The 57671-nt window shown below is 71.7% G+C and carries 46 protein-coding genes and 1 pseudogene (2 of these 47 only partly in view); 26 read left to right on the top strand and 21 right to left on the bottom strand.

The features are described 5' to 3' along the window. The 3 genes in view from FLV34_RS17115 to FLV34_RS17105 are tightly spaced (at most 12 nt apart) and all read right to left on the bottom strand, a layout consistent with a single transcriptional unit that may run on beyond the window. A protein-coding gene (locus tag FLV34_RS17115; RefSeq protein WP_142650525.1) for a carbohydrate ABC transporter permease crosses the window boundary here: on the bottom strand, nucleotides 1-19 show its beginning. The gene continues 833 nt to the left of window position 1, outside the view; the window shows 19 of its 852 coding nt (coding positions 1-19); it begins with the start codon at nucleotides 17-19; the stop codon falls past the left edge of the window. Next, entirely contained in the window at nucleotides 16-1023 is a 1008-nt protein-coding gene (locus FLV34_RS17110) for a carbohydrate ABC transporter permease (protein ID WP_240971908.1), read from the bottom strand. The genes FLV34_RS17115 and FLV34_RS17110 overlap by 4 nt, the downstream gene beginning before the upstream one ends. 12 nt (nucleotides 1024-1035) lie before the next feature. Continuing rightward, complete coding sequence (locus FLV34_RS17105) at nucleotides 1036-2367, bottom strand: sugar ABC transporter substrate-binding protein (protein WP_142650527.1); 1332 nt, start codon at nucleotides 2365-2367, stop codon at nucleotides 1036-1038. A gap of 215 nt (nucleotides 2368-2582) precedes the next feature. Between FLV34_RS17105 and FLV34_RS17100 the strand changes: the two genes are divergently transcribed. Both FLV34_RS17100 and FLV34_RS17095 read left to right on the top strand, forming a co-directional pair. Beyond that, on the top strand, nucleotides 2583-3758 hold the full coding sequence (locus FLV34_RS17100) for an ROK family transcriptional regulator (RefSeq protein ID WP_147943549.1): 1176 nt from the start codon (nucleotides 2583-2585) through the stop codon (nucleotides 3756-3758). Nucleotides 3759-3774: 16 nt separating this feature from the next. Further along, nucleotides 3775-4458: a M15 family metallopeptidase gene (locus FLV34_RS17095; protein WP_142650529.1), complete on the top strand. Its 684-nt coding sequence runs from the start codon at nucleotides 3775-3777 to the stop codon at nucleotides 4456-4458. On the opposite strand, the gene FLV34_RS17090 is transcribed toward FLV34_RS17095, so the two are convergent. Beyond that, a complete protein-coding gene (locus FLV34_RS17090; protein WP_147943548.1) occupies nucleotides 4437-5525 on the bottom strand; it encodes a helix-turn-helix domain-containing protein in 1089 nt (362 codons plus the stop codon). The genes FLV34_RS17095 and FLV34_RS17090 overlap by 22 nt on opposite strands. Nucleotides 5526-5610: 85 nt before the next feature. Between FLV34_RS17090 and FLV34_RS17085 the strand changes: the two genes are divergently transcribed. Next, on the top strand, nucleotides 5611-6936 hold the full coding sequence (locus tag FLV34_RS17085) for an MFS transporter (protein ID WP_261985811.1): 1326 nt from the start codon (nucleotides 5611-5613) through the stop codon (nucleotides 6934-6936). A gap of 210 nt (nucleotides 6937-7146) precedes the next feature. Here the strand turns inward: FLV34_RS17085 and FLV34_RS42495 are convergent, their stop codons facing one another. After that, nucleotides 7147-12660: a DEAD/DEAH box helicase gene (locus FLV34_RS42495; RefSeq protein WP_261985810.1), complete on the bottom strand. Its 5514-nt coding sequence runs from the start codon at nucleotides 12658-12660 to the stop codon at nucleotides 7147-7149. 170 nt (nucleotides 12661-12830) lie between these two features. Here FLV34_RS42495 and FLV34_RS17070 point away from each other — a divergent pair, with 170 nt between their 5' ends. From FLV34_RS17070 to FLV34_RS17045, 6 genes are all read left to right on the top strand, one after another. Beyond that, entirely contained in the window at nucleotides 12831-13319 is a 489-nt protein-coding gene (locus FLV34_RS17070) for a VOC family protein (RefSeq protein WP_142650532.1), read from the top strand. Between the two features lie 76 nt (nucleotides 13320-13395). Further along, the gene (locus FLV34_RS17065; protein ID WP_142650533.1) at nucleotides 13396-13590 is read left to right on the top strand and encodes a DUF3046 domain-containing protein; all 195 of its coding nucleotides are present in this window, start codon (nucleotides 13396-13398) and stop codon (nucleotides 13588-13590) included. Nucleotides 13591-13835: 245 nt separating this feature from the next. Next, entirely contained in the window at nucleotides 13836-14213 is a 378-nt protein-coding gene (locus tag FLV34_RS17060) for a hypothetical protein (protein ID WP_142650534.1), read from the top strand. Next, nucleotides 14213-14521, top strand: coding sequence for a transcriptional regulator (locus tag FLV34_RS17055; protein WP_142650535.1), 309 nt, complete (start codon nucleotides 14213-14215; stop codon nucleotides 14519-14521). The genes FLV34_RS17060 and FLV34_RS17055 overlap by 1 nt, the downstream gene beginning before the upstream one ends. Next, nucleotides 14514-15392, top strand: a complete 879-nt coding sequence (locus tag FLV34_RS17050; RefSeq protein WP_142650536.1) for an ABC transporter ATP-binding protein — start codon at nucleotides 14514-14516, stop codon at nucleotides 15390-15392. Before FLV34_RS17055 ends, FLV34_RS17050 begins: the two co-directional genes overlap by 8 nt. Further along, the gene (locus FLV34_RS17045; RefSeq protein ID WP_147943546.1) at nucleotides 15389-16474 is read left to right on the top strand and encodes an ABC transporter permease; all 1086 of its coding nucleotides are present in this window, start codon (nucleotides 15389-15391) and stop codon (nucleotides 16472-16474) included. The genes FLV34_RS17050 and FLV34_RS17045 overlap by 4 nt, the downstream gene beginning before the upstream one ends. Before the next feature lie 118 nt (nucleotides 16475-16592). Here FLV34_RS17045 and FLV34_RS17040 read toward each other — a convergent pair whose 3' ends face one another. After that, the gene (locus tag FLV34_RS17040; protein WP_142650538.1) at nucleotides 16593-16868 is read right to left on the bottom strand and encodes a hypothetical protein; all 276 of its coding nucleotides are present in this window, start codon (nucleotides 16866-16868) and stop codon (nucleotides 16593-16595) included. A gap of 328 nt (nucleotides 16869-17196) precedes the next feature. Between FLV34_RS17040 and recA the strand changes: the two genes are divergently transcribed. The 3 genes from recA to rny all read left to right on the top strand — a co-directional run bounded on the left by recA (nucleotide 17197) and on the right by rny (nucleotide 21336). After that, entirely contained in the window at nucleotides 17197-18297 is a 1101-nt protein-coding gene (gene recA / locus FLV34_RS17035; protein WP_142650539.1) for a recombinase RecA, read from the top strand. Nucleotides 18298-18827: 530 nt separating this feature from the next. Continuing rightward, on the top strand, nucleotides 18828-19433 hold the full coding sequence (gene recX, locus FLV34_RS42490; RefSeq protein ID WP_261985809.1) for a recombination regulator RecX: 606 nt from the start codon (nucleotides 18828-18830) through the stop codon (nucleotides 19431-19433). A 280-nt stretch (nucleotides 19434-19713) separates the two neighbouring features. Beyond that, nucleotides 19714-21336, top strand: coding sequence for a ribonuclease Y (gene rny, locus FLV34_RS17025; RefSeq protein ID WP_142650541.1), 1623 nt, complete (start codon nucleotides 19714-19716; stop codon nucleotides 21334-21336). Between the two features lie 278 nt (nucleotides 21337-21614). On the opposite strand, the gene FLV34_RS17020 is transcribed toward rny, so the two are convergent. Next, entirely contained in the window at nucleotides 21615-23378 is a 1764-nt protein-coding gene (locus tag FLV34_RS17020) for an LVIVD repeat-containing protein (protein WP_240971911.1), read from the bottom strand. Between the two features lie 239 nt (nucleotides 23379-23617). Between FLV34_RS17020 and FLV34_RS17015 the strand changes: the two genes are divergently transcribed. Next, nucleotides 23618-24286, top strand: a complete 669-nt coding sequence (locus tag FLV34_RS17015) for a DUF305 domain-containing protein (RefSeq protein ID WP_147943544.1) — start codon at nucleotides 23618-23620, stop codon at nucleotides 24284-24286. A 10-nt stretch (nucleotides 24287-24296) separates the two neighbouring features. Here the strand turns inward: FLV34_RS17015 and FLV34_RS17010 are convergent, their stop codons facing one another. From FLV34_RS17010 to FLV34_RS16980, 7 genes are all read right to left on the bottom strand, one after another. After that, nucleotides 24297-26354, bottom strand: coding sequence for a prolyl oligopeptidase family serine peptidase (locus FLV34_RS17010; RefSeq protein WP_147943543.1), 2058 nt, complete (start codon nucleotides 26352-26354; stop codon nucleotides 24297-24299). Nucleotides 26355-26407: 53 nt separating this feature from the next. Further along, on the bottom strand, nucleotides 26408-27145 hold the full coding sequence (locus FLV34_RS17005) for a transporter substrate-binding domain-containing protein (RefSeq protein WP_168066346.1): 738 nt from the start codon (nucleotides 27143-27145) through the stop codon (nucleotides 26408-26410). A gap of 79 nt (nucleotides 27146-27224) precedes the next feature. Then, nucleotides 27225-28103, bottom strand: a complete 879-nt coding sequence (locus tag FLV34_RS17000; RefSeq protein ID WP_142650546.1) for an amino acid ABC transporter permease — start codon at nucleotides 28101-28103, stop codon at nucleotides 27225-27227. Beyond that, on the bottom strand, nucleotides 28100-28771 hold the full coding sequence (locus FLV34_RS16995; protein WP_142650547.1) for an amino acid ABC transporter permease: 672 nt from the start codon (nucleotides 28769-28771) through the stop codon (nucleotides 28100-28102). The genes FLV34_RS17000 and FLV34_RS16995 overlap by 4 nt, the downstream gene beginning before the upstream one ends. Nucleotides 28772-28806: 35 nt before the next feature. Beyond that, entirely contained in the window at nucleotides 28807-29640 is an 834-nt protein-coding gene (locus FLV34_RS16990; protein WP_142650548.1) for a glutamate ABC transporter substrate-binding protein, read from the bottom strand. 45 nt (nucleotides 29641-29685) lie between these two features. Beyond that, complete coding sequence (locus tag FLV34_RS16985; RefSeq protein ID WP_142650549.1) at nucleotides 29686-30441, bottom strand: amino acid ABC transporter ATP-binding protein; 756 nt, start codon at nucleotides 30439-30441, stop codon at nucleotides 29686-29688. A 173-nt stretch (nucleotides 30442-30614) separates the two neighbouring features. Next, nucleotides 30615-32030, bottom strand: a complete 1416-nt coding sequence (locus FLV34_RS16980) for a cell wall metabolism sensor histidine kinase WalK (protein WP_142650550.1) — start codon at nucleotides 32028-32030, stop codon at nucleotides 30615-30617. Between the two features lie 277 nt (nucleotides 32031-32307). Here FLV34_RS16980 and miaB point away from each other — a divergent pair, with 277 nt between their 5' ends. Beyond that, nucleotides 32308-33828: a tRNA (N6-isopentenyl adenosine(37)-C2)-methylthiotransferase MiaB gene (gene miaB, locus FLV34_RS16975; RefSeq protein WP_147943542.1), complete on the top strand. Its 1521-nt coding sequence runs from the start codon at nucleotides 32308-32310 to the stop codon at nucleotides 33826-33828. A 265-nt stretch (nucleotides 33829-34093) separates the two neighbouring features. On the opposite strand, the gene FLV34_RS16970 is transcribed toward miaB, so the two are convergent. Next, nucleotides 34094-34924: a hypothetical protein gene (locus FLV34_RS16970; RefSeq protein WP_147943541.1), complete on the bottom strand. Its 831-nt coding sequence runs from the start codon at nucleotides 34922-34924 to the stop codon at nucleotides 34094-34096. Nucleotides 34925-35153: 229 nt separating this feature from the next. On the opposite strand from FLV34_RS16970, the gene FLV34_RS16965 reads away from it, so the two are divergent. Then, entirely contained in the window at nucleotides 35154-36104 is a 951-nt protein-coding gene (locus FLV34_RS16965) for a ribonuclease Z (protein WP_142650553.1), read from the top strand. Here the strand turns inward: FLV34_RS16965 and FLV34_RS16960 are convergent. Continuing rightward, nucleotides 36077-36772 carry a class III extradiol dioxygenase subunit B-like domain-containing protein gene (locus FLV34_RS16960; RefSeq protein WP_147943540.1) on the bottom strand — a complete coding sequence of 232 codons (696 nt, stop codon included), beginning with the start codon at nucleotides 36770-36772 and terminating at the stop codon, nucleotides 36077-36079. The two genes, FLV34_RS16965 and FLV34_RS16960, sit on opposite strands and share 28 nt — an antisense overlap. Before the next feature lie 42 nt (nucleotides 36773-36814). On the opposite strand from FLV34_RS16960, the gene FLV34_RS16955 reads away from it, so the two are divergent. The 11 genes and pseudogenes from FLV34_RS16955 (at nucleotide 36815) to FLV34_RS16905 (ending at nucleotide 49784) form a co-directional block, all read left to right on the top strand. Further along, on the top strand, nucleotides 36815-37348 hold the full coding sequence (locus tag FLV34_RS16955; RefSeq protein WP_142650555.1) for a methylated-DNA--[protein]-cysteine S-methyltransferase: 534 nt from the start codon (nucleotides 36815-36817) through the stop codon (nucleotides 37346-37348). Nucleotides 37349-37391: 43 nt separating this feature from the next. Then, nucleotides 37392-38288: pseudogene (miaA, locus tag FLV34_RS16950) on the top strand (tRNA (adenosine(37)-N6)-dimethylallyltransferase MiaA). A gap of 9 nt (nucleotides 38289-38297) precedes the next feature. Beyond that, a complete protein-coding gene (gene dapF / locus FLV34_RS16945) occupies nucleotides 38298-39110 on the top strand; it encodes a diaminopimelate epimerase (RefSeq protein ID WP_142650557.1) in 813 nt (270 codons plus the stop codon). A gap of 74 nt (nucleotides 39111-39184) precedes the next feature. Continuing rightward, nucleotides 39185-39952 carry a hypothetical protein gene (locus FLV34_RS16940; RefSeq protein ID WP_142650558.1) on the top strand — a complete coding sequence of 256 codons (768 nt, stop codon included), beginning with the start codon at nucleotides 39185-39187 and terminating at the stop codon, nucleotides 39950-39952. Between the two features lie 66 nt (nucleotides 39953-40018). After that, nucleotides 40019-42295 (top strand): tetratricopeptide repeat protein, encoded by a 2277-nt coding sequence (locus FLV34_RS16935; protein WP_147943539.1) that lies wholly within the window; start codon nucleotides 40019-40021, stop codon nucleotides 42293-42295. Between the two features lie 57 nt (nucleotides 42296-42352). Further along, entirely contained in the window at nucleotides 42353-43114 is a 762-nt protein-coding gene (locus FLV34_RS16930; protein ID WP_261985808.1) for an SDR family NAD(P)-dependent oxidoreductase, read from the top strand. 552 nt (nucleotides 43115-43666) lie between these two features. Beyond that, nucleotides 43667-44737 (top strand): glycine betaine/L-proline ABC transporter ATP-binding protein, encoded by a 1071-nt coding sequence (locus FLV34_RS16925; RefSeq protein WP_261985807.1) that lies wholly within the window; start codon nucleotides 43667-43669, stop codon nucleotides 44735-44737. Continuing rightward, on the top strand, nucleotides 44738-46675 hold the full coding sequence (locus FLV34_RS16920) for a proline/glycine betaine ABC transporter permease (RefSeq protein WP_147943537.1): 1938 nt from the start codon (nucleotides 44738-44740) through the stop codon (nucleotides 46673-46675). It begins immediately after the preceding gene. Then, the gene (locus tag FLV34_RS16915; RefSeq protein WP_142650562.1) at nucleotides 46672-47655 is read left to right on the top strand and encodes an ABC transporter substrate-binding protein; all 984 of its coding nucleotides are present in this window, start codon (nucleotides 46672-46674) and stop codon (nucleotides 47653-47655) included. Before FLV34_RS16920 ends, FLV34_RS16915 begins: the two co-directional genes overlap by 4 nt. A gap of 175 nt (nucleotides 47656-47830) precedes the next feature. Then, entirely contained in the window at nucleotides 47831-48781 is a 951-nt protein-coding gene (locus tag FLV34_RS16910) for an ABC transporter substrate-binding protein (protein WP_142650563.1), read from the top strand. A gap of 211 nt (nucleotides 48782-48992) precedes the next feature. Next, complete coding sequence (locus FLV34_RS16905) at nucleotides 48993-49784, top strand: HNH endonuclease family protein (RefSeq protein ID WP_261985806.1); 792 nt, start codon at nucleotides 48993-48995, stop codon at nucleotides 49782-49784. A gap of 140 nt (nucleotides 49785-49924) precedes the next feature. On the opposite strand, the gene FLV34_RS16900 is transcribed toward FLV34_RS16905, so the two are convergent. The 5 genes from FLV34_RS16900 to FLV34_RS16880 all read right to left on the bottom strand — a co-directional run. Next, a complete protein-coding gene (locus tag FLV34_RS16900; protein ID WP_147943536.1) occupies nucleotides 49925-53155 on the bottom strand; it encodes a DUF6493 family protein in 3231 nt (1076 codons plus the stop codon). Then, nucleotides 53152-54525, bottom strand: a complete 1374-nt coding sequence (locus FLV34_RS16895; protein WP_147943535.1) for an SWIM zinc finger family protein — start codon at nucleotides 54523-54525, stop codon at nucleotides 53152-53154. The genes FLV34_RS16900 and FLV34_RS16895 overlap by 4 nt, the downstream gene beginning before the upstream one ends. A 383-nt stretch (nucleotides 54526-54908) precedes the next feature. Next, a complete protein-coding gene (locus FLV34_RS16890) occupies nucleotides 54909-55937 on the bottom strand; it encodes a CU044_5270 family protein (RefSeq protein WP_147943534.1) in 1029 nt (342 codons plus the stop codon). Continuing rightward, nucleotides 55937-56476, bottom strand: a complete 540-nt coding sequence (locus FLV34_RS16885) for an RNA polymerase sigma factor (RefSeq protein WP_147943533.1) — start codon at nucleotides 56474-56476, stop codon at nucleotides 55937-55939. The genes FLV34_RS16890 and FLV34_RS16885 overlap by 1 nt, the downstream gene beginning before the upstream one ends. Before the next feature lie 506 nt (nucleotides 56477-56982). Then, nucleotides 56983-57671, bottom strand: the final stretch of a protein-coding gene (locus tag FLV34_RS16880; protein ID WP_147943532.1) for an FHA domain-containing protein. Its footprint extends 1243 nt past the window's final position; 689 of the gene's 1932 nt are visible here — the last part of the coding sequence; the start codon falls outside the window, past its right edge — the gene reads right to left on this strand; the stop codon is at nucleotides 56983-56985.

The raw sequence follows: 57671 nt of genomic DNA, 5'->3' as shown, positions 1-57671 counted from the left end.
TGCGGGCGAGCGGGCTCATCGGATGTCGTCCTCCGTCTTCACGATCTGACGCACGTACACGAAGGTGATCAGCAGCAGGATCACGGTCAGCACGACCGCGATGGCGGCGCCCAGGCCCATCTTCGGCGGGCTGCTGAACGCCTCGGCGTAGCTCCACAGCGACAGGTTGAACGCGTCACGGTTCACCGTGCCGCCGGCCAGCAGGTAGAGCTGCGTGAAGACCTTGAAGTCCCAGATGATCGACAGCACGACCAGCACCGAGAACACCGGCTTGAGCAGCGGAAGGGTGATCCTCCGGAACGTGTGGACCGCGCCCGAGCCGTCCATCTTCGCCGCCTCGTACAGCTCCGAGGGGATGCTCTTGAGCCCCGCGAGCACCGACACCGCGATGAACGGGAACGACGCCCACACCACGGCCACGATCAGCACGAAGTAGAGCGTGAGCGTGTCGTTGAACCACGGATATCCGCTCCAGTCGGCGTGGCCGAACACCAGGTTCGACAGCCAGTCGGGCAGGAGGTTCAGCGTCCAGTTGACGATGCCCGAGTCGGAGTCGAACAGCCACTTCCACACGATCGCCTGCGCGGTCGGCGGGGTGGCCCAGGCGGCCATGATGCCGACGACCACGAAGGTCGACATCTTCGGGCCGAGCTTGTTGAGCAGCAGGCCGACGAGGGTGCCGAGGATGAGCGTCAGCGCGACGGTGACGACGGCGAAGGCCACCGTGTTGCGCAGCGACGACCAGAACAGGTCGGAGTCGAGGATCTGCGTGTAGTTGTCCCAGCCGACGAAGTCGGCGGGCGCGGGGTTGACGGCCTTGATCTGCCGGAGTCCGACCTTGTGGAAGGACATCTCGACCATCTGGTACAGCGGGTAGAGCAGCAGCACCGCGATGACCAGAAGACCGGGCAGAAGCAGGACGTAGGGGACGGCCTTGGGGGACAGCCCCGGCCCGCGCGCCCCCTTGCGACTGCGCCGCGACGGGGCGGAGGTGTCGGCTCCGCCCCGGGCGAGGGTTGACATCTGAGTCATGATCTACTGGTTGAGAATCGTCTCAAGCTCGGTGTTCGCGTCCGTCAGAGCCTGGTCGACGCTCTTCTTGCCCTCGATCACCTCACGCGCCGCGTTCTGCAGCACGGCCTTGGTGTCGTTGGCCTCCGCCCAGTTGGGGCTGGCCGGGAAGCCCTTGGCGACCTTGAAGGTGTCCGTGAACGGCTTCTGGGCGGGGTCGCTGCCCATCTCCTCCAGCGCGTCGGGGTAGAGCGGGAGCAGGCCGCCCTCCTTGGCGTACCGGACGCCGAACTCCTTGCCCGCGGCGAGCTTGACGTACTCGAGGGCGAGCTCGGGGTTCTTGGCGTCCTTCCAGACGGCGATGTCGTTGCCGCCCTGGAAGGCCGGGGCCGGACCGGAGCCGTCCTTGGCGGGCAGCGAGAAGAAGCCCATCTTCGACTCGTCGACCTTGCCCTTGCTCTGCTCCTTGATGGCCGCGATGTCCCAGCCGCCGGTGACGTACATGCCGACCTTGCCGGCGGCGAAGCGCTGGGCGATGTCGACGGAGTTCTGCGTCAGGCGGCCCTTGCCGGACACGCCGTCCTTGGCGACCAGGTCCGTGTAGAACTGGAAGCCCTCCTTGAAGCCCGGCTGGGTGAGCTGGCCCACCCACTTGCCGCCCTCGAACTTCGCGAAGTCACCGCCGGCCGACCAGACGAACGGCGACAGCGACATGTTCGCGTCGGAGCCGCCGTTGAAGGCGAAGCCGTCGACGTCCTTGCCCTGCTTGTCCACGATCGTCTTGGCCGCGGCGACCAGGTCGTCCCAGGTCTTGGGGACCTCGATGCCGAGCTTCTCGAACCAGTCCTTGCGGTAGAGCACGGCGCGGGTGCCGCCGCCCCACGGCACGGCGTAGATCTTGCCGTCGATCGTCTCGTAGCTCCACAGGTTCTGCGGAATCTGCTGGAGCTCGGGGTCGTTCTTGACGGCGTCGGTGATGTCGGTGAGCGCGTCCTGCGCCACCCAGGCGGCGACCTGGTCGTTGCCGAACTCGGTGACGTCCGGGCCCTCGCCGCCGGCGAGCGCGGTGGTCCACTTCTTCTGCGCGTCGGGCCAGGGGATCCACTGGACCTTCGCCTCGGCGCCCGTCTGCTCCTTGAACTTGGCGTTCAGGTCGTCCATGTACTTGGTGAAGACGTCGGTGGGGGCACCGAGTCGCCACACGGTAAGAGTCTGGCCGGCGAACTTCGGACCGCTCGCGGCGGCGGAGGCCGACGGGGCGGTCGTGCTTCCGGAGTCGTCGCTTCCGCAAGCGGCGAGTCCCAGGGCCAGGGCAGCGGTCGCGGTGGTTGCGACCGCGAGCTTCACGATCTTCACGATTGGTCTCTCCCTTCCCGGCTTCGCGTCGGGGGTGCGCCTCGTGGGGGGTGTCGGCGGGCCGCTCACCTGCTGGAAGGCGCTCTCCTTTCGGTCGGCGCTCTGGCGTCCCGAGGCTGATCGGTTGCCTCCGGGCTGGCTGGCGATAAACTAACAAGAAACTTTCTTATAAAAAAGACCGCGTTAGCGGATCGTGACGAGAGGGGAACCAGCCGGTGCCTCAACGACCGGGTACGCCTCGCCTGCTCCGGCAGATCAACGACCGCGCGGCATTGGAACTCCTCATCTCCAGAGGCCCGCTGACCAGGGCCGAGTTGGGAGAGCTTACCGGGCTGTCCAAGGTCACATCCGGCCAGCTCCTGGCCCGTCTGGAGACGCGCGGCCTGGTAACGGCCGCGGGGGAGCGTCCCGGCGGGCGCGGCCCCAACGCCGCCCTCTACGGCGTCAACCCCTCCAGCGCGTACGTCGCGGGGCTGGAGGTGCTGCCCGACAGCGTCACGGCCGCCGTCGCCGACATCACCGGCACGGTCGTCGCCCAGGTGACCGTCGACCCGAGCGAGGCCGGCGACCCCGTGGGCCTGGTCCACGAGGCCGTCCAGCGGGCCTGCGGGACGGCCGGGATCGGGCTCACCCGGCTGCGCTGCTTCGTCATCGGCACGCGCGGCGTGGTCGACCCGCTCACCGGCGACGTGCGCTACTCGGTCGACCTGCCCGCCTGGCACGTCGGCATCCTCGCCGGGCTGCGCACGCTGCTCGGCGAAAGCGTGATCATCGAGAACGACGTCAACCTCGCGGCGCTCGCGGAGCAGGCGTACGGCGCCGCGCGGGGCGCCGACGACTTCGTGATCCTCTGGACCGGCGTCGGCCAGGGCCTCGGCGTCATGCTCGGCAACCGGCTGCACCGGGGCATCACGGGCGGCGCGGGCGAGATCGGCTGGCTGCCCGTCCCGGGCGAACCCCTGCCCAGCGCGGTCACCGCGCCGCAGACCGGCTCCTTCCAGCGCCTCGTCGGAGGAGAGGCGCTGTGGAACCTGGCCCGCGCGCACGGCCTCACCACCCCGGACACGCGGGACGCGGAGGTCGCCGACCTGGTCCGTACGGCCATCGACGCAGGCAACGACGACTTCGTCGAAGACCTGGCGGGACGGCTCGCGGTCGGGGTCGCGGCGGTGTCCGTGGTCCTCGACCCGGGGCTCGTCGTGCTCGGCGGCGACGTGGGCAGGGCCGGCGGCGGTCATCTCGCGGAGCGCGTCGAGGAGGCGGTGGCGCGGGTGTGTCCGAGCCGTCCCACGGTGGTGGCGACCGGAGTGGAGGGCAATCCCGTTCTCATGGGTGCGATCGTCGCGGCATTGGACCGAGCACGTGAAGAGGTCTTTTCGGACACCGTCTGACGGTAGGTTGATGCCCATGTCCGACTTCTCGCGTGATCGCTCCGCCGTGCCCGCCCTCGACGAGGGTCCGGTGCTCATCTCCGACCCCCGCGTGACCTCGATCGAGGTGCACGAATGCGGGGAGAAACTGAGCGACGTGCGAGGGCGGCTGCGGGTGGACGAGCGGCTCGCCGACCCCGCCGGGGCCTACGCCCATCTGCGCGAGGGCCTGCTCGCCCGTCTGGAGGAGGCCCAGGACCTCCTGCCCGCCGGGTGCCATCTGGTGGTGGTCGAGGGCTACCGCCCGCCGTCGCTGCAGACGAAGTATTTCGAGGAGTACAAGGACGAACTGCGGGCGGCGTACCCCCGGCTGACGGAGGCGGAGCTGCACGTCGCCGCGAGCCGGTACGTCTCGCCGATCGAGGTGGCTCCGCACACCGCGGGCGCGGCCGTCGACCTCACGCTCTGTGACGACGACGGAGTGGAGCTCGACATGGGCACGGCGGTCAACGCCACCCCCGAGCAGAGCGGCGGCGCGTGCTACACCGCCGCCCCCGTGGGAGCCGAGGCGCGGCACAATCGCGACGTCCTGGGCGCCGCCCTGGAGGCGGCCGGGCTGGTCAACTACCCCACCGAGTGGTGGCATTGGTCGTACGGCGACCGCTACTGGGCCATGACCCGCCGCGCCCCCGCCGCCATCTACGGCCCCGTCGAGCTGTAGGGAATCCGGGCGGGCGCGCTCGTGGACACCGCCCGCCCGCTCTGGAACGTCCGGCGGTAGTCGGCCGGGGTCACGCCGACCGACCTGACGAAATGGTGCCGCAGGTTCCCGGTCGTGCCCATGCCGCACATCCGGCTGATCCGCTCGATCGGCAGATCGGTCGTCTCCAGGAGGTGCCGGGCCCGCGCGAGGCGCTGGGCGTGCAGCCATCGCAGCGGGGTCGTGCCGGTGGCCGCATGGAACCGCCGCACCAGCGTGCGCGCGCTGACCGATGCCCACGCGGCCATCTGCGCGACGGTGAGCTGCTCATGCAGGCGCTCCAGCGCCCACTGAAGGACGGGGGCCAGCCCGTCGTCACCGGAACGCGGCACCGGAGCCTCGATGTACTGCGCCTGCCCGCCGGGCCGATGCGCGGGCGTGACCATGCGCCGGGCGACCTGGTTGGCGACCTCGGCGCCGAGGTCGGTCCGGACGAGATGCAGGCACAGGTCGATCCCGGCGGTGCGTCCCGCGCTGGTGAGCACGTCGCCCTCGTCCACGTAGAGGACGGCGGGATCGACCCGGACGCGGGGATGACGCGCGCTGAGGATGCCGGTGTACATCCAGTGTGTGGTGGCCCGCCGCCCGTCGAGGAGCCCCGCCGCAGCCAGGACGAAGGCGCCCGTGCAGAGTGAGACGATCCGGGCGCCGTTCGCGTGCGCTTCACGTAGGGCTTCCGGCAGTCCCGATTCGGTGATGCCGGCCGCGCCGCCCGTGTCGTCCGCGTTGCGCGTGCCGCCCGTGCCGCCCATGCGGCCCACGTCGCCCGCGAGCACGGCGTCGGCCGAAATCGCGGGGACCACCACGGTGTCGGCCGTGGTGAGAGTGTGGAAGTCGTAGGGCGTGTGCAGCGCGAACCCGTTCTGCGTACGCGTCGTCCCGGGCCGGGCGGCGCACAGCCGCAGTTCATACCAGGGATCGGTGAGCTCGCGGCGGTCGGTTCCGAAGATCTCACAGGCGATGGACAGCTCGAACATCGGCATGTCCGCAATGACGGCGAGGGCCACGATGCCGGGAACGGCTCTCATGCGATCACCATAACGGCAGGATTTTGATGGATGGCGGCAGTTCTGCCACTCCTCCGCGCGCGGCGCCCCGGCCAACCTGATAGGCGTGAACAACGCGACTTCCACTGCTTCGTCGCCTGATCCGTCGGCTGCCGCGTCGCCCACTACGTCGCCCACTACGTCGCCCACTACGTCGCCTGCTTCGACGGCTGCCGCGTCGGCTGGTCCGTCGGCGAGACGGCAGGCGTCCGGGCCCGCGTTCGCGCTGACGGCGGGGGTCATCGGGCTCTGCCTCGCCGCGTCGGCCGTGCCGTCTCCGCTGTACAGGCTGTACGCGGTCCGATGGCATCTGCCGACCTCCACCGTGACCTTGATCTACGCCACGTACTGCCTGGGGGTGCTGGCCTCGCTGCTGGTCTTCGGCCGGGTCTCCGACACCTGGGGCCGCAGGCCGGTCGTCATGACGGGCCTGTCCGGCCTGCTCGTCGCGATGGGCCTGTTCGGGTTCGCGTCCGGCGCCGCCTGGCTGTTCGCCGCCCGCGCGGTGCAGGGGCTGGCCACCGGCATCGCGATCAGCGCGTCCGGCGCCGCCCTGCTGGAGTTGCGGCAGGGCCGCGATCCGGCCACGGCCAGTCTCGCCAACGTCGTCGCCAGCGCCCTGGGCGTCGGGGCCGGCGGTCTGCTCGGCGCGGTGCTCCTGCAGTTCGCGCCGGCACCGCTGGTCACCCCGTTCGTCGTGCTCGCCGTGCTGGTCGCCGTTCTGCTGCTGGGCATGACGACGGTCCCCGAGACCGTGCCACGGGTGTCACGCTCCGGGCTCCGGATCGCGACACCGGGCGTGCCACGGCAGATCCGCGCGCCGTTCGTCGTCGCGGGCCTCGCGATCACCTGCGCCTGGTCGATCATCGGCATCTACCTGGGACTCGCCGGCACGCTGGCCCCCGCTCTCCTCCACACCGCGAGCCCGCTCGCGGCCGGTCTGGCCATCCTGGCTCTGGGAGGCGCGTCGGCGGTGCCGCCCCTGGTCGCGCGGGCGCTGCCCCCGGCCGTCCAGATCGTCTGGGGGACGCTCGCGCTCATCGGGGGCATCGCGTCGATGGCGTGGTCGCTGTCCGCCGACAGCGCCGTGTTGTTCGTCGCGGCCAGCGTGGTGATCGGCATCGGCGTCGGCTTCGCGATGTTCGGCGCACTGCGCACCGTCGGTGCCGCCGCGCCGCCGGACGGCCGGGCTCGGGTCATGGCCGCCTTCTACATCGTCGCCTATGCCGCGATCTCGTTGCCCGCCGTCGCCGCGGGGTTCGTCGCACAGCGGCTGGGAGCGGAGGCGACGTTCCAGATCTTCGGCGCGGGCATCGTCGCCGTCTCGGTCGGCACCCTGCTGCCGGCCCTGGCGCGGCACCGTGCCCAGCATCGTGCCCAGCATCGTGCCTGACACAGTGCCTGACGGACACCGTGCGCCCAACGCCGTGCGCAGCACGGTGCCCGGCCGCGTGCCTGCGCCGTGCCCGGACGCGTTCCGGAGTTGCGCCGGGACTGTGCCAGGACGCGCGCCGGGCCGGAGCCCTGCCGGGCCACGGACGTGATCACGTTTGCTGGACGCGACGGACCCCGCCGAGTATCGCCCGGTGGGTCGGGCCCTCGGCTAGCTGCGGATGCGCAGGCCGCGTGGGGTGGGATGGAACCCGGCGGCTTCCAGGGCCTGCGCCAGGGGCGAGTCGGTGATGGCGGTGCCGTCCGCCCGCTCGACCGTCAGCTTCCCCAGGGCCCCCCGCTTCACGGCGACGGCCAGGGCCTGCACGGCCGGCCGCAGGTCCTCCTCGGGCCCGTACGAGAGCAGGGTCTTCCCGCCGCGCTCCACGTAGAGGATCAGCGTGCCCTCCACCAGCACCACCAGCGCGCCCGCCTTGCGGCCCGGCTTGTGGGCCACGTCGTCGGCGCGGTCCGGCCAGGGCAGGGCCGCGCCGTAGGGGTTGGCCGGGTCGGTCGCCGCGAGCACGACCGCACGGCGGGGCGGCGGCGGGGCGGGGATCGACCACAGGTCCTCGGCCGGATCGGGGCGTGTGGACGACTGCGCGGAGGACCGTGTGGATGACATGGCGCGCATGCGGTCGACCGCGCCCGGCAGGGCGAACTGGGCGCCGCCCAGACCTTCGACGAAGTAGCCCCGGCGGCACCGGCCGCTCTCCTCGAACGCGCGCAGCACCTGGTAGACGGCGGAGAAGCCGCCGGGCAGGCGTTCGGCGGTGATGCCGCCCCGCGTCAGCACGCCGTGCCGCTCCAGCAGGACCTCGGCCTGGGCGTGGGCCCGCTGAGTGCCGTCGGCCGACGGTGCGGGCAGCAGCCACCATCGGCCGCTCACGGTCGGCGGGCCGCTTCTCGTCGGCAGCACCGCGCGGTGGCGCCTGGTCGCCGGTGGCCGGTGGGCGGGCCGCCCGGTGCCCAGCGTCGAGCGAAGCGGGGCGAGCGTGTCGCCGGTGATCCGGCCGGCCCAGACAAGGTCCCACAGGGCCGCCGCCAGAGTCGTGTCGTCCGGCGCTGCGTTCCCGGGTGTGACACCCCGTGCGGTGTCCCCGGGCGTGGTATCCGCCGCCGCGTTTCCAGGCCTGACATCCGGTGTCGTGCTCGCGGGTGCGCCACCCGGCGTCGCACGGCCGGGTGTGACACCCCGCTCGGTGTCCCCGCGCACGGTACCCGCCGCCGCGTTTCCAGGCGTGACGTCCGGTGTCGTGTTCGCGGGTGTGACCCCCGGCGTCGGGCCGATGGCTCCCGGCTGCGGGGCGCCGGTGGCGCGGCCGAGGATTCTGGCCCGGCGGGCCGAGGCGGCGTCAGGGCCGGACAGAGGCGGCACCGCATCGCCGAGCGCCGCCGCCGCGATCCGGTTGGACAGCTCGCGGAAGAACAGCGCGCCGCCCCCGCTCAGGATCTCCAGGATCTGCTCGTGCAGCGGAGTCATGCTGATCTCCGACGGCTCGGGGAGCAGCAGGGGCGCGGTGTCAGCGAAGTAGAGACCGACCCATCCGTCGCCGCCGGGCAGGGACCCCTGGCCCACCCAGACGACCTCTCCTGACGAGGTCAGTTCGTCGAGGAGCGCGGGGGAGTATCCGGGCACCCGCGCGGGGAGCACCAGCGACTCCAGCGCGGAAGCGGGGACGGCCGCCCCCTGCAACCGTTCGATCGCCGTGATCAGCGCGTCCATGGCCCGCGCCGAGCCGTGGCCCTGGCCGCCGTGGGCGCCGGGCTCCGCGAGCCCGGTCCCGCCGCCGGCCTGCCAGCCGCCCGGTCCGCTCTGCGAGCCACCAGCCTGCGCGCCGCCGCCCTGCCGACCTCCGGCGTGCCAGCCCTCAGCCTGCCCGCCGCCGGTCCCACCCTGCCGGCCGCCGCCCTGGCCGCCGGGTCCGCGCTGTGCGCCGCCGGTCTGGCCGGCGCTGGTCCCGCCTTGCCAACTGCCGCCCTGGCCGCTGCCGGCCGGTGCGCCGCTCTGCGGGACGATGCCGTGCCAGGCGGGCAGGAACGCCGCCAGCGTCTCCGGAGGGACCGGCTCGACCTCCTTGCGGAGCCGCGCCAGCGACCGCCGCCGCAGCAGCCGCAGCACCCCGGCGTCACACCACTCCTCGCCCCGGCCGCCGGGGCGGAACTCGCCCGCGACCCCCCTGCCCGCCACCGCGAGACGGCGCAGCGCCTCGTCCACCACCGCCACGCCCACACCGAAGCGCGCGGCGGCCGTGCCGGAGGCGAACGGCCCACGAGTGCGGGCGTGGCGCGCGACCAGGTCGCCGAGCGGATCGGGGGCGGCGGCCCGGCCCGCCGCGCCGGACCCACCCGCGAGGGGCGCTTCGAGGAACTCATGCGGGACGCCCACCGGCAACGGCACCCCGAGCGCGTCGCGCAGCCGCCAGGCGTCCTCCACCGCGGCCCATTGCTCGTGGCCCGCCACGCGCACCCGGATGGCCCTGCGCGCCCGCTCCAGGTCGGCGAGCCAGCCGGGGTCTCCCTCACGGATCGAGACGTCCTGGGCGAGCAGCGGGCCGTGCGAGCGCAGCAGGTCGGCGAGGTCCTCGGCGTCGCGCAGCGGCCTGTCCAGCCGCGCCAGCTCGCGCTCGGTCTCGGCCACGACATCCGGATCGAGCAGTTCCCGCAGGTCGGCCTGTCCCATGAGCTCGGCGAGGAGCGCGGTGTCGAGGGCGAGCGCCTGCGCCCGCCGTTCGGCCAGCGGCGCGTCACCCTCGTACATGAACGCGCCGATGTAGTTGAACAGCAGGGACGCCGCGAACGGGGACGCCTGGGAGGTCTCCACCTCGACCACCCGCACCCGGCGGGCGGCCACGTCGCGCATGAGCTCCACCAGGCCCGGCACGTCGAAGACGTCCTGCAGGCACTCGCGCATCGTCTCCAGCACCACCGGGAACCCGGCGTACTTGCTCGCGACGCCGAGCAGGTGGGCCGCACGCTGGCGCTGCTGCCACAGCGGGCTGCGCCTGCCGGGCGAGCGGCGGGGCAGCAGGAGGGCGCGTCCGGCGCACTCACGGAACCGGGAGGCGAACAGAGCCGAGCCCCCCAGCTCCTCGATCACGATCTCCTCGATCTCCTCGGCGTCGAACACCGCGACGTCGGTCGGCGCGTCCTCGAAGGTGTCGGGCACGCGCAGCACGATGCCGTCGTCGGAGTGGACGGCCTGAACGTCGATGCCGTACCGCTCGCGCAGCCGCCGCCCGATGGCCAGCGCCCAGGGGGCGTGGACCCGCGCCCCGAAGGGGGAGTGGATCACCACGCGCCAGTCGCCCAGCTCGTCGCGGAACCGCTCGACCACGAGCGTGCGGTCGTCGGGCACATAGCCCGTCGCCTCCCGCTGCTCGGCGAGGTAGGCGAGCAAATTGCCCACGGCGTAGTCGTCGAGCCCCGCCGCGCGGATGCGCTCGCGCACCTTCGCCGGGTCGCCCCGGCCGCCCGCCCCGGCGGCGGACAGCTCGCGGAGGAACGCGCCGATCGCCCGGCCGAGCTCGGCGGGCCGGCCCGGCGTGTCGCCGTGCCAGAACGGCAGCTTGCCCGGTTGCCCGGGAGCGGGGGAGACCAGCACCCGGTCGGCGGTGATGTCCTCGATCCGCCACGAGGTCGCGCCCAGCACGAACACGTCGCCGACGCGGGACTCGTAGACCATCTCCTCGTCCAGCTCGCCCACGCGCGACGCCTTCTCGCCCACCAGGAACACGCCGAACAGCCCGCGGTCGGGGATGGTGCCCCCGTTGGTCACCGCCAGGCGCTGGGCCCCGGGACGGCCCTGGAGGGTGCCCGTCACCCTGTCCCAGACGATGCGCGGCCGCAGTTCGGCGAACTCCTCGCTCGGGTAGCGCCCGGCGAGCATGTCGAGCGTCGCCTCCAGCGCGCTGCGCGGCAGCGTGGCGTACGGCGCGGCCCGGCGCACCAGCGTCTCCAGCGAGTCGACGGTCCACTCGTCTAGTGCGGTCATCGCGACGATCTGCTGGGCGAGCACGTCGAGGGGGTTGCGCGGATAGCGGATCTCCTCGATCTGCCCCGCGCGCATGCGCTCGGCCACGACGGCCGTCTGGACCAGGTCACCCCGATACTTGGGGAAGATCACGCCACGGGACACGGCCCCGACCTGGTGTCCGGCGCGGCCGATGCGCTGCAGGCCGCTCGCCACGCTGGGCGGCGCCTCGACACAGGCCACCAGATCGACCGAGCCCATGTCGATGCCCAGCTCCAGGCTGGAGGTGGCGACCACGGCGGGCAGGCGGCCCGACTTCAGCGCCTCCTCGATCTGGGACCGCTCCTCCTTGGAGACGGAGCCGTGATGCGCGCGCACCACCTCGGGGATCACGCCGCCCGAGGCCCCCGCCTGGGCCATCAGCTCCGACGGCATGGCCGCCTGGCCGGTCCGCCGGACGTCCCCGCGGGGCGGCTCAGGCCACGAGGCGTCCGCGTGCTCGGTGTCCCCGTGCGCGGTGTTCCCGTTCGCGGTGTTCCCGTTCGCGGTGTCCGCGTGCGCGGTGTCCGAGGGGTGAGCATCGGGGTCTTCGCGCAGACCCGACCATCGCGCGTGCAACTCCTCGAAGGCGTCCGACCAGTGGGCCGGATCCCCCGGGCTCGGACTGTCGCCCGGCGCGGGTGCGGTGCGCCGTTCCCAGGCGAGCTCGTTGAGCCGGGTGCACAGACGCTCCGACAGACGCCGCGAGTTGGCGAAGACGATCGTGGACCGATGGGCCTCGATCAGGTCGAGAAGGTGCTCCTCGACATGCGGCCAGATGCTTCTGCGGTGCTCCGGCGACTCGCCGTCGGCGCCGGGCGGAGGCGGTGCCAGCTCGGTCATGTCCTCGACCGGCACCACGACGTCGACCTCGATGACCTTCTCGGAGGGCGGCTGCACGACCGTGGCCGGACGGGACCCGCCGAGGAACGTCGCCACCTCCTCGACCGGCCGTACGGTCGCCGACAGGCCGATGCGCTGGGCCGGAGCGGGCAGCAGGGCGTCGAGCCGCTCCAGGGTCAGCGCGAGGTGCGCCCCGCGCTTGGTCCCCGCGACGGCGTGGACCTCGTCCACGATCACGGTCTCGACGCCGCGCAGCGCCTCGCGCGCCTGCGAGGTGAGGATCAGGAACAGGGATTCGGGCGTCGTGATCAGGATGTCGGACGGCCGGGCCGCGAAACGACGCCGTTCCTCGGCCGCGGTGTCTCCGGAACGGATCGCAACCGAGATGTCGGGGGCGGGCAGGCCCATCCGCAGCGCCGTCTGCCGGATGCCCGTGAGCGGAGCCCGAAGGTTCCGCTCGACGTCCACCGCGAGAGCCTTCAGCGGGGAGACGTACACGACCCGGCAGGGCCGGGGCGGCCCCGCGTCGCCCTTCCGGCCGCGTCGCGCACCGCGGCGGCCGCCTGGCCCCCGCGCCTCGGCCCCCGGCGAGGAAGGACGGTCCGCCTCGGCTCCCGGCGAAGCCGGGCCCGTCGTGTGCTCGACGGCGAGGCGATCGACGGCCCAGAGGAAGGCGGCGAGCGTCTTGCCCGACCCGGTGGGCGCGACCACGAGCGTGTTCTCACCGCGCGCGATCGACGACCACGCGCCCTCCTGCGCGGCGGTCGGCGTCGCGAAGGCGCCGGTGAACCACTCCCTGGTCACCGGGCTGAATCCGTCGAGCGCACCCACCTGCCCATCATGCATCGCCCCACCGACAGAAAACGCCGCACCGCCATCCCGCCGCCGGGCGACGGGCATCGCCGGGAGCGGAGCGCGCCGGAACGGAGGAGACGGCGAACGCGGCTGCTCCCTTTACGCGTCTGGTACGAGATGCCGCTGTCGGGACATGCTTCCTCAGTATGGAAATCGACTACGCGGCCATCGAGGCGGAGCGCGCGCGGATTCGCGAACGCTACCTGAGCGAGCGCCGTGCCCCCAGCAGCGCAAGGGGTCTGCACCACTTCGCACTGATCTCGTCCGACGTCGAGCGGACCATCCGCTTCTACCAGGAGCTCCTCGAGTTCCCGCTGACCGAGATCTTCGAGAACCGCGACTACCGCGGGTCCAACCACTTCTTCTTCGACATCGGCAACGGCAACCTGCTGGCTTTCTTCGACCTCCCCGGCCTCGACCTGGAGCCGTACAAGGAGGTTCTCGGCGGGCTCCACCACATCGCGATCTCCGTGGAGCGGGCGACGTGGGAGCGCCTGCGCGGCAAGCTCGACGCCGCCGGGGTGCCCTACCAGGTGGAGAGCGGCGCCTCGATCTACTTCCGCGACCCGGACGGCGCGCGCCTGGAACTGCTCGCCGATCCCCTGGGCGAGATGTACGGCTCCCGCGTCATGTGACCCCGTCTCCCGACAGCGGGGTGGAAGGCGCCCGCGGCCCGGACGAGCATCCGGGCCGCGGCGTCATACTGAACGCATGCGCCTCACAGACTTCTGGAACAGGATGCGCCGCCACTTCGGTGAGGCGTACGCGGAGTCGTGGGCGAAGGACTACGTGATCTCCGGGCTCGGCGGGCGTACGGTCGAGCAGGCCCTCGCGGAGGGCGTGGCGGCCAAGCGGGTCTGGCAGGCCGTCTGCCAGGAGGTCGACGTGGACCCCAGGCTGCGCTGATTCCTCTCTCCTTCTGAGCGGCGGGCCGCGCGGGCGTTGTCGCTCCGTGGCGGCCTCCGTCCCGCGCCGCGGCGGTGTGGTCCCGCCACACGCCGATTCGTCCATGCCCCATGCCTTCCGTCGCCTATGGCAATCACTTGAACGACGGTTGAGTGCTTGCTAGCGTGTTGACTGGATGAACACGGAGGAAGGGCATGACCGGAGATCACTTCAGTCCCGATGAGGCGCTTCAGGAGATAGGGCGCGTGGATCGGCAGGTCAGGCATTCATCGCGCGGGCCCGGGCGGGCATACCTGCTCGTGGGACTGGCCACGATGCTCTACTGGCCGGCGATGTTCCTCGGTGGCCGGCCGCTGCCGATGCTCGCCGGGGTCGGGTGGATCATCCTGACGGTCGCCCTGTGCGTGTACTGGGCCCGGCTGCGGGTGCACAACCGGCTGCTGAAGCAGATCAACAGGCCGATCTCGGCCGCGTACGTGGTGACGATGATGGTGCCGTTCGTCGTCGGCATGTGCCTGCGTCCCGACCGGCCCGATACGGGCTGGACGGTGGTGCTCGTCGCGCTGTCGGTGCTCGCCGGGCTGCCCCTGGTGTACGGCGGACTCCGCCTGATGAGGAGCTGATGAGAGTCCATCCACGCCACGAGCTCGACGAGATCATCCACGCGCCGGTGCGGCTGTCGATCATGGCGGCCCTGGCGGCGGCGGACAAGGCCGACTTCCGCTTCCTCCGCGACACCATCGAGGTCAGCGACTCGCTGCTCAGCAAGCACATCCTCACGCTCGAAGAGGCCGGCTACGTCCACGTGGAGAAGACCTTCGTCGGCAAGCGGGCGCGCACCTGGCTCTCGCTGACCGATCAGGGGCGTGCGGCCTTCGAGACCTACATGGACGTTCTGCGACGGATTGTGGAGGCAACCCCCCGTGCTTGAAATCGACGGCCTGCGCAAACGCTATGGAGACAAGACCGCCCTCGACGGGGTGGGCTTCGCCGTACGGCCGGGCGAGATGTTCGGGTTCGTCGGCGCCAACGGCGCGGGCAAGACGACGACGATGCGGATCGTCATGGGCGTGCTCGACGCCGACTCCGGCGAGGTGCGCCTCGGCGGTCGCCCCCTGACGTACGACGACCGCCGGACGTTCGGCTACATGCCGGAGGAGCGCGGCCTCTACCAGAAGATGAAGGTCGCCGAGCAGATCGAATACTTCGGCAGGCTCCACGGGCTCGCCCCGGCCGCCGCGCGCTCGGCCACCGACGCCCTGATCGAACGGCTCGGCCTGGTCGAGCGGCGCGACGACGCCGTGGAGGCGCTGTCGCTCGGCAACCAGCAGCGGGTGCAGCTCGCGGTCGCGCTCGTCCACGAACCGGCGGTCCTGATCCTCGACGAGCCGTTCTCGGGCCTCGACCCGCTGGCGGTCGACGCGCTCGCGGAGGTGCTCAAGGACCGCGCCGCCGCGGGCGTGCCGGTGATCTTCTCCAGTCACCAGCTCGACCTGGTCGAACAGCTCTGCGACTCGGTCGGCATCATCTCGGCGGGCCGGATGGTGGCGTACGGACCGGTCGGCGAGCTGCGCGAGAGGGAGGGCCGCGGGGTGCTGCGGGTCGTGGTCAGGGACGCCGCGCCCGGCTGGGCCGACGGCCTGCCCGGCGAGCTCACCCGCGAGGGCGACCGCGACGTCCTGCTGTGCGACGAGGGCGACGACCAGGACATCCTGCGTACGGCGATGGGAGCCGGCCGGGTCGAGCACTTCGGCCGCAGGCAGCCGACGCTGGCCGAGATCTTCAGGGAGGCGGTGGCATGAACGGCCTGTGGCTGGTGGCCCAGCGGGAGATCCGCACGCGCATCAGGACGAAGTCGTACCTGATCAGTCTGGCGGTCAGCGCGGTCCTGGTGGCGGCGCTCGCGTTCCTGCCGAAGGTCCTGGGTGGCGACGACACCTACGACGTCGGCGTGGTGGGCGAGGCGCCCCCGCCCGCGGCCCAGCTCGCGTACTCCCGGCTGCCGGACGAGGCGGCGGCGCGGAAGGCCGTGGTCGACGGGGACCTCGACGCGGCCCTGATCAATGGAAACAAGGTCCTCGCGAACGGCGAACTCGACCAGCGGCTGGGACTGATCCTGGAGAGCGCCCACCGCGACGCGCAGATCAAGTCGGCCGGTCTCACGATCACGCCGTTGACGGTGGAGTCGGTCGGCGCCGACGCCCGCTATCAGGGCGTGCGCACCGGCATCGCCACCCTGATCGTGATGGTGCTGTTCTTCCTGCTCATCTACTCCTCGATGTTCGTCGCGATGGGCGTGGTCGAGGAGAAGGGCAGCCGCATCGTGGAGATCCTGCTCACCTCGGTGCGTCCCTGGCAGCTCCTGGGCGGAAAGATCGTCGGGCTGGGGGCGCTGGGGCTGGTCAACCTTGTCGTGGTCATCGCCGCCGGTCTGTCGGCGTCGTCCGCGACCGGCTTCACGGCCGACCTGCCGCCCGGAATGGGGGGAATCGTGGTCAGCGCGGTCGTCTGGTTCGTGCTGGGCTACGCCTTCTTCTCGGCGCTCGCCGCCGCCTTCGGCTCCCTGGTGTCGCGGCAGGAGGAGCTCAACAGCGTCCTGACGCCGATGACCATGCTCATGATGTTCACCTACCTGACGGCCTACTTCGCCGCCGTCGAGCCGACGGGCACGGTCGCGCGCGTGCTGTCGTTCGTGCCGCCGTTCTCCTCGATGGTCATGCCCGTCCGTACGGCGGCCGTCGACGTGCCGCTGGTGGAGATCCTCATCGCCGCGGTGCTCATGGTCGTGGCCGTGGTGGCCGTCCTGCTGGGCGCGGCCCGCGTCTATCAGCGGGCGGGGCTCCGCACCGGCGCCCGGGGGAAGCTGGGCGAGGTCGTCCGCTGACGGCAGGGTGAACCCGTTCGCTGGTAGCAGGGCGAGGTCGTTCGCTCCCGGCGGGGGGTGAGGCGTTCTCTGACGGCGGGGGCGAGGCGTTCGCTCCCGGCGGGGCGCGGACGGAGGATCATGGGGGCCGGGAGAGGGCCTGACCGATCAGCTCGGCCGCACGGCCGGGGTCGTCGGCGCTCTCCTGGCCGCCCGGAGCCCACAGGAACATCCATCCTTCCCCGGAGGGCGTCGCGAAGACGATCGTCTGCCTGCCGGTGCCGGGGTGCCGGACGGACAGGACCGGATCGTCCGTGCCGAGCAGCCGCGCGGAAAGACCCTGCCCGGACAGTCGCGCCGCGAGCGCCTCAAGGCGGGCCAGACGCTGTCGGCTGTAGTCGCCGGTGCCCGTCACGTAGCCCCTCCAGCGGGGAGATCCAGCTTCGCTACAAGAATCGTCGCAGGTCAGCGCGCTGACAACCACGGCAGGGTAAGGCCCGGGAATGTAACGGCACGGTTGGGACGCCGTTCGTCCCCGGCTCGGCCGCGGTTCCGCATGTGATCGAACAGTCGTTCGGCTATATTGGACTGGTCGCCGCCGGGGTGCGCGCCGTCAGGTCGCCGGGGCGCGACAGGCTCCCGGCCCACCTCTCGGGGCGGTGTGCGGGAAGCTCCGGAAAATGTCGGTGGCACCCCGTAGCTTTTCGGTGACCGAGCAGACGACACCCTTCAGGGGGCACCCAATGGCAATCAACGACCGCGAGAAGGCCCTTGAGACCGCCCTCGCGCAAATCGAGCGGCAGTTCGGCAAGGGCAGTGTCATGCGCCTCGGAGACGAGGCGCGTGCCCCGATCGAGGTCATCCCCACCGGTTCGATCGCTCTCGACGTCGCCCTCGGCATCGGCGGCTATCCCCGCGGCCGGATCGTCGAGGTGTACGGCCCAGAGTCCTCCGGTAAGACGACGGTCGCCCTGCACGCCGTGGCCAACGCCCAGAAGGGCGGCGGCATCGCCGCGTTCATCGACGCCGAGCACGCCCTCGACCCCGAGTACGCCAAGAAGCTGGGCGTCGACGTCGACGCGTTGCTCGTCTCCCAGCCGGACACCGGTGAGCAGGCGCTGGAGATCGCGGACATGCTGATCCGCTCCGGCGCCGTCGACATCATCGTGATCGACTCGGTGGCGGCCCTCGTGCCGAAGGCCGAGATCGAGGGCGAGATGGGCGACAGCCACGTCGGTCTCCAGGCCCGCCTGATGTCGCAGGCCCTGCGCAAGATCGCCGGTGCGCTGAACCAGACCCGGACCACCGCCATCTTCATCAACCAGCTCCGCGAGAAGATCGGCGTCATGTTCGGCAGCCCCGAGACCACCACGGGTGGCAAGGCGCTGAAGTTCTACGCGTCGGTGCGGCTGGACGCGCGCAGGATCGAGACGCTCAAGGACGGCACCGAGCCGGTCGGCAACCGGACCCGGGTGAAGGTCGTCAAGAACAAGATGGCCCCGCCCTTCCGCCAGGCCGACTTCGACATCCTGTACGGCGTAGGCATCTCCCGCGAGGGTGGGCTGATCGACATGGGCGTCGAGCACGGGTTCGTGCGCAAGGCCGGCGCCTGGTACACGTACGAGGGCGACCAGCTCGGGCAGGGCAAGGAGAACGCCCGCAACTTCCTCAAGAACAACCCCGACATCGCCAACGAGATCGAGAAGAAGATCAAGGAGAAGCTCGGAGTCGGGCCGCGGCTCGACACGCCGAGCGAGCCCCCCGCAGCCCCGGCGACGCCGGCCGCCCCCACCTCCGGCCGGGGCAGCAAGGCGGCCAGTGCGCCCAAGCCGGGTGACGTCTGAGCGCAGGCATGAGGCGCGACGAGCCCCCTGGCCCGGACGGCGAGATCGGGCCGGGGGACTGGAACTCGGGACCCTGGGCGCCGGCCGAAGAGCCGCAGAGGCCCGCTGAGGACGTCTCCGCGACGATCGCCGCCCTCCGCGAGCAGATCCGGCGCGCGGAAAGCGGGCGTACGGACGGCGGGCGTGCGGAGACCGGGCGTGCGGGCAACGCGCGTACGGAGACCGGGCGTGCGGAAAACGGGCGTTCGAGGATCGGCGGGCAGGAGATCGGCCGCGAGGCGAGCGGGCGGGCGGAGGCGGGCCAGGAAGCCGGCCCTATCGGCCGCCGACGCCAGGGACGTGGCCGCACGCGCGGAGACCGGGCAAGGCTGCAAGAGCCGGGCGCACGGGGAGACCGGCCCGCGCCGGGAGACTGGGCGAGCCCGGGGGAGTCGGCCGCGCCGGGACGCCGGGCAGGCCGTGGAGATTGGGCAGGCTCGGAGGGACCGGGCGTGCCGGGAGACCTGGCAGGCCGTGGAGATTGGGCCGGCTTGGGGGAGCCGGGCACGCCGGGACGCCGGGGGAAGCGTAGGAGGTCCGACGGGTGGCTTCCTGACGGGCCGGAGGAGGGCACCGCGGCGAGCGCGGGGCCGCCGGCCGACCCGGAGGCGGTGGCCAGGGCCATCTGCCTGAGGCTGCTCACGATGGCCCCCAAGACCCGGGCTCAGCTAGCGGACGCCCTGCGTAAGCGGGACGTGCCCGAGGATGCGGCGAACGCCGTGCTTGAGCGGTTCTCCGAGGTCGGGCTCATCGACGACAAGGCGTTCGCCGCCGCGTGGGTGAGCTCCCGGCACACCGGTCGCGGGCTGGCCCGCCGCGCGCTCGCGCAGGAACTGCGGCAGCGTGGCGTGGCCGAGGAGACGGTCAAGGACGCCGTCGGGCAGCTTGATCCGGACGAGGAGGCCGAGACCGCACGCAGGCTCGTCGACCGGAAGCTGGCCGCCACCCGTGGGGTGGAGCCGCAGGCTCGCATGCGACGATTGGTCGGCATGCTGGCCCGCAAGGGCTACTCGCCGGGGCTGGCCTTCCGCGTGGTCCGAGAGGCGATCGAGGCCGAAGGCAGCCCGTCAGATGGGCTTCCGGAGACCTTCGAGTGAGCCATCGCACCACGCAAAAGTCACTTGACAGGGCATCTTTGCTTGCTCGTTACCTCTCTGACGCTTAATCTCGACCGCAGTGAGGAGTTACTCCGCGCAGCGCGGATTGCCATAACGGTGAACCACGACGGACGAGAGACATTGACCGGCCTCCGGGCCATATCGGCCGCCCCTTGGGGCGTCCGGGCATTGCGACGATATTTGTCCTGGTGACGCCACCGGGCGCTGCCGTGCTGCGCGTGTGACCTCTGCCAATAGTTGTCGTGAGGGGTGAGCGCGCATGGACACGATCGTGATCGTTCTTGCGGTTGCGGTAGTGCTGCTGGCTCTCGTGATGATCGCCGCCCTCGTCATAGTCATGCGCCGCACCGGCGTCGTCGCACCGTCCGGCCCCTCGCCCGAGCAGCTCGCCGAGGTGAAGGCCGAGGTCAACGAGGAACTCGAACAGGCCAGACGCGAGGCCGAGGAGATCCGCACGAAGGCGGAGCGTGACGCGGGGGAGATCCTCAAGAAGTCGGAGACACTCGCCGAAAGCGCAGCGCTGATGCGCAAGGAGGTCGAGGAGGAGGCGCGGATCCTCAAGACGGAGCTCAAGGAACTGCGCTCCGACCTCGAGCGTCGCGAGAACCGGCTTGCTGAGCGTGAGCAGCGGCTTGACGAGGAGGCGCGCAGACAGACGGAGCGGGCCCGCAAGCTGGCCGAGACCGAGACCGAGCTGGCCGACCGCCGTGAGGAGCTGGAGCGGGTGGCCGAGCGGCGGCAGGAGATCCTGGAGCGGGTCGCCGGCCTGACGGCCGAGCAGGCCAAGGCGGAGCTGGTCAAGGAGATCGAGAACCAGGCCAAGCGCGAGGCCGCGCTGATCGTCCGGGAGATCGAGAGCGAGGCCCGGAAGGAGGGCGAGAAGCGCGCCTGCAAGATCGTGACACTGGCGGTGCAGCGGGTCGCCACCGAGCAGACGGCCGAGTCGGTGGTGAGCGTCCTCCACCTGCCCGGCGACGAGATGAAGGGCCGCATCATCGGCCGCGAGGGCCGCAACATCAGGGCGTTCGAGTCCACCACCGGGGTCAATCTGATCATCGACGACACGCCGGAGGCGGTGCTGCTGTCGTGTTTCGACCCGGTCCGGCGGGAGACGGCCAGGCTGACGCTGGAGAAGCTGGTGCTCGACGGCCGGATCCACCCCCAGCGCATCGAGGAGGCGTACGAGCGCAGCAAGGCCGAGGTGCGGGACCTGTGCGTGCGCGCGGGAGAGGACGCCCTGGTCGAGCTGGGCATCACCGAGATGCACCCCGAGCTGGTCACGCTGCTGGGCCAGCTCCGCTATCGCACCTCCTACGGCCAGAACGTGCTCAAGCACCTGATCGAGTCGGCGCACATCGCCGGAATCATGGCCTCCGAGCTGGGGCTCGACCGTGACCTCGTCAAGCGGTGCGCGCTTCTGCACGACATCGGCAAGGCGCTCACCCACGAGGTCGAGGGCAGCCACGCGATGATCGGCGCGGAGATCGCCCGCCGGTACGGCGAACACGAGGACGTCGTCCACGCCATCGAGGCGCACCACAACGAGGTTGAGGTCAAGACCGTCGAGGCGGTCCTCACCCAGGCCGCGGACGCGATCAGCGGCAGCCGCCCCGGTGCCCGGCGCGAGTCCCTGGAGGCGTACGTCAAGCGGCTGGAGCGTCTGGAGGAGATCGCCCAGTCGTACGACGGTGTGGACAAGGTCTTCGCCATGCAGGCCGGCCGGGAGATCCGGGTGATGGTCCGGCCCGACAACGTGGACGACATCCAGGCCCAGGTCATCGCCAGGGACGTCGCCAAGCAGGTCGAAGAGGAGCTGACCTACCCCGGCCAGATCCGCATCACCGTGGTCCGCGAGTCCCGTGCCACGGAGTTCGCCCGGTAAGCCCCATCTGAGAGCCTCACCCCATGAAGCCCCGGCAGGTACGCCTTGCCCGGTGCCGCCTGCCCTGCGGGGGTCGCTCGGCGACGCCCCGTCCGCTCCCCACCTTGCCCGGTAGGCGGCGCCCCTCCGGTGAGCATCGCCGCGTGAAGCCTCGGCCGGCATAGTCCCGGCCCTCATGCCCCACAGCCCGGGGCGCCCACGGCGAAGGGCCCCCGTCCAATGCTGGACGGGGGCCCCGGTCGTGTGGGGACTGCCCCGGTGGGGCGCCCCCCGTCGGCTCAGGCCTTGAGGCTGAGCGCGTCGGCGAGGTCGTTGAGCGCCTTCGCCAGCGTCGCCTGCGCCTTGACGGAGGTGTCGAGCTGGTGGGAGACGGCCCGAAGCTGCGCCACCGCGGCGTTCTTCTGCGGCCCGTTCGTGAACTGCTCGGCCCGGTCGACGAACTTCTGTACGTTGTCGGCGGTGTTCTTCTTCATGGTGCCGGTGCGCAGCGCCTGCGCGTAGTAGGCGCGCACCAGGGGGAAGCTCGCCGGCCACGTCACCCGAGGCTGCTGCTGGGTGTTGAACCGGTCGAAGGTGGCCGTGGCAGCCGCGTCGATCTCGGCCTGGTCCAGGTGCTGGCTCGCGGTCAGCTTGAACGCGTCGATCCCGCGGGCGATCTCGCTGCCGTATACGTTGCCGTTGTAGTAGTACGCGGACCAGAAACCGCCGAGGAGCAGCGAGGTCGCGCTGACCGGGCCGCGGTCGAAGTACGCGATCTCGTGCGGGTTGGCCGAGTCGGTGAAGTCGAACACCGAGACGCCGCCCTGATACCAGGCCTGGACCATGATGTCCCGGCCGGGCACGGGAACGAGCGACCCGTTGTGCGCGACGCAGTTCTCCTGGTTCGTCTGCGGCACGGGCAGCTTGTAGTAGCTGCGGAACTTCAGCTTGCCGTCGACGATGTCGAAGATGGCGTCCGCGCCCCACGAGGGCTCGTCGGTGACACGGCACCGCGCCCCGGTGCCGCCGCCCCACTCGTCGGTGAAGACGACCTTGGTCCCGTCGTTGTTGAACGTGGCCGAGTGCCAGTAGGCGAAGTTCGGGTCCGTCACCGCGTCGAGCCGCTTGGGGTTGGCCGGATCGGAGATGTCGATCAGGAGGCCGTTGCCCGCGCACGCCCCGGCCGCGAGCCCGATCTCCGGGTAGGCCGTGATGTCGTGGCAGTGTGTCGTGACGGGCGACGGCGACCAGGACGAGCCGGACGGGTGCTGCGGGGACTGCGGGGCGTTCTGGAGACCGTTGATCGCCCCGGTCTCCGGATCGGTGAACAGGCGCGGTGTGGAGACGACCGCCGCGGTCTGCGGGGCCGCCAGCGGCACCTTGATGACCTCGATACGCCACTGGGACGTGTTCGGGTCGGTCGCCGCGGTGTTGGCGCAGCCCGCGAGCTCCGAACCCGACCGGACGCTCGCCGTGCCCTGCACGTAGACGTACACGTTGTCCGGGTCGTTCTTGCCGGTCACCAGGGTGTGGGTGTGCGAGCCGCGGCAGGTCTGGACGGCCGCCACCTGGACCGGCCTGCTGATGTCGCTCACGTCGAAGATCCGGACGCCGCGGAAGCGGTCCGGGTTGACCGTGCCGCTCGCGCCCTGCGTGCCGCAGTCGATCCTGCCCCGGGTCTCCTCGACCGACATGAACAGCAGGTTGCCGTACACCGACAGGTCGCCCTGGCCGCCCGGGCACACCACGGACGTGGTCAGCACCGGATTGGAAGGCGTCGAGATGTCGTAGATGTTGAAACCGGTGAAGTTGCCGACGAACGCGTACTTGCCGCTGAAGGCCATGTCCGAGTTCGCGAACGACGAGTTGCCCGGGCTGGAGGCCTGATAGAAGCCTTCAGGCTTGTCCCGGTGGGCCAGGAGTTCCAGCCCCTGGCTCGCCTGCTGAGCGTCCAGCCAGCCTGCTCCCAGGCCGGTTCGTGGATCGGCGTCGTCCGCCATGGCCGTGGCGGGCAGGAGGCCCACCAGGACCGCCCCTGCGGCGACGACTCCGATCTTCCTCAATCCAGCACGCCCCCAACGTGCTGCCGCACGACTGATTCTCAAGGGTCGCACCCCTCCTTTTCTGATCTTGCCGGCGTGACCCATTGCGACGTGCGACAGATCTCGGGGCCCGGCCCGACCCAAAAGATCTACGCGGCGTTTGGGGGACACTAACTGAATATGGGGCGAATGTGCTATACCCCTTCACATCCTCCGGTTTGGCCGGTATCCCCCAACCGCCGACGAAGCGAGCGCAGGCCATGATCTCCTCCCCGTCGTTACGGCAGCTTCTCGCGCTCGCGCTGGCCGCCGCCGCGATCAGTGCCTGTACGGCCGAGACCGCCGCACCCCCCGCCACGGTGAACGTCGTGCAGCCGGGGGCACCGGGACAGGGCAGCAAGGTCTTACCGGCCGGTGAGGTGCCGAGCTCCGACAGCAGGGAGTACACCGACGCCGACGTGCGGTTCATGCAGGGGATGATCCGGCATCACTCGCAGGCCCTGCGCATGACCGCGCTCGTCGCCGGGCGCAGCGAGAGCAGCGACCTCCCGCGTTTCGCCAAGCGGATCGAGATCTCCCAGCAGGACGAGATCGACCAGATGGTGCGCTGGCTCAGGGCCCGGCTCCAGCAGGTGCCGAGCGTGGGCTCCGGCGGGGGACACGACCACGGCGGCGGGGAGCTCATGCCCGGCATGCTCAGCGAGGCGCAGTTCGCCGAGCTGGAGCAGGCCAAGGGAGCGCGGTTCGACCGGCTCTTCTACGAGTACATGATCCAGCACCACCTGGGAGCGCTGACCATGGTGGAGCGGCTCTTCGGTGACGGGGGAGGCGAGGAGTCGGAGATCAACCAGTTCGTCACCCATGTCGATGCGGACCAGCGCATCGAGATCGACCGGATGCGCACGCTTCTCGCCGGGACGGACGGATGACCGGCTCCGCTCAGCGGAAGATCTGCAGGTAGAACGACAACTCGGCGGCGAGCGCCGCCGCTCTGGTCTCCAGCCGCCGGAATCCGTGGGCCTCTCCCTCGAAGGTCAGATAGGTGCAGGGCACGCCGCGCGCCAGCAGGCGCTCGGCGAACGCCCGCGACTGGGCCGGCGGCACCACCGGGTCGGCGAGCCCCTGCATGAGCAGCATGGGGCAGTTCACCCGGTCGGCCCGGGCCAGCGGCTCGCGCTCGCCATACCGGTCCTCGGGGCCGACCAGCCACTCCACATAGCGCGACTCGAAGTCGTGGGTGGCCGCGACGAGCGGCCCGAGCGCGCTGACGCCCGCCACCGAGACGCCGCCCGCGAAGACGTCCGACGCGCCGCAGGCGGCCATGACCGTCCACCCGCCCGCGCTCGCGCCGCGTACGGCGATCCGCGCGGGGTCGGCGAGACCTTCCGCGACCAGCCACTTGGCCGCGGCGATCACGTCCTCCACATCGGTCACGCCCCACCGGCCGCGCAGGCGCTCCCGGTAGGCCCGGCCATATCCGCTGGATCCGCCGTAGTTGACGTCGATCACGCCGATGCCGCGGCTGGTGAAGAACGCCTTGTCCAGGCTGAGCTCGCTCGTCGCGTGCCCGGTGGGCCCGCCGTGCACGAACACGACGTAGGGCGCGCCGCCCTCATCCGGCTGTCGCGGCGGATACAGGTACGCGTGGACGCGGACGCCGGGCGCCGCCCCGAACTCGACGGCACGAGGCGTGGGAAGAGCATCGGCGGGGACGTCGTCGATCTCCCGGCGCAGTTCCTCGGCCCGAGCCACCCGAGCGGCCCGAGCCACCCGAGCGGCCCGAGCCACCCGAGCGGCCAGGGCACCAGGGCTACGGTCGGCGCGGTCGTCGGCCGGGTCTCCGGGGCTCAGATCGGCAGGTCGGTCGAGGCCGCTCCCGCCGTGGTCGGCATGGCCGTCGGCGGGGTCTCCGGGGCCTGCGGTGGTGTCGATCCGGACGACCGAACGCGGCGCGCCCGCCCGGTAGCCGAGGCCGACGAGCACGTCGCCGTCCGCGTCCAGCATGGGCGCCCAGCCCTGGAAGGGGACGTCGAGATCGGAGAGCGTACGCGTCTCCGGGTCGAGGACGCTCAGGCGCAGGTCGCCGCGTCCGTGCAGCACGGCGAGCCGCCCGTCGCCCAGCACGGCGTACGGCAGGCCGCCGAGCTGCCACAGCGGGCCGGCGAACTCCTCCTCCGCCGGGCAGAGGGTCTCGCACGACGAGCCGGTGATGTCGGCCCGGTAGAGGTTCCACCAGCCCGACCGATCGGAGACCGCGTACAGGCGCCGCTCGTCGCACCACACCGGCGCGAGGACCGACTCGGCGGTGCCGCCCAGCACCGTCCGCGTGGCGCCGTCGGACAGCCGCGTGACCCGCAGCTCGGTGCCGGTCCAGGGCATGTGGGGATGGTTCCAGCAGATGTAGGCGAGGTGCCGGCCGTCGGGGGACGGCGTGGGCGAGGCGTAGAAGTCGCTGCCGGTGACCACCTCGGCGATCTCGCCGCCGATCGGATCAATGGCCACGATCGAGCGGGTGACCTTGGCATCGTGGTGGTGGCGTTCCCGGACGCACCACACCCGCAGACCATCCGCGCCGTCCTGGACCCGCAGGTCGGCGTAGCGCAGCGTGCCGGGCTCGTCGGGCTCCGGCGTGACCGGAGAGGGCCGCTCCACTCCCGGGCCGCCGCCGGTGCGCGGCCTGGCGAGATAGAGCCTCTGGTCGGCGTGGTGCGCGAAGACGATCCCGTGGCCGGGGACGACGACATAGGACCGGCCGCCGTACTCGTGCACGCGCGTACGGGCGTCCCAGGGCGCGGGGAGCAGGTCGGTGAGGGAGCCGTCGGCGGCCCGGTGGACGACGGTGCGGCGGCCGCCCTCGGCGGGGCGGTCCTCCTCCCACCACGTCTCCCCGCCCAGCACGGTCGGGAAGCCGAGCCGCCGGCCGGCGCGTGCGACGTCGGCGGTGGAGATGGACGACGGCCGTGGCGAGAACGGCCTCGGGCCAGGCGTGGGGGGCATGACCGCATCCTGCCGGACGAGCCCGCTTCCGGGGGCGTGAATGCGGCAACGCGTCAGTCGAGGGACGGGGGAGTGGTGTAGCGGGTGGCGAGCGCGCCGAGCTGGTCGATCACCGTACGCTTCCAGGTGCCGTCGTCGAACATCCGGCGCAGCGCCTCCTCGACCTGGTCGCGCAGCGCGGGCGTCTCGGCGGCGATGCCGTACTTCTCGGTGGCCAGGGACCCGCCGCTGAAGCGGAACCTGCCGGGATACTGCGCCGACAGCCCGGCGAGCACGGGGGCGTCGGCCACGATCGCGTCGGTCCTGCCGGAGGCCAGCAGCGGCGCGCAGGCCGCGGGCAGGTTCGCCTCGGCGAGGAAGACCTGGCGCCAGCGGGTGCCGAACCGCTTCACGAGCGGCCCGGCGGACTCCCGGGTGGCGCAGACGCGTTTGCGGGCGAGGTCACGCGGGCGGCGGATGGACAGGTCGCCGGCCCGTACGAGGACGTCGGTGCTGGTGACGAGGTAGGGGCCGGCGACATACCGGGAGCCCGCGGGGCCGGTGGCGCCGACGACGAGATCGGCCCGCGTGGGGTCGAGCGTGTAGACGACCTGGTCGTCGCGGTAGCCGAGCGCCCTGGCGACGTATTGCGCGACCTCGATGTCGAAGCCGCTGTAGCGGCCGTCGGGGAGCCGGGTGACCAGGCCCGGCTGCCCGGAGCGCACGCCGACCACCAGCGTGCCGGCGTTCCCGCATCCACCGGTCAGGAACGCGGCCGCAAGGACGCCGACCACGGCAACGCCACGCCACACGCGCTCAATATCGAGGTCGAGCCTGTCCCCCCGCCAGCAGCGACACGGCAAAGCTCCCTTTACCCGGGACTCCCGCAGGTCAGCGCATCAGCGCGACCTCGCCGCCCGCGGCCGCCTCGGCGGCGGCCGGGTCGGCCGCGACCTTGCGGCTGCGCCTGCTGCGCCGTTCCAGCCAGTTGGCGAGGTAGCCAAGCGCCAGGTTGATCATGATGTAGACCGTCGCGATCACGATGACCGAGGGGATGAGGTTGGCGTAGTTGGCCGGCACCACGCGGGCGCCCGCGTTCAGCAGGTCGGCGTACGCCACGACGAACCCGAGCGCGGTGTCCTTGAGCAGCACCACGAGCTGGCTGACGATCGCGGGCATCATCGCGGTCACCGCCTGCGGCAGCAGGATCAGCCGCATCACCTGGTTCTTGCGCAGACCGATCGCGGATCCCGCCTCGGCCTGGCCGCGCGGCACGGCGAGGATGCCCGCGCGCACGATCTCGGCCAGGACCGACCCGTTGTAGACCGTGAGACCGAAGACCACGGCCGCGAACTCGGTCACGACCAGCCCGGCGAGGCTCCCGCCGTACTGGGCGAAGAAGATCAGCATGAGCACCGGGACCGCGCGGAACGCCTCGACGACCACCCCGGCCGGGATCCGCACCCAGCGGTGGTCCGACAGACGGGCGATGCCGAACACGGCCCCGAACAGCAGCGCGAGCACCGCGGCGAGCGCGGCGGCGACCAGCGTGTTGAGCAGCCCGGGCAGGATCAGCTCGGTCCAGGTCTCGCCCCGCAGGAACGGCTCCCACAGCTTGCCGTCCCACTGGCCCTTCTCGTCGAACTTCGTCCAGACGAAGTACGCCACCAGCAGCAGGACGACGCCGAACACGAGGGTCAGCACGTTGTTGCGCAGGCGGGCGCGCGGGCCCGGGACGTCGTAGAGGACGGTGGCGCCGCGTCCGCTCATCGGATCACCGCCAGGCGCCGGGCCAGCCGGCCGGACAGCAGGTTCAAGGGGAGGGTCAGCACGACGAACCCGGCGGCGAAGCCGAGGAAGATGGGAATGATCGCGTCTCCGTGGGCGTCGAACAGGTTCTTCATCCGCAGCGCCGCCTCCATGACGCCGATCGCCGCCGCGACCGTCGTGTTCTTGACCAGGGCGTTCAGCAGGCTGCCGAGCGGAGCGATGACCGTGCGCACCGCCTGGGGGAGGATCACCAGGCGGAGCGTCTGCAGGAACGTCAGCCCGATCGCCCGGGCCGCCTCCGCCTGCCCGAGCGGCACGGTGTTGATCCCGGACCTCACGACCTCGCACACGAAGGCGGAGGTGTAGGCGGACAACCCGATGATCGACAGCCAGAAGCTGTTGAGCGACAGGTCGTCCCGGGAGAACTGGACGCTCATCACCGTGCCCAGACCGAGGCCGCAGAACACGATGATGAGCGTGAGGGGCGTGTTACGCAGCACGTTGACGTACACCGCGCCCGCCCCTCGCAGCACCGGCAGCGGACTGACGCGCATGGCCGCCAGCACGATCCCCCAGACCAGCGAGATCACCCCGCTGACCACCGTGAGCTTCACCGTCAGCCAGAACGCGCCGAGGATGACGGGAAGCTCGTCGACGACGGCCTCCACCGCCGGCCTCCTCTCAGTGCCGCTTCCGCGCCGTCCTAGTAGCGGTCGACGGCCGGCGGCGTGGTGAAGTACTTGCCGAACTCGCCGAGGTTGGCGTCGAGGGCCGCACGCCAGCTGCCGTCGTTGAAGAACTTCTCGATGGCGTTGTTGATCGCGTCACGGCCGGCCTTGTCGTCCTTCTTGATGCCGATGCCGTACCGCTCCTCGCTGAACGGCTGGCCGATCAGCTTGAACTTGCCGGGGAACTGGGCGGCGAACCCGGCGAGGATCGTCGCGTCCGTGGAGATGGCGTCGACCTGGTTGTTCTCCAGCAGCGGCAGGCAGGCGCCGTACCCCTGCTGCTGGGTGAGGTTCTTGGACTCCCACTCGGGCCCGAACTTGTCGGCGAGCCGCTTCGGCGACGACGAGCCCTGGGCGCCGCAGACCTTCTTGTCCTTGAGGGACTCGACCCCGGTGATCGAGGTGTCGTCGGCGCGGACGAGGATGTCCTGTCCGGTGACCAGGTAGGGCCCGGCGAAGGAGATCTTCTGCTTGCGCTCGTCGGTGATGGAGTAGGTCGCGACGACCATGTCCACCTGGCCCTGCTGGATGAACGGCTCGCGGTTGGCCGACTGGGCCTCCTTGAACGTGATCCCGCTCTCCGGCACGCCGAGTTCCTTGGCGACGTACCTCGCCACGTCGACGTCGAATCCGCCGTAGCTGCCGTCGGGCTTCTTCAGCCCCCAGCCCGGCTGGTCGATCTTGATGCCGACCACGAGCTTCTTGTCGTTCTTGGCCTTGTCGACGATCGAGTCCGCACCGGAGTTGCCGCAGGCAGTCAGGCCGGTGGCCAGGGCGGCCAGCGCGAGCAGGCCGGCTCCGAATCGCATCCGCGTCACCTTTCGCTTCTTGTGGAGCTTGTCGTGAGCTGGGATCTAGTGAGTGAGGATCTTGGAGAGGAAGTCGCGGGCGCGCTCGGTGCTCGGCTGGGTGAAGAACTCCGAGGGCGACCCCTCCTCGACGATCTGGCCGTCGGCCATGAACACGATCCGGTTGGCCGCCCGGCGGGCGAAGCCCATCTCGTGGGTCACGACCATCATCGTCATGCCGTCCTTGGCCAGACCGGTCATCACGTCGAGCACCTCCTGGACCATCTCGGGGTCGAGGGCCGAGGTGGGCTCGTCGAAAAGGATCATCTTGGGGTCCATCGCCAGCGCGCGGGCGATGGCCGCGCGCTGCTGCTGGCCGCCGGAAAGCTGGGCGGGATACTTGCCCGCCTGCGTGGCGATGCCGACCCGTTCGAGCAGTTCCATGCCCCGCTGCTCGGCCTGCTGCCGGGCGACCTTGCGCACCCTGGTCGGGCCGAGCGTGACGTTCTCCAGGATCGTCTTGTGCGAGAAGAGGTTGAAGGACTGGAACACCATCCCGACCTCGGACCGCAGGCGGGCCAGGGCCCGGCCCTCCGCGGGCAGCTCCCGCCCGTCGAAGACGATGGTCCCGGTGTCGATAGTCTCCAGCCGGTTGATCACCCGGCACAGCGTGGACTTGCCGCTGCCGGACGGGCCGATGACGACGACCACCTCGCCCCGGCCCACGCTCAGGTCGATGTCCCTGAGCACATGCAGGGGACCGAAATGCTTGTTGACTCCCTCCAGTCTGACAAGCGGGTCGGAACCACTGATCTCCGTCATGGTCAACAACGTAGGGGGGTCAACGTCGCCGCGTCACTAACGGAGCGGTACCGAATAGATCACATCCCGGCTGCTCAGGACATCACTCCCGGTTTGTCCGTACGGCTCCGGCGGCCGGCGGTGGGACGGGGCTCATCGGGGCCGGAGAGCGGCTTGATCGACTGACGGGGAACTCACCGAATGACCGGAAAGCTGAAAAGGCCGGCATGACCGGTGCCGTGCGAACTGCGGCCGGAGGTCTGCGGCGCTTCGCGGACGGGCAGGCGCAGGACGAACCGTGCTCCCTTTTCGCTGTCCTGGATGGTCAGCGTGCCGTGATGCGCTTCCGCGATCTCCCGTGCGATCGCCAGCCCCAGCCCGGTCCCCCCGGAGTCTCGGTCGCGTGAGGCGTCCAGCCGGGTGAAGCGGTCGAAGACCCGTTCCCGGTGTTCCGGGGCGATCCCGGCGCCGTCGTCGAGGACCTCCAGCGTCGCCGTCGGCCCGTCGGCCCGCACGCTGACGGTGATCAGCGAGGTGGCGTGCCGTTCGGCGTTGTCGAGCAGGTTGACCAGGAGGCGGGTGATCCGCAGCGGGTCGCAGTCGACGAACACGTTCCGCCGGAGATCCCGCACGATCCGCATCCGGTAGTCGTGGCGGTCGAGCTCCTCGCCGACCAACCGGCCGAGGTCGGTCGCACTGAGGTCGAGCGGTGCGCGGGCGTCCAGCCTGGCCAGGGTCAGCAGGTCGGTCACGATCGCCTGGAGCCGGTCCACGCCGGTGAGCACCGCCCCGGCCATCCTCGGCCAGTCGGTGTCGTCCGGATGCATGAGGGCGTCTTCGAGCTGCGTCCGCATGGCGGTGAGGGGGCTGCGCAGGTCGTGCGAGGCGTCCGAGGTGAACTGCCGCAGTTGCTTGTACGCGCCTTCGAGCCGGTCGAGGGTGTCGTTCACCGTTCCGGCCAGGAGGTTGATCTCCTCCTGGTTGTCGCACGCCACGGGGACCCGGCGGTGCAGATGGGTGGCGGTGATCTCCGCCAGTTCCGTGCGGATGGCGTCCACCGCGGTCATGTCCCTTTTGACCACGTGGAAGGTCCCGGCCGCCGTCATCGCGGTCGCGAGCAGGGACATGCCGATCGCGAAGGACAACGCCGCCGTGTTCCCGAACCAGGGGACGGTTGGAACCGCGATGTAGAGGAGCCACGGCCCGTCCGGCTGATAGACCTTGTACGAGAAGACGGTCATGCAGTCCTTCAGCCCGGCGGGAGGGCACAGCACCCGTTCGGCGTGCACGCTCGCGCTGGGCGCGCGGAAGGTGGCCATCGGGGGCTTGTGCGCGAGTTGCGGCGTGGACGCGACGACCTGTCCCTGCGTGTTCAGGACCTGGATCGCGATGTCGCGGCCCGCCGGCAGCATGGAGGGGAGGTATCCCTCCCTGATCAAGGGCACCGTGCGGTCCCACGCCCCGGTGGCCCGGTCCCGGGCCATGTCGGCGTCCTTGCTGCCCACGACGAAGAGGAAGAGCAGGCTGACCCCGGTGCAGACCAGCGCTGCGGCGATGGAGTAACCGACCGTCCTGCGGACGAGAATGGATGATCGGTTCCAGTTGGGCATCGTTTCGGCCAATCGGTGGGGAGCGTTGGTTTCTGCCCTCACAAGGGCACCACATAGACATGAATGACTCAATAAAACGAAACTTTCCGTTGTTACAAGCCTGGGTAATGAAAGAAGCGAGCCGGGGTCATGACGGCGGCTCCGTGTCCACGATTGGGTCCGCGATTGGGTCCGCGCCCGGCATGGTCCGGCAGGGCTCGCCATGCGTCACGTCGCAGCCGGGTGTGCGACGTTCGGGTACGGGCAGGGGCGGCGAAGCGCCTACCCTGGTAGTGCGATGACTGCGACCACACAGACTGCGACGACCCAGGGCGCCGAAAGCGCGGCCCGGACCTACGAGGTGCGGACCTACGGCTGCCAGATGAACGTGCACGACTCGGAGCGGCTGTCCGGGCTGCTGGAGGACGCCGGATACGTCCGCGCGGCCGAAGGCGACACGCCGGACGTCGTCGTGTTCAACACCTGTGCCGTACGCGAGAACGCCGACAACCGGCTCTACGGCAACCTGGGCCACCTGAGACCGATCAAGATGGCCCGCAAGGGCATGCAGATCGCGGTCGGCGGGTGCCTGGCGCAGAAGGACCAGGGCGAGATCGTCCGCCGGGCCCCGTGGGTGGACGTGGTCTTCGGCACTCACAACATCGGGTCGCTGCCGGTGCTGCTGGAGCGGGCCCGGATCGCCGAAGAGGCCCAGGTCGAGATCAAGGAGTCCCTGGAGACCTTCCCCTCCACGCTGCCGAGCCGCCGCGAGTCGGCGTACGCGGCCTGGGTGGCGATCTCGGTCGGGTGCAACAACACCTGCACGTTCTGCATCGTGCCGTCGCTGCGCGGCAAGGAGAAGGACCGCCGTCCCGGCGACATCCTCAACGAGGTGCGCACGCTCGTCGACCAGGGCGTCCTGGAGATCACCCTGCTGGGGCAGAACGTCAACACCTACGGCGTGGAGTTCGGCGACCGGCTGGCGTTCGGCAAGCTGCTGCGGGCCTGCGGCGACATCGAGGGCCTGGAGCGGGTCCGCTTCACTTCGCCCCACCCGGCCGCCTTCACCGACGACGTGATCGCCGCCATGGCCGAGACGCCGAACGTGATGCACCAGTTGCACATGCCGCTGCAGTCCGGCTCCGCCCGCATCCTCAAGGCCATGCGCCGGTCATACCGGTCCGAGCGCTACCTCGGGATCATCGAGCGGGTCCGGGCCGCGATGCCGGACGCCGCGATCTCGACCGACATCATCGTGGGCTTCCCCGGCGAGACCGAGGAGGACTTCCAGCAGACCCTCGACGTCGTACGGCGGTCGCGCTTCGCCAACGCGTTCACGTTCCAATACTCCATCCGGCCCGGCACCCCCGCCGCCACGATGGAGGACCAGGTGCCCAAGGAAGTCGTCCAGGAGCGCTACGAGCGCCTGGTCGCCCTCCAGGAGGAGATCTCCTGGGAGGAGAACAAGAAGCAGGTCGGCCGCACCCTGGAGGTGCTGGTCGCCGAGGGCGAGGGCCGCAAGGACGACGCCACCCGCCGCCTGTCCGGCCGGGCGGCCGACAACCGCCTCGTCCACCTCGCCGGCGAGGCCGCCGCCGACGCGCGCCCCGGCGACATGGTCACGGTCGAGGTGACCTATGCCGCGCCGCACCACCTGGTGGCCGACAAGGTCCTGTCCGTACGGCGGACCCGCGCGGGCGACGCGTGGGAGGCCCGGCAGGCCGCTCCGCAGCGGGGCAACGCGGTCAGCCTGGGAATGCCCCCCATCGGGCGTCCCGCTCCGCTGCCCGCCGAGCCGTCCGCCTGCTCGGCCGTCTGACGCGTCGGGTCCGGCGACGGCCGGGTCACCGGGCGTTCAACGGGGGTCACCGGCCGCGCCGCTGAGCGGAGCACCGGGCAGGCCGTGGGCCGGCCCGCTGGGCGAGTCAGTGGCGCGGGTCAGGCACGGGCCAGGTCGCCGGGCAGGTCACGCTCCCGGATGCTGGGCCGGCCGTCGGGCAGGTCAGGGCAAGGGCGCGGGTCGGGGCACGCTCCGGGACGCTGGGCCGGCCGCTGATTCCGGCCATCGCGCGGGCACACGACGTTCACTGGCCGAGGGCGCGCAGGACGTCGTAGCAGTAGGCGCGCCGCAGTTCGTCGTCGAACTGCAGGCAGGGGTCCTCGACCCGGGTGCTCGCCGCGCCGGACGGGTCCGTGTCCCCGGCGCTCTTGGACGCAGCGCTCTTGGACGCGGTGTTCCCGGCTTTCGTGGTCTCGGCCATCGTGGCGTCGCTCGTGGAGCCGCGTGCGGTCTGCTGCCGGGCGTCCTGCGGAGCCATGCGGGCCGGTCGCGGCTGCCGCGCCTCCCCGGGCAGGCCGTCAGCGGAGTCGCCTCCGCCGCCCTGTGACGACGAGGACGTCGAGGGCGTCCGGGACCCGGAGGAGGGGCGCGCCGCCGGGGCGGGACGCCGGGACGACCGTGACGATTCGATCTCGCGGCCGGGCGGTGGTGCGTCGCGTCGATGCGCCCGCGGCTCCCGAACCGGCTGTTTTTTCACCGGCTGCCCCTTTTTCGGGTCGTTTCCCGAATTGTTCTCCGCGCCGTCTCGCGTGACCGCTTCTCCGGTCTCGTCGTGATGTCCGGCCGCGCGTTCCGGTTCCGTTTCCGGCAGCTCGGACGCATGATCGGGCGGTGCGGTTTCCGACGGGAAGAAGGGGTCGGCGGCGGGCGATCCCGGCACCGGACGTGCCGGTGTGGCCGCGGCGCCCAGGTCGACGGCCACCGGCGGGGCGGGCGGGGGCGCGGGGGTCCGACCGGACAGGACGGCCAGCACGACGCCGAGCCCGGCGACGGCGATCACGCCGACGACGCCCGTGAGGGCGAGAACGGGGTGACCTTCGCGGCGGTGCCGCGGGGTTGGGGAGAAATCCGGCAAGGTCGTGATCTTCCGTGCGGCGGGCAGTCGTTTCCGATTTCTCAGTCTGCCCGCCGCATGTGAATTCCCGCGGCGGTTCCGCCGATTACCGGGGACTCCAAATATGCCGACGGCCATTGTCGCGAAAAATGTCCCTGATATTAGTGAGTGAGGCAATTTCCATAGAAACGCCGCGTACGACCGATGCCTCCGCACGCGGCGGTTGCCGGACACGTCCTAGCATCGCCGTGTGTCCGTTCGTGAACTGGTCGTCCTCGGCACCTCCAGCGCGGTGCCCACGCGTCACCGCAACCACAACGGTTATCTGCTGCGCTGGGACGGCGAAGGGTTCCTGTTCGACCCGGGCGAGGGCACCCAGCGGCAGATGCTGCACGCCGGGGTGAGCGCGCACGACATCACCTGGATCTGCGTCACGCACTTCCACGGCGACCACTGCCTGGGAGTGCCCGGCGTGGTCCAGCGGATCGCCAGGGACAAGGTGACCCACGAGGTGCGGGCGGCCTACCCCGCGAGCGGCGAGACGTACTGGGGCAGGCTGCGCAACGCGTCGGCCTTCGCCGACACCGACGTGATCGCGCCGCGTCCGGTCTCCGGCGAGGTGACCCGGTGGCCGGCGGGACCCGTGACGCTGACCGCGCGGCCGCTGTCGCATCCCGTCCAGTCGTACGGCTATCGCGTGGACGAGCCGGGCGGACGCCGCATGCTGCCCGGCGAACTGGCCAGGCGGGGCGTGCGCGGACGGATGATCGGCGAGCTTCAGCGGCACGGCTCGCTGACCCTGCCCGACGGCACGACCGTCACGCTCGACGAGTGCAGCGCCCCCAAGCCGGGCCAGAGCGCCGCCTTCGTGATGGACACCCGGATGTGCGACGGCGCGTTCGCCCTGGCCGACGGCGTCGACCTGTTGGTGATCGAGTCGACCTTCCTGTCGGACGAGAGCGCGCTGGCCGCGCAGTACGGGCACCTGACGGCGGCCCAGGCGGGGCGGATCGCGGCGGCCTGCGGGGTGCGGCGGCTGGTGCTCACCCACTTCTCCGAGCGCTACACGACGGCGGACGAGCCGCGCTTCGTCGACGAGGTGCGCACGTCCTACGCCGGGGACGTCGTGACGGCGCGCGACCTCATGCGCGTCCCCGTGCCGAAGCGCGCGGACTACCAGGCCCAGCGGGCGGCGAAGTAGCCCACGCCGTACGGCGCGTCGTCATACATCAGCTCGCAGGCGGCGGGTGCCGTCCGGGCCGCGCCGCCGAGGACCTGGAGGGCCGCGCGGCCCGCCGCCCACAGCTCCCGCGCCTCGCCGGGGTCGAGGCCCAGCAGGCGGCCGGCGTCGCCAGAGGCGAGCGCGGCGGCGATCACCTCGTCGTACGGCACCGCGCCGGGGTGGATGTAACCCGGCGCCTTCTCGGTGCGCCTGGCCGAGCCGTCGCCCATCACCAGCAGCGCCCCCCGCCCCGCCGAGTCCGCCAGGCGGCGGCCCAGCGCGGCGCACTCGCCCGGCGGGGCGTCGAACCCGACCGCCTCGAACCGCAGCGCGGGCAGGTCGCCTCCGGACGACGCCTGTTCCAGCAGCCAGCGGCCGATCGTCAGCGACAGGGGCAGGACGGGATCGCCCGGGCCGACCCGTACGTCCGGGCCCCACGGGCGCAGCGTCCCCGCGGCGTCGCCGGGGAAGGACGCGGTGGCGTCGGCGCCGCCGGCCACGGCCAGCACGTCGGCGCGGGCGTCGAGAAGCGAGCCGACCGCGGCGGCGCAGGCCGCGCGAAGATCGTCGAGTTCGGGTGCGGCGGCCCCGGCGACCTGCGGGACGAGCAGCGGAGGATGCGGGCAGACGGCAGCGGCGACCAGCACCCGATCACCCTACCCCGCCCGGGCGCGCGCAGAATGGGACGCATGGACAGCAGCACGGTGGCGTTCGCGACCGTACCGGCCAAGGTGGGCGACGTGGTCGCCGCCGTCACCGAAGACGGGGTCGTCGCGACGCACTTCCAGGACGGCCCCCGGTTCAGGGAGAGCGTCGCCGATCGTCTCGGGATGGCCGTCGCCGACGACCCGGCCCGTACGGCCGCCGCCCGGGAGGAACTGACGGCCTACTTCCGGGGCGAGCTGAAGGAGTTCCGCGTGCCGGTGGACTGGCGGCTCATGTCGCCGCTCCAGCGGCAGGTCCTCGGCACGTTGTTCGCGACCGTCCCGTACGGCGAGGTGGTGACGTACGGGGAGCTGGCGGCGCGCAGCGGCACGGGGGTCCCGGCGCGGGCCATCGGCTCGATCATGGGCGCCAACCCGATCCCGATCATCGTGCCGTGCCACCGGGTCGTCGCGAGCAACGGGCTCGGCGGCTTCAGCGGCGGCGAGGGCGTGGAGTCCAAGCGGTGGCTGCTCACCCTCGAAGGCCACCTGCCTCCCACCCTGGACTGGGACATCTGACCTCTCCGCCGCTGGGACACTGGAGGGTGTGGGGCAGCTACCTGTGATCGCCGTCGTGGGCGCGACCGCGGCGGGAAAGTCAGATCTCGCCGTCGAGCTGGCGCTCCGGCTGGACGGCGAGGTGATCAACACCGACTCCATGCAGCTCTACGAGGGCATGGACATCGGCACGGCCAAGCTGACCATGCGGGAGCGGCGCGGCGTCCCCCACCCCCTGCTGGACCTCTGGCCGGTGACGCGGACCGCCAGCGTGGCGGAATACCAGCGGCTCGTCCGCCCGCTGATCGAGGAGCTGCGCTCCCGCGGCAGGGCGCCCGTGCTGGCGGGCGGATCCGGGCTCTACGTGCGCGCCGCGATCGACGACCTGGAGTTCCCGGGCACCGACCCCGACGTGCGGGCCCGGCTGTAGAAGGAGCTCGCCGCGACCGGCCCGGCGCCCCTTTACGAGCGGCTCAAGGGCCTCGACCCGGTGGCCGCGGAGAACATCCTGCCGAGCAACGGCCGCAGGATCGTCCGGGCGCTGGAGGTCATCGAGCTGTCCGGGCGGCCGTTCTCCGCCACGATGCCGTCGTACGACGCCGTCTATGACAGCGTGCAGATCGGCGTCGAGGTGCCGCGGCCGGTGCTCGACGAGCGGATCGAACGCAGGGTCGCCCTCATGTGGGAGGCCGGGCTCGTCGACGAGGTGCGCGCGCTCGCGGCGCGCGGCCTGGCGGAGGGCAGGACCGCCAGCAGGGCGCTCGGGTACGCGCAGGTGCTGCGCTTCCTCTCGGGGGAGTGGACCGAGGAGCAGGCGCGGGAGGAGACGGTGCGCGCCACGCGCAGGTTCGCCCGGCGGCAGGAGTCGTGGTTCCGCCGCGACCCCCGGGTGGTCTGGCTGCCGTTCGACGCGCCCGATCTGGCCGACCGCGCGATCCGCGTGATCACCGAGGCCTCCTAGACTGCTGCCATGCGGTTTCTGAAGGGCCACGGCACCGAGAACGACTTCGTCATCCTGCCGGACGCCGACGCCACGCTCGACCTGTCCCCGGTGGACGTCGCGGCGCTGTGCGACCGGCGCGCGGGCATCGGCGCCGACGGGGTGCTGCGCGTGGTGCGCACCAAGCTCTGTCCCGAGGCGGCCGGGCTGGCCGGCGAGGCCGAGTGGTTCATGGACTACCGCAACGCCGACGGCAGCGTCGCCGAGATGTGCGGCAACGGCGTCCGGGTCTTCGCCCGCTATCTCGTGGACGCGGGCCTCGCGGCGCCCGGCGAGTTCGCCGTCGCCACCCGCGGGGGCCTCAAGCGCGTACGGCTCGGGGCGACGGGCGACGTGACCGTGGACATGGGCATGCCGCGGGTGCTGGGGGACAGCAGCGCGGTGGTCGACGGGCGCGAGTGCCGCGGCGTGAACGTGAACATGGGCAACCCCCACCTGGCGTGCGCCGTGGAGGAGCCGGTGGCGGGGTTCGACCTCGGCCGCGCGCCCGCCTTCGACCGCGGGGTCTACCCCGAGGGCGTCAACGTCGAGATCTTCAACATGCTGGGCGACCACAAGGTGTCGATGCGGGTGCACGAGCGGGGCGCGGGCGAGACGCGGTCGTGCGGCACCGGCGCGGTCGCGACGGCCGTCGCCGCGGCCCATGCCGCCGGGGAGACCACCGGCACCTGGGAGGTCCGGGTCCTCGGCGGCACGGTCACCGTCAGGCTGGAGGAGGACACGAGCTATCTGTCCGGCCCGGCCGTCCTCGTCGCCTCGGGGGAGTGGCCCGCCGTCCTCTGATCGTTCCGGAGGACTTGCAGAATCTTGTTCTGATCCGCCACCGTGAGTCTGGGAGACCGGACCGAGGAGGGCGCATGGACGCGCGTGACGCGGTGGTGGAGACGAAGGCGGTCGTCGGGGCCCTCGGCGGGGGCTTCATGCTCTCCCGCGAGGTCAAGGCGCTGTGCGAGCGGCACGGTCTCGGCCCACGGGAGATGTACTTCCGGGGCAGGTGCGGCGTCCTCGGCGAGGTGGACGCCGACGTCGTGCTCGCGGCGGTCGTCTTCTTCCCGGCCGGGCACGTGCGCGAGTCGTGGGAGGGCGGGCGCAAACTCCCCGCGGAGGAGGCCGCCGCGCTCTACGCAGGGGCCTGCCACGACTGGGGGCGGCGCAGGCTCGCCGGCTTCGCAAACGCCGACCGGCTGGCCGAGCTGCTCGCCACCGTCGCCGACGGCGCGGACGTCTACTGCGCGCCGCTGTTCGCCGGATGGCGGGCCATGCCGCGGCCCGACGGCGGGCCCGCCCTCGTGGCACACCTGCTGCACGTCGTGCGGGAACTGCGCGGCGCCTGGCATGCGACGGCCGTGGTGGCGGAGGGACTCGGCCCGCTGGAGGCCACCCTCGTGGGCGCCGCCGACGCCGGGACCCCCGTTCCTTACGGCCGCACCACCGATGTCGCCCGCTTCCTCGCCTGGCCCGAGCCCTACCCCGCGCCGTCGGCGGAGGCGGTGGAGCGCAGGGCCAGGGCAGAGGCGCTGACCGACGACCTCGTCGCCCGCGCGTACGCGGTGCTCGGCCCGGCGGAGCTCACCGAGCTGTGCGCCCTGCTCCGGGAGGCGTCCCTGGCGGGCCGGGCGCGCTGACGCGCCGGGGAGCCGAAGGCCGCGTTCGTTTGGGTCATGGTCGGCAACCTGGCAGACTGACTGCTCATGGACGTGGACATCTGGGCCTGGGTCGGCGGCACCCAGCGCGAACTGCACGAGGCGGGCAACACGGGGCTGGCCATGGCGCTGGGTGACGTGCCCGCGCAGGCGCTGGAGGGCCGTTTCACCCAGCTCGACGTCGTGGCGCCGGCGATCGCGCAGCACGCGGAGACGCTGGAGAAGCCGTGGCTGGAGTTCTTCGCGCGCTACTGGCACCTGCTCGGCCGGGTGGGCGACCGGGCGATCGGCGCGGCGGCGCTCGAGGACGCCGTCGCGCTGGCGGACTTCGCCCAGCGTGACGACGTCAGCGACTGTCCTGCCGCCCCCGGCGCGGTGGAGGTCCTGGCGATGACCCAGGCCAACACCGACGGCCCCGGTTATGCCGAGACCCGGCTCGCCGCCCTGGGCGCCGTCCTCGACGGCGTCGGCCCGGAGTCCCTCGCCTTCTCCGGCCTGGCCACGCAGTACGTCGCGGCGCTGATCGACGCCGGCCAGGCGGCCGAGGCCGTCGCGTACGCCGAGGCGGCGGTCGAGCGCCTGCGCGGAGCGGGCCGAGAGGCGAGCTGGGAGCTGGGCGCCGCCTCCGCGCGTGCCCTGCTCGCCGCCGGGCGCGCGGACGACGCCCTGGCCGCGCTCGACGCCTCGACCGGCTTCAAGCCGGACGACCCGGTCGCGAAGGGCCGCCGCGAGACCCTGCTCAAGTCGCAGGTGCTGGCCACGCTCGGCCGCATCCCGGAGGCCGTCGAAGCGCTGCCCGACCTCGACGTGATCGGCGACCACGCGCGCGAGTGGGTGGAGTGGGCGCGCACGGTCGGCATGCTCACCGAGGGCATCGCCAACACCTGGCAGCTCGGCCGCATCCTGCGACAGTGGATCTCCTACTTCGAGAGCGTGGGCGGCCACCGCGCCAGGTTCGAGCTGGCGCTGACCGCCGGTCACCTGGCCGTCGCGCGGCAGGGCCTGTGGCAGGCCCGCCTGCTGGCCGACTACGCCGAGGCCGCGATCGCCAGTCTCCGCGCCACCGAGGGCCTGGCCGAGCGGGTGGCCGAGCTGCGCGCCGCCGCCGACGCCGCCAAGGAGCTCGCGCCGCCCGGCCCGCGTGACGAGCTCGTCGCCTACTTCGACGCCGCCGACGGCAGCACCGCCGACCCCGAGCGGTGGGTGGGCTGGCTGTGGCCGCTGTCCGGCACCGACCTGGAGGCCACCCGGCGCCACACCACGACGCTCGGCTTCCTCGGCTACGCCCCGGTGGGCGCCGACCTCTACTGGAAGACGATCGTCGAGGACGGCGACCCCGCCGCAGCCGGCGACGACGACATCTCCTACCTCACCGGCCTGCTCATCGAGGCCGGGCAGGACGAGCGGGTGGAGACGCTGGCGGCCCGGCTGCCGGAGATCCGTTCGCACCTCGCGCTCGCCCGGCTGCACCGCGCCCGCGAGCGCTGGGAGCAGACGGCGGCCGAGGCCGAGCAGGCGGTCGCCCACGGAAGCGGCCTGGAAGCGCGCCGTCTGTGGTCGGGCGCGGTGCAGCAGCTCGGCGACAACTCCAAGGCGGCCGAGATCCTCAAGCCGCTCCTCGACTCCGGTGAGGGCGAGGAGGAGGACGTCTGGCGGCTCATCGTGCTGTCCACCGCCGTGGAGGACTGGGCGACCGTTCGTGCCGCCGGCGCCAAGCTCGGCATGCCGATCGAGCCGGGAGAGGGCCCGATCGAGGAGGAGTGGCACCTGGTCCGGGTGATCCTCCCCGCTCCCGACGGCAGCCAGCGGGAGGTGCTCGCCGTACGGACCGGCCCGGCCACCGCACGCCTCGCGATCCCGCAGCCGCGCGGCATGGAATACAACGCGGGCGACGTGGTCGTGATCGACCCCCGGCCGCTGGAGCCGATCCCGGAGAACGAGCAGGAGCGCGAGAGCTTCGTCATCCCGTTCGCCGGGGTGACGATGCTGCGCCCGGGCGGCTACACGAGCTGGTTCTTCGACGGCGCGGCGCCGTCGGAGGACGAGTGGGCCGAGTTCAACGAGGTCCTCGCCGAGCGCGGCTGGCCCATGTGGGTCTACAGCGACGAGAACTACCGCGTCACCCACCCGGCCACCGGCGAGCAGCTTCCCGGCGTGTTCGGCTGGATCGCGATCCCGCCCACCGTGCGTCCGGCGGAGCTGGACGCCGTTCTCGACGACGTGACCGAGCAGTGGTCCCACCCGCTCGCGTGGCTCGACCTCGCCCGCGAGGTCGGCATCGAGGCCGAGCGGCACGAGCGGATCTCCAAGGAGTACGGCCTCTGATCCGTGTCGGCGGAACCTTGCTCTAGAGTCGGTTCGATTCGTGAGCGAGGAGGCGGCGTGATCCTGGACCGGTTCCGTCTTGACGGCAGGGTGGCCATCGTGACGGGGGCCTCGGCGGGGCTCGGCGTCGCCTTCGCCAGGGGTCTGGCGGAGGCGGGCGCCGACGTGGTGATCGGGGCCCGCCGTCCCGAAGGGCTGGAGCGCACCCGGCGGCTGGTCGAGGAGACCGGCCGCCGCTGCCTCGCGGTCCCGACCGACGTGTCGGTCCCCGAGGAGTGTCAGGCCCTCGTCGACGCGGCCATGGGCGAGTTCGGCCGCGTCGACGTGCTGATCAACAACGCGGGCGTCGGCACGGCCGTGCCCGCACTGCGGGAGACGCCCGGAGAGTTCCGCCGGGTGCTCGACGTGAACCTGAACGGCACCTACTGGATGGCCCAGGCCTGCGCCCGGGTCATGCGGCCGGGCTCGTCGATCGTCAACATCGGCAGCGTGCTCGGCGAGACCACGGCCGGGCTGCCGCAGGCGGCCTACAGCGCGTCGAAGGCCGCTGTCGTCGGGCTCACCCGTGACCTCGCCCAGCAGTGGACCTCGCGACGGGGCATCCGGGTCAACTGCCTGGAGCCGGGTTTCTTCGACTCCGAGATGACCGCGCGGTATCCCGGCGGCTATCTCGACCGCATGCGGGAGCAGCGGGTGCTGATGAAGCGCTCCGGCGATCCGGAGGAGCTCGTCGCCGCCGCCGTCTTCCTCGCCTCTGACGCCGGTTCGTACGTCACCGGGGCCGTGCTCCCGGTCGACGGGGGCATCCTCGTCACCTGAGCCCGTCGTGACACCGCCCGCCCCTCGCCGCGCGGCGTTTTCGGTCCTGAGCCCGTGACGACGTCGGCGCGGCCTCGCCGTGCGGGGTTTCGGTCCGCAGTCCGTGACGACGCGGGCGCCGCCTCGCGGGGCGGCGTTTCGTGACCCGAGCCTGGCGCGGCACCGATGCCCCTCGCCGGGGCCTTCACGCCGAGCCTGCGCGGGGGCGGGCCCTGACGGCACGTGGCCGCGCCGGAGGCAGGCCCTCACGCCGCGCCGCCGCGCCTTCACAACCCGGTACGGCCCGCGAACCAAAAGATCACTGGACGGTCACGATATGGAGATTAGGTGGCATTTTTCACCATAAGAGGGGCAGCAGGGCCCTAGCCTCAGACCTGTTGTCAAAACAGGATCCGTGTTGCGCCTAGCGCAACGCCTGTGCGTGTGCCCTGAGGAGTCGTTGGCCCCCCGCTCTTCATTCACGGCGTGCGAGCGGCAGCCCTCGCGCCGTGCTTTGGCGTTTCCGGGCGTCCACGCCGCCTCGCGGGCGAGCGCCAAGTGAGGGGAATCAGAGTGGGCACAGCCGCGATCGAGGTTCGCGGGCTCTGGAAGATCTTCGGTCCCAAGGCCGACCGGATCATCGGCAGCCCCGACGCAGACCTTGAGCCCGCGCAACTGCGGGCGAAGACGGGGTGCACCGCCGCCGTCAGGGACGTCAGCTTCGAAGTACGCCCAGGCGAGGTCTTCGTCGTCATGGGCCTTTCCGGCAGCGGCAAGTCGACGCTGGTGCGCTGTCTCACCCGGCTGATCGAGCCGACGGCGGGCGAACTGCGCATCGACGGACAGGACGTGCGCGGCATGTCGGCCAAGCAGTTGCGGGAGCTCCGCCGTCACCGGGTGAGCATGGTCTTCCAGCACTTCGGGCTGCTGCCGCACCGCAAGGTCGTGGACAACGTCGGCTACGGCCTGGAGATCCAGGGCGTCGGAAAGGCCGAGCGGCACGAGAAGGCCCGGCGCATCCTGTCGCTGGTCGGGCTGGCAGGCCACGAGGACTCCTATCCGGAGCAGCTTTCCGGCGGCATGCAGCAGCGGGTGGGCCTCGCCCGGGCGCTCGCCGTCGACCCCGAGGTGCTGCTGTTCGACGAGCCGTTCAGCGCGCTCGACCCGCTGATCCGCCGCGACATGCAGGCCGAGGTCATCCGGCTGCACCGCGAGGTCGGCAAGACGATGGTCTTCATCACCCACGACCTGTCCGAGGCGCTCAAGCTCGGCGAGCGCATCGCGATCATGCGGGCGGGCGCGATCGTGCAGGTGGGCACCCCCGAGGAGCTGGTGGGCGCGCCCGCCGACGACTACGTGGCCGACTTCGTGCGGGACGTTCCCCGGGCGCAGGTGCTGTCGCTGCGCTGGATCTGCCGTGCCCCCGAGCCCGATGACCCGCTCGACGGTCCCGAGCTCCCCGCCGACACCGTCATCCACGACGCGGTCCCGGCCGCGATGGCGTCCGACCGGCCCATCCGGGTCGTCTCCGGCGGCGAGCTGGTCGGCGTGGTGAGCCGGGTCGACCTCCTCGGCGCGGTGCGGCCGGACTCCCAGCCCGTGGTGGCCGGGGCCTCCGCCGGCGCCACCGGTGGGGAGGCGTAGATGGTGAGCGCGCCTGTGCAGGTCGCGCCGCCCGTTGAGGCCCCGGCGCGGGCCCGGCGCCTGCCGCGGTGGGTCGCGCCGGTCGCCGGCGTGATCGCGGTGGTGGTCCTCTACGTGGCCTTCCGCGGCAAGGCCGTGCTGCCGCACGACGACGACGCCACCCTGTTCCACTGGCTCAACGACGCCCGCGACTGGGTCGACGCCAACCGCAACAGCAGCCCGATCTTCCTGTACGTCGTCAACTACATCCGCCTGGGCGCGGCCGGAGTCTACGACGCGATCCAGGCCGTCCTGGTCGCGCTCGGCTGGCCCGGACTCCTCGGGCTGGCCGCCGGGCTCGGCTGGCTGGCCGGCGGGTGGCGGATCGCGCTCGTCTCGTTCGCCGGTTTCGCCGGCGTCGGCGTGCTCGGGTTCTGGGAGGCGAGCGTCGAGACGCTCGCGCTGACCCTGTCCTCGGTGGTGCTGTCGCTGCTGTTCGGCATCCCGCTGGGGATCTGGGCGGGCCGCTCGCCCCGCGTACGGCGGATCGTGACGCCGGTGCTCGACGTCATGCAGATCATGCCGACGTTCTCGTACCTGTCGCCGATGGTGCTGCTGTTCCTCATCGGCCCGGCGTCGGCGACGATCGCCACGATGATCTACGCGATGCCGCCCGCGATCAGGATCACCGCGATGGCCATCGAGCGGGTCTCCGGTGTGGCGGTGGGGGCGTCGGAGTCGCTGGGCGCCACCGGGTGGCAGACACTGGGCAAGGTCCGTCTGCCGCTGGCGCTCAACACGATCATGCTGGGTGTCAACCAGACCATCGCCGCGGCGCTGTCGATGGTGCCGCTGACGGCGCTGATCGCGGCGCCCGGGCTCGGCGAGGACCTGCTCCGCGCGCTCGCCCGGGTCAACGTGGGCGCCGCGCTGGTGCCCGGCGTCGCCATCGTGCTGATCGCCATCGTGCTCGACCGCATGACGCGGGCGGCGGCGCAGCGGCGCGAGGGCGGCACCCGGGCGCGGGCCGTCCGCTGGGGCGGGTTCGCCGTCCTGACGGCGGCGGGGCTCGCCCTGCTCCCCGTGCTGGCGCAGGACTTCCCCGAGCAGTGGGAGGTGCAGATCGTCCGGCCGATCAACGACGTGGTCGACTGGATCGAGGCGCACTGGTACACCTTCACCGGCTTCCTCAACGACGCGGTGGCGTACGGCCTGCTCAACCCGCTGCAGGACGTGCTGACCAGCGCGCCGTGGTGGCTGGTCACCGCGGCGGTGCTGGTGTTCGCCTGGCGGGTGAGCGGGATGGCGGCCGGTCTGGTCGCCACCGCCTGCCTCCTGTGCGTCGCCGCGCTGCAGCTGTGGGAGCACGCCATGGAGACGCTGACGTTGGTGCTGGTCGCCTCGGTGATCACCATCGCCGTGGGGCTCGCGCTCGGCGTGGCGGCGGCGCGGTCGCGGTGGTTCGCCGCCGGGCTGCGCCCGCTGCTGGACGCGGCGCAGACGATGCCCTCGTTCTCCTACCTGCTGCCCGCCGTCGCCCTGTTCGGCAACGGCCGATTCACGGCGATCACCGCGTCCTTCATCTACGCGGTGCCGGTGGTCGCCCGCCTCGTCGAGGACGGCCTGCGCGCGGTCCCCGGGACCGTCGTGGAGGCGGCGCGCTCCGCGGGCTCCACGGACCGGCAGCTGCTGTGGAAGGTCCAGCTGCCGATGGCGCGCGGTTCGCTGCTGCTCGCGGCGAACCAGGGCATCGTCATGACGCTGGCGATGGTGGTCATCGGCGCGCTGGTCGGCGCCGGGGCTCTTGGATACGACGTCGTGGCCGGGTTCGCGCAGCAGGAGGACTACGGAAAGGGCCTCGCCGCCGGCGTCGCCCTGGTCCTCCTCGGAGTCATGCTCGACCGGATCACGCAAGGCGCCAACGGGCGCCGCTCTCCCCACAAGAAGAGGAACGCATGAAGAAGTTACGCCTGATCGCAGGGGTGCTCGCTCTCGGCCTCGGCGTGGCCGCCTGCGGAGGCGCCAAGGTAGAGGACGACTCCGCAGCGGCGCCGAGCGCGAGCGCCGCGGGCTCCGCGGCCGCTCCGGGTTCCGCGGGCACCGTCAAGATGGCCATCAACGGCTGGGTCGGCTACGAGGCCGACGCGGCGGTGGTGTCGTACCTGCTGGAGCACGAGCTCGGCTACAAGGTCGAGAAGGTGACCCTCGCCGAGGAGCCGTCCTGGCAGGGCATGGAGTCCGGTGACGTCGACGTCATCATGGAGAACTGGGGTCACCCCGACCTCAAGAAGAAGTACATCGAGGAGAAGCAGGTCGCCGTCGAGGCGGGCAGCACCGGCAACAAGGGCGTCATCGGCTGGTACGTGCCCGAGTGGATGGTGGAGAAGTACCCCGACATCACCGACTGGAAGAACCTGAACAAGTACGCCGACCTGTTCAAGACCTCCGAGTCGGACGGCAAGGGCCAGATGCTGGACGGCGACCCGTCCTTCGTCACCAACGACGAGGCGCTGGTCAAGAACCTCAAGCTCGACTACAAGGTGGTCTACGCGGGCAGCGAGGCCGCGCTGATCAAGGCCGCCAAGCAGGCGACCGACCAGAAGAAGCCGCTGCTCATGTACTTCTACGAGCCGCAGTGGCTGTTCAACCAGGTCAAGCTGGTCAAGGTCAACCTCCCTGCCTACACGGAGGGCTGTGACAGCGACCCCAAGAAGGTCGCCTGTGACTACCCGCCGTACGACCTCGACAAGATCGTGAGCAAGAAGTTCGCCGACACCGGCGGCAAGGCTTACGAGCTGATCAAGGCCTTCCAGTGGACGAACGACGACCAGAACGCGGTCGCGGACGACATCACCAACAACGGGATGTCGCCCGAGGACGCGGCCAAGAAGTGGGTGGAGGCCAACCCCACCAAGTGGCAGGCCTGGATGCCGAAGTGATCCAGGTCGTGCCGGTGTTCCGCCCGTCCGGGCGCTGAACGCACGCGTCGGCCGCGATCCCCGCGATCGCGGCCGATCCCGCGTGTTGTGGAATACTCTGCCGGTGTCGCCGCGGCCCCGCCGTTCGCGTTCCGCGCCCGCACGACCCGCCCGTACGAAATCAAAGAGGCTAGATATGAGGATCCGTCTCCTTGCCGGCGTGCTGACGCTCGCGCTGGTCATGACCGCCTGCAGTGGCGGGAGTTCGGATGACGCCGCCGGGGCAGGCGCCGGGAGCGGCACGAAGACCGTACGACTCGCGATCAACCCCTGGATCGGCTACGAGGCCAGCGCCGCGGTCGTCGCCTATCTCCTCGAGCACGAGCTCGGCTACAAGGTCGAGAAGGTCGAGAGCGGCGAGGCGGACTCCTGGAAGGGCTTCGAGAAGGGCACGGTCGACGCCGTGCTGGAGAACTGGAGCCACCCGGAGCTGAAGAAGGAGTACATCGAAGACAAGAAGGTCGCGATCACCGCGGGTGAGAACGGCAACAAGGGCGTCATCGGGTGGTACGTCCCGGAGTGGATGGTCCAGAAATATCCGGACATCACGGACTGGCACAACCTGCCCAAGTACAAGGACCTGTTCAAGACCGACAAGAGCGACGGCCTCGGCCAGTTCCTCGCGGGCGACAAGTCCTTCGTCACCAACGACGAGGCGCTGATCAGGAACCTGAACCTGCCCTACAAGGTGGTCTACTCCGGCAGTGAGGACGCGCTGATCGCGGCGGCCCGCAAGGCCACCGAGAACGAGACCCCGCTGCTGATGTACTTCTACGAGCCCCAGTGGCTGTTCAACCAGCTCAAGCTCGTCAAGATCAACCTGCCGCCGTACGCCATCGGGTGCGACGCCAACGTCAAGACGATCAAGTGCGACTATCCGCCGTACCTGCTCGACAAGGTCGTCAGCGTGAAGTTCGCCAAGACCGGCGGCAAGGCGTACGAACTGATCAAGAACTTCGTCTGGACCAACGACGACCAGAACGCCGTGGCCTACGACATGGCGGTGAACAAGATGAGCGCCGAGAACGCCGCCCGCAAGTGGGTCGAGGCCAACAAGATCGTCTGGCAGGACTGGATCCCCGCCTGATCCACCGCATCTGATCCACGGCAGCCGGTCAACCGCATTTGATCAACCGCATCTGAACAACGGGGCCTTCCATCGGGCCCGGTCGAGGGGGCGTGGCACGCACGGCGTGCCACGCCCCTCGTCATGCGCCGAGATCTTGCGCGCGCCTCCTTTGCCACTTATTTGCACTTTGCTATATCTGAGGGGGACATTTCATTACCTAGGGGTGGCTGTGGGCGGGCGTGGAACCCGGTCGATCGCCGTGTCGATCACCGGACTCTCGATGGCGGTGGCCGTGCTCGCGGGCTGCGGGCCGATGCCGGAACTCGACGGCGACCTCGCGAGCAAGGGCGGCGGCACGAGCAGCGGCGCGCAGGGCGACGCCGGGACGGAGCGTGGCGTCAACCCGCTCGACAACCCCGACGGCACCGGCCCTGGCCTCAAGCCGATCACGTCGGACAAGGACCGGGCGAAGGCCCGCGAGCTGATCGACAAGGTGGCGACGAAGGGCCGGGGGTCGAAGACCGGCTATGACCGCGACAAGTTCGGCTACGCCTGGGCCGACAACGTGGACGACGTCCCCTGGGGGCGCAACGGCTGCGACACCCGCAACGACCTGCTCAAGCGCGACGGCCGGGACGTCAAATATCGCGACGGGTCCAACTGCGTCATCGTCTCCATGACCCTGTACGACCCCTACACCGGCAAGACGATCGACTGGACCAAGTCGAAGGCGGCGGCGGTCCAGATCGACCACGTCATGCCCCTGTCGTACGACTGGCAGATGGGCGCGTCGCGGTGGAGCGAGAGCAAGCGCAAGCAGATCGCCAACGACCCGCTCAACCTGATCCCCGTCGACGGCTCCACCAACGGCTCCAAGGGCGACTCGGGGCCGGCCACCTGGCTGCCGCCCAGCCGCGACATCCGCTGCTCCTACGTCGTGCGGTTCGCCCAGGTCGCCCTCAAGTACGACCTGCCGGTGACCTCCGCCGACAAGGCGGCCATGCTGGAGCAGTGCAAGTGAGCCGGTCCGGTCACCGGTAGACGACGCATCCGCCGGACGTCGTCTGCGCGCACGATCGGCCCCGCACGCTGCCGGAACGTCCGCGCTCCTTCTCTGACAAGACGGACGATCTCAGGCCGGATCGTTCCGGCAGCGCCCCGTCATCCGGCGAGCAGGTCGCGCAGGCGCGCGCACTCCCGGGTGAAGCGGCTCGCCCGGCCGGTGGCGGCGTGCGCCGACACCGCCGGGATCTCGCCGCGGGCGCCCACCCAGACGGCCACGTCGGCGGCGAACCTCACCGCCTCGGTGTGGGCGACGGCCGGCCGCTCCCCGGTGGAGGGCAGCAGGCCGGGCAACAGGGTCCGCACGATCTCCCACACCTGCTCGTGCGCCCCCTTATGCGCGGCCTCCCGCAGCGACGCGAGCACCGGACGGGGCTCGAGCCTGGTGCGGCGGATCAGCAGCGCGATCTGACGGCCGACCGCCTCGGCGTCCAGTGCTCCCCGGCTGGTCATCCGCAGCAGCAGGGGCACCGAGCCGGGGTGGCTCGTGGCCAGGAAGTAGGCCAGGATGAGCGAGGTCGCGTCCCCGATCGGGCCGTCGGCGTCCGCCACGCCCTTCAGATGAGGCGGATAGACCCCTGGATGGTTCCACTGATAGAGCAGGTGGGGCAGGTAGTTGACGGAGACGACCTCGCGGTGCGACGGAAGGATCGACGGCCACCACTCCATGGCGTATCCGTGATCGTCCCAGCACCACTTCGACGGCTCGCGCAGCAACTCGTCGATGAGAGGGTGCCCGGTCGGCTCCGCTCGCAGCAGCGGCACCAGCCGCACCCGCTCGACGTGCACCGGGTCGCGCTCCTCGAACAGGTACTCATGGGCACCCTCGACGTAGCCCCACTTCACCCCGGCTTCCGGATCGGGCAGGCCGCCCCGGGCAAGCCAGCCGCCGACGGCCGACGCCGCCTCCGATCCCACGCGTGCGGCGCGCTCGGCCGCGACCGGGTGCGCCCCCCGTGGCAGCCGTAGCAACGCCTGCTGCAGGTCGGCGGGCAGCGGCTCCGTGCCCGCGGCGGCGCACAGCTCCAGCCGGTCCACCAGCACGCCGGGATCGAGGTGCCCGGTGGTCACCGTCGGCGTCGCCAGCAGGACGGGAGGCAGCGTCCCATCCTGGAGCGCCCGGTAGATCTCGCTGAGCCGGTGCAGCAGGAACATGTGCGGCGGGGAGACGCGCGCGGGCTCCGGCAGCCGGGCGCGGCGGCGGAACTCCACCGCGGGGTCCGGCTCCTCCGGCTTGCCGAACAGCGGCCGGAAGCCGAAATACGTGATCCCCACGCGGAAGTCCGGCTCGGCGGGATCGCGGGGAGGCACGGGCAGGCCGTCGCGCATCGCCGCCACCCGCTCGGCGGAGACTCCGAGCTCACGGATCTGGCGGAAGATCTCCTCCCGGACGTGCTCCGGCAGATTGCCGAAGGCCGGCTCCGGCGCGGCCTCGCCCTCCGCACTGTCTTCGTCTTCCGCGTCGCCTTCGTTTTCCAGCCAGGCAGGCCCGGCAGGGTCGTCCAGCGCGGGATGCCTGCCCAGTGCGGCAGGGTCGTCCAGTGCGGCAGCGTCGTCCGGTGCGGTATGCCCGTCCAGCGCGGCAGGGGCGTTCCGCCCAGCATGGTCGCCCAGCGTGAGGTGCTCGCCCAGCGCGGGGTGCCCGTCCAGTGCGGCAGCGTCGTCCGGTGCGGTGTGCCCCTCCGGTCCGGCATGGCCGTCCGGCTCGTGATCGTGGCCCTCCGGCTCGTCGGGCGGTACGGCGCTCACGCTCACGGAGAAGCTCGATCCCGCCCAGGGATCGACGGGTTCCGGATCGGGCACACCGGGATCGGTGCCGGGAGTGATCACCTCCTTCGCCATGGCGGCGATCCAGGCGTCCGGATCGAGCCAGCACTCCATGTCGTACAGATGGGGGGAGTAGTCCCCGAAGGCAGGGAGGAGCGCCTCGCGCAGGGCCGCCCGATCGCTGCCCACCCGCTCGACGAAATCGGCGAGCCACTGCTCGCACGCCTCCCACCCGTACGGTGCCCTTGTGGCCCAATCCACGGCCCGCAGGGGGAACGGGCCGGGCTCGGGGAAGACGGGCAGCGGCGCGGGGGTGAACGGTTCCGGCGTCTCCTCGGCCGCGACCTCGCCGCCGAACACCGCGGCGAGCTCCCGGCCGAGATCGGCGGGCAGCAGTGGAACCGCCTCGGCGATCGGCTTGGCGTCCCTACCGAGCGCCGCGGCGTGCCTGAGCGCGATCCGTACGGCTCGCCGCCGCACGTCGTCGGACGTGTGGGCGAACGCCGTGACGAGCGCGGGAGCGAGTTCGCCGGCGCGAGCGGGACTCCGCCGCACCTCCCGGTCCAGCAGGGTCAGGCCGGCGCGGGCGAGCTTGGCCTCGGGCCTGAAGGTCAGCGCCTCGATCGCCTCCTGGACGTCGGCGTCGTCGTGGAGGCCGCAGCGGTTGATCTGGGTGAGGGCCAGCTCGGCGACCGGACCGGGGGCGGCGGGGAGCAGCCGCAGGTAGTCACGGGCCCGCTCGGCCGCCTCCTGCGGCGTGGGGCCGACCAGTCCGTGCAGGCGCACGAAGAAGCGCAGGTCCGCGGCGTTGCCCCCGCGCAGAAACCGGCTCACGCAGCCGTCGAGGAGCTCCGCACGCGACACCCGCCCGGCCTCCAGCAGCCGCTGGACCAGGGAGAACCACCGGGTGGGCGTCGGCGTGAGCCGTTCCTCGCGCAGGGCGCGGCCCGCGCCCTCGGCGTGGAAGATCCGCGGCAGCAGCGGGCCGAGCAGGGGATCGTCGTCCGCCGCCTCGCCCGTCAGCCACGCGACGACGAGCATGTCGTGCGCGGGCGGCGTGATGCCGGAGGCCCGCAGCAGCGCGAGCACCAGCGGGGCGATCCGATCGTCGCCTGGCCTGCGGATTTTCAGGGCGAGCCGGGCCGCCACGTCGGCCTGCCACTCGGCCGGGCGGGTGACCAGCACCCGGACCACCTCGGCCTGGCTCGGGGCCGGCGCCCACTCCGGGTAGAGCTCGCGGCGGGTCAGCCACGCCGCCGCGGCGGCGGGCCCCGAGATGGTCCCCGCTCCCGCGATCCGCAGGACCGTGCCGAACTCGGAGAGGGCGTCCCGCACCGTGCGGCGGCGCTCCCAGGCGAGCCAGGGGTCCTCGTCGTCGAGGCCCTGACCCCGCTCGCTCTCGCGGGCCATCTGCATGGCGGTGTCGCGCATCTCCGTGAGGAAGCCCGGCAGCCGCTTCGCCACCTCGGCGCGCTCGGCCTCGGTGAGGGCGATCACGCGGTCGGCCAGCGTCTTCGTCTCACGCGCCGTGATGAGGTCGCGCACCTCCTGCCAGGCGCTCATCGTGCCGCCTCCGGGCTCGTCTCCACGACCGTCCGCATGTCGGCGTCCGTGACGGATCGCGCGGCGATTCTCGCCGCGAGCACGTGTTTGCACGGCCCGCGTGAGCCGCGATGGTCCCACCACCAGGGGCAGGTGCACGATCCGTCGGTCAGGCCGACCTCCCGCAGCCCGCCGTCGGTCCGTACGCGCGCCGTGTCACCCGTGACCTCCACGGCGCCCGCCGCGACCAGCGCCCGCGCGGACGTCAGCCGCGGGTTGAGGTGCCGCACGTGCTCCCGGTCATAGGGAAGCTCACGGTGGAAGTACGCCGCGTCGGACAGGTCGTAGCCGACGCGCCCGGCCGTGCCGAGCTGGGTGAGCGCGGCGCGCACGCGCGTCGGCGACAGCCCGGCGCGGTCGGCCAGCAGGCCGATCTCCACCTCGGGCTCGAAGTTGAGCAGCATCCCCACCACGTCGGCGTCGGTCTCGGCCTCGTCGGTGGCGAGGTCGGCGAGCACCGCGCCCTCGCCGGAGAACCCGCGCCAGCGCTCGGGCGACAGGACCAGCGTGTATCGCATGCCGGGCAGCTCCAGCTCCCACGCGCTCGACGCCGGGCCGCCGGGGGACGCCGGGCCGTACACCTTGAGGCCCCGGGCGAAGCGCAGCAGGGGCAGCAGCGTCGCCAGGCGGCCCACGCCGGACAGGCACACCGATCCGGGGCCGGGCCGGTCCGAGACGCGCAGATCGCGGCCCGCCGGGGCGACCCACAGGTCGGCCGTCGCCCGCTTGGGCAGGGACCGCAGGAACCGCACCGCGCTCATCCCCGGCAGCTCGGCCCGCAGGTCCATCCGCGCCGCGATCACCTGAACCTCGGCGAACCCCCGCAGCCACCGCTCGGGCAGCGGCACCTTCTTCTCCACCACCGCGCCGTCGAGTGTGGTCACCCTGAGCTCGTCCGCGCCGACCCCGAGGTGCAGCGGGTCGCGCGGGCCCACGCGGGCCAGCGCCTCCCGCAGCGGGCCGTTGACGTCGACATTGGTCGTCCCCCGGTCGAACACCTCGCCGTCCAGTGCGTCCCAGAGCAGGTCCAGCCGGGCGTACACACCGCCGCAGGCGGAGAACGACTCGAGCCGCAGCCGGTCGCCGCCGCACGTGACGACCGGATCGCGGGTCCACCCCGGACGCGGCTGGTGATAACGGGTGAGGGCCACGTCGGCCACGCCCAGCAGCGCCGCCGCCGCGGGCGCCGCCTGGGTCACCACCCCGCTGAAGAACCTCGGCGCAACGGCGGGGCCGCTCAGGGCCCCGCCCCCGGACGTCGAGAGCCCGAGACGCCCGTCCACCAGCATCGAAGGCGCGGCGTAGCAATACGCCTGCGTCGCGTTTGTCATGTGCCGGAGGCTAGAGATCACCACTGACAAATCTCCGCCCGGACGCGCGCCCCGGACGGGCGCCCGGGACACCCCCGCGCCCGGGACACCCCCGCGCCCGGGACACCCGCCGGGCCCTGGGCATCCACCGCGCGCCGGGCGGTGGGCGGGGGAGCCCGGGCGCGCAAGGCGGTGGGGGCGAACCCCTCGCGATCCTCGTCACTCCGGGAGAGAGCGGTGCGTGGGGTGATGGGCGGGGGCACCCCCGGCACCCCCGGGCACTCCGGGCGTGCGGGGCGCGAACCCCGCCCGAACCTTGTGCCGCTCGCTCCGTGCGATCCGCGTTATCGGGCTCAGCATCGCCGCTCGATTCGCGACACCGCGGGATCGAGCGGCGTGCGGGGTCAGTCGCAGCCGGCGGCGGGGTCGTCCACCTTCGGCGCGGTGTCGTCGGCCGTGACCTCCAGCTGGGCGGTCGAGGCCACGAGGCTCCCGACGGGCGCCTTCGCCTCCTTCTCGTCCACGACGATGCCGCGCTCGCCGAGCAGCTCATAGCTGGAGGGGTCGAAGATGATCTCCTGGCGCACCCCGCCGGAGACCCGGCCGACGCCGATGCCGGTCCGTCCGGCCGCGTCCTCGACACTCTCGTCGACCGTGACCCCGGGGATCGTGGCGGCGGCATTGAACAGCGCCTTGCGCTGGGGTGCCGGCACGTACGTCTCCCGCAGCAGGTCGCCGACGGCCGTCCACGCGCCGGTGTCGGGCGGGTTGTCGCCGCGCGGCCGGCCGTACAGGTAGGCGCGCATCTCCTCCGGGTCGGTGGGCAGCTTCTTCAGGTTCGTGTAGGCGGTGTCCCGCACGCTGTTGCAGGCAGGGAGCCGCATCCACTCGGTGCCCTTCCGCTGGTACGCCTCCGGCGGGATCGGCCAGCCGGGGTACGCCCGGGGCTCCAGATGCTCGACCTTCAGCGCGCCGTCCCTCGTGCCGTCGGCCGGCAGCCAGATCGTCCGCTTCGTCCGGTAGAGGTAACGAGTTGGCTTCTTGTCCTCGCCGACCACGTCGGCCTCGTACATCGTCTGGGAGCTGACCTTGACGAACTGGTCGTCGCGCAGGGACAGGTCGGTCACCGCGCGGGCCGCCTTGCCCAGCACCTCCTCGGCCGACATGTTCGACACCTTCGGCAGGCTCACGACCCCGGCGCTCACCGCCACCGGCCGGGGCTCCGGCTCCGCCGGGCTCGTGATGACGGCGGTGACGCCCGCCGCGGCGAGCAGCGCCGTCCCGCCCGCCAGGAACAGGTAGGGACGCGGGCGGGGACGGACGGGACGCTTCGCCGGGTCGGTCAGCCGCCGCCGCACGGCCGCCTTGGCCGCCAGGGAGTAGGGGGCGACGTCGGGCCGTTCCCGCGCCACCAGGTCGATCTCGTCGGTCATCACAGGTTCTCCTCGGGAAGGTCGAGATGGCGGCGCAGCTTCGCGCGCACGCGGTGCAGGCGCGAGCGGACCGTGCCGATGGGGATCTTCAGCGCCTCGGCCGCCTCCTCGTAGGAGAGGTCGGCCCAGGCGACCAGCAGGAGCAGGTCGCGTTCGGCGGTCGACAGCCTGGCCAGCGCGGCGGCGAGGGCGGGCCGCAGGACGGCGGCGCTCGCCCGTTCCGCTCCGCGTTCCTCCTCGTGGAGGCCGCGCTCGTCGGCGTCGCGCGGCGCGCGGGCGAGCGCCCGCAGCCGCCGGATCTCCGAGCGGCGGTGCCCGGAGATGAGGTTGGCGGCGATGCCGTACAGCCAGGGCCGGGCGTCCGGCCGCGAGGCGTCGTAGCGGTGCCGCTTGCGGAACGCCACGAGGAACGTCTCGGCCGTCACGTCGTCGGCGTGCTCGGGTCCGAGACGGCGACCGGCGTAGGCGTGGATCTCGTCCGCGTGCCGGTCGAAGACGCCCGCGAACCGCTCGGGCGCGGTCAGCGACGCCTCGATCAACCGCGCGTCGCTCGGCTCGCCGTCATGCGGTCGAGTGTCATGCGGTCGAGTGTCATGCGGTCGAGTGTCATGCGGTCGAGTGTCATGCGGTCGAGCGTCGTGCGGTCGAGCGTCGTGCGGCCGGGCGTCGTGCGGCCGGGCGCTGTATGGGCCGGCGGCGGGGGGATCGGCGGCGCGCGGTTCGGCCCCGTCCAGTGCGGCCTGGTACGGCCTGCTGTCGTACGGCCGGGTCAGAGCTCCGGAACCGGCTCCGGAACCGGCTCCGGGACCTGGCTCGGTGCCGTCACGGGAGCCACCGGGTTCGTGAGCCGGGGCTACCGAGGGGTAGCGCAGATCGCCAGATATCGCCCTCACTACCCGTTTTGTCCGTTCATAGAGGCCATCCTTTCGTGGGCGCTGTCGCGCCTCTCGCCTCTACTCCGCCGGACGGCCCGGGCCGGTTCCGTATTTCGCGTAGTGGTTATCCACGCAGTTGGTTTCGTGCGGCTGGGTTTCGCGCAGCGGCGTCAGCCGACCGGCCGCCCGCTCTGCCCGTCCGCCTGCCGTGCGACGAGCGCCCCCTCGGGTGCGGCGGCGGAGGCCGCGGCGACCGGCTGGTCGAAGATGTCGATGTCGACCTCCTCGCCGCCGACCGTCAGCGTCTCCCAGGCTCCGCTCACCAGCAGGGTGTGCAACGTCTCGCTGCTCAGTGCGTTCAGGTGCCGCAGGAGCGTCGCGTCGTCGGGCATGCCGGGCACACGGGGTGACAGGCGGTCGCGGATCTGCCGCAGGCGCTCCATCATGGCTTCGATGTCCGCTTCCCGGTCCGGGGCGGCGCTGCCCTCCTCGATGCCCTGCACGATCGTGTCCTTGATCGCCCGGGTGACCCCCTGCTCGTCGGTGGTCACCATCGCGTTCCACGCGCGGCTCTTGTGCCGATATTGCAGCATCGACATCGCCGCCTCGTGCCGTACGAAGTCGGCGTCGCGGAACGGCCTGCCGCGCCAGTTGCGGTTGAGCGACCTGGCCAGCGAGATGGCCGACGCCAGGCCGCTGTTGAGGCCCCGCCCCGGCCAGAAGTGGATCGCGTTGGCCGCGTCGCCCAGCAGGAACCCGTACGTCCCGGGAGTGGTGGAGGTGGGGGAGAACAACCGGGCGGTGAACCGCGGCCGCTGCACCATGTCGAGCCGGAAGGCGGTGACCGCGCTCACGTCGC

Origin of the sequence: Microbispora sp. CSR-4 (assembly GCF_008033685.1) — a bacterium.
Lineage (GTDB): Bacteria > Actinomycetota > Actinomycetes > Streptosporangiales > Streptosporangiaceae > Microbispora.
This window is presented reverse-complemented; position numbering and strand designations above follow the sequence as displayed.

What these genes read in the sequence shown, in the direction of transcription:
- FLV34_RS17110 (WP_240971908.1), bottom strand. Translation starts at nt 1,023, where the DNA reads ATGTCAACCCTCGCCCGGGGCGGAGCCGACACCTCCGCCCCGTCGCGG.
- FLV34_RS16990 (WP_142650548.1), bottom strand. Translation starts at nt 29,640, where the DNA reads ATGCGATTCGGAGCCGGCCTGCTCGCGCTGGCCGCCCTGGCCACCGGC.
- FLV34_RS17065 (WP_142650533.1), top strand. Translation starts at nt 13,396, where the DNA reads ATGCGCCTCACAGACTTCTGGAACAGGATGCGCCGCCACTTCGGTGAG.
- FLV34_RS16980 (WP_142650550.1), bottom strand. Translation starts at nt 32,030, where the DNA reads ATGCCCAACTGGAACCGATCATCCATTCTCGTCCGCAGGACGGTCGGT.
- FLV34_RS16915 (WP_142650562.1), top strand. Translation starts at nt 46,672, where the DNA reads ATGAAGAAGTTACGCCTGATCGCAGGGGTGCTCGCTCTCGGCCTCGGC.
- recA (WP_142650539.1), top strand. Translation starts at nt 17,197, where the DNA reads ATGGCAATCAACGACCGCGAGAAGGCCCTTGAGACCGCCCTCGCGCAA.
- FLV34_RS16985 (WP_142650549.1), bottom strand. Translation starts at nt 30,441, where the DNA reads ATGACGGAGATCAGTGGTTCCGACCCGCTTGTCAGACTGGAGGGAGTC.
- FLV34_RS16940 (WP_142650558.1), top strand. Translation starts at nt 39,185, where the DNA reads ATGGACGCGCGTGACGCGGTGGTGGAGACGAAGGCGGTCGTCGGGGCC.
- FLV34_RS17055 (WP_142650535.1), top strand. Translation starts at nt 14,213, where the DNA reads ATGAGAGTCCATCCACGCCACGAGCTCGACGAGATCATCCACGCGCCG.
- FLV34_RS16895 (WP_147943535.1), bottom strand. Translation starts at nt 54,525, where the DNA reads ATGACAAACGCGACGCAGGCGTATTGCTACGCCGCGCCTTCGATGCTG.
- miaB (WP_147943542.1), top strand. Translation starts at nt 32,308, where the DNA reads ATGACTGCGACCACACAGACTGCGACGACCCAGGGCGCCGAAAGCGCG.
- FLV34_RS17070 (WP_142650532.1), top strand. Translation starts at nt 12,831, where the DNA reads ATGGAAATCGACTACGCGGCCATCGAGGCGGAGCGCGCGCGGATTCGC.
- FLV34_RS17015 (WP_147943544.1), top strand. Translation starts at nt 23,618, where the DNA reads ATGATCTCCTCCCCGTCGTTACGGCAGCTTCTCGCGCTCGCGCTGGCC.
- FLV34_RS17000 (WP_142650546.1), bottom strand. Translation starts at nt 28,103, where the DNA reads ATGAGCGGACGCGGCGCCACCGTCCTCTACGACGTCCCGGGCCCGCGC.
- FLV34_RS16900 (WP_147943536.1), bottom strand. Translation starts at nt 53,155, where the DNA reads ATGAGCGCCTGGCAGGAGGTGCGCGACCTCATCACGGCGCGTGAGACG.
- FLV34_RS16920 (WP_147943537.1), top strand. Translation starts at nt 44,738, where the DNA reads ATGGTGAGCGCGCCTGTGCAGGTCGCGCCGCCCGTTGAGGCCCCGGCG.
- rny (WP_142650541.1), top strand. Translation starts at nt 19,714, where the DNA reads ATGGACACGATCGTGATCGTTCTTGCGGTTGCGGTAGTGCTGCTGGCT.
- FLV34_RS16935 (WP_147943539.1), top strand. Translation starts at nt 40,019, where the DNA reads ATGGACGTGGACATCTGGGCCTGGGTCGGCGGCACCCAGCGCGAACTG.
- FLV34_RS17090 (WP_147943548.1), bottom strand. Translation starts at nt 5,525, where the DNA reads ATGAGAGCCGTTCCCGGCATCGTGGCCCTCGCCGTCATTGCGGACATG.
- dapF (WP_142650557.1), top strand. Translation starts at nt 38,298, where the DNA reads ATGCGGTTTCTGAAGGGCCACGGCACCGAGAACGACTTCGTCATCCTG.
- FLV34_RS17045 (WP_147943546.1), top strand. Translation starts at nt 15,389, where the DNA reads ATGAACGGCCTGTGGCTGGTGGCCCAGCGGGAGATCCGCACGCGCATC.
- FLV34_RS17095 (WP_142650529.1), top strand. Translation starts at nt 3,775, where the DNA reads ATGTCCGACTTCTCGCGTGATCGCTCCGCCGTGCCCGCCCTCGACGAG.
- FLV34_RS17010 (WP_147943543.1), bottom strand. Translation starts at nt 26,354, where the DNA reads ATGCCCCCCACGCCTGGCCCGAGGCCGTTCTCGCCACGGCCGTCGTCC.
- FLV34_RS16910 (WP_142650563.1), top strand. Translation starts at nt 47,831, where the DNA reads ATGAGGATCCGTCTCCTTGCCGGCGTGCTGACGCTCGCGCTGGTCATG.
- FLV34_RS16955 (WP_142650555.1), top strand. Translation starts at nt 36,815, where the DNA reads ATGGACAGCAGCACGGTGGCGTTCGCGACCGTACCGGCCAAGGTGGGC.
- FLV34_RS16890 (WP_147943534.1), bottom strand. Translation starts at nt 55,937, where the DNA reads ATGACCGACGAGATCGACCTGGTGGCGCGGGAACGGCCCGACGTCGCC.